Raw genomic sequence first — 57,308 nt, 5'->3', positions numbered from 1 at the left:
AAGGACCTGCGGACGGTGCTCGGGCAGCCGGTCAAGGGGCCGCTCGGGGCCGCGTACTGCGGCGGCGGGGACCTTTCCGCGTGCCGGGACGCGCTCCTGACGACACTCGGGAAGGCGGCGGCCATCCCGGCCACCCAGGTCTACCCGGGCGACGACGCCTGCAAGGCCGGTGACCAGTGGTGCGCGGACAGCATCATCCACCGGGCGCTCGGCGGGATCACCCACCGGGGCATCCAGTGGCAGAACCGTCCCACCTACCAGCAGGTCGTGGAGTTCCCGGCCCACCGATGAGAGGAGGGGCCACCACCCGGTGACCCGAGGACGCGGCTGCCCACCCCGGGCGGCCGCGTCCGTCTATGCCGGGCGACCGTCGGCGCGGGCCTTTCGTGCTGGCTGCCGTACACGCCGTCAGGTGCCGCGCGGGTCAGGCGAGTTCGCGTTCCCGGGTCTCCGGCAGGGCGAGGACGCAGAGCAGCGAGACGACCGCCATCGCGCTCACGTACCAGCCGACCGACGACGACCCGAACGCGCTCTGCAACCGCGTCGCCACCAGGGGCGCCACCGCACCGCCGAGCACCCCGCCGAGGTTGTAGGCGAAGGAGGCGCCCGAGTAGCGCACCCGCACCCCGAACAGCTCGGGCAGGTAGGCGCCCATCGGGCCGTAGACCACGCCCATGCAGAACAGGGCGCCGCCGAGCGCCAGCGCGATGAGCGCGGGCTGCTCGGTGTCCATCAGCGGGAACAGGGCCAGGCCCCAGACGGCCGCCAGGGCGGAGCCCACGAGCACCGTCCTGCGGCGGCCGCCCGCGTCGGAGCGCGTCGCGGCGAGCCAGGTGCCGGCGGCCAGGAACAGACACGCCACCAGCGACACCGCGAGCATGGTGCCGCGCGGCACACCGAGCGTCTTGGTGCCGTATGCGAGGCAGTAGGTCGTGGCCGTGTAGAAGAGGCCGTACGCGATGACCATGCCGCCCGCGCCGAGCAGGATCTCCTTGGGGTGGCGCCGGAAGACCTCGAGGGCCGGGGCCTTGCTCGCCTCCTGGTCCCGCATCACCTTGGCGAAGACCGGCGTCTCGCTGATCCTGAGCCGGACGAACAGGCCGACGGCGACCAGCAGGAAGGAGAGCAGGAACGGAACGCGCCAGCCCCACGACGAGAAGGCGTCGTCCGACAGCGTCTCGGAGAGCAGCCAGAAGACACCGGTCGCCGCGAAGAACCCGACCGACGGGCCGAGTTGCGGGAAGGCCGCGAACATCCCGCGCCGGCCGCGCGGCGCGTGCTCCACGGCCAGCAGCGCCGCCCCGCCCCACTCGCCGCCGAGGCCGACGCCCTGGAGGAACCGGAGCAGGACGAGGAGCAGGGGCGCCCAGACGCCCAGCGTGGCGTAGCCGGGCAGGAGTCCGACGCACGCCGTCGACAGGCCCATCAGGAGCAGGGAGGCGACCAGGACCGACTTGCGGCCGATCCGGTCGCCGAAGTGCCCGAAGACCAGCGAGCCGATCGGGCGGGCCGCGAAGGCGACGGCGTACGTGGAGAAAGAGGCGAGGGTGGCGTTCAGGGAGGAGAGGTTCGGGAAGAACGCGTCGTTCAGGACGAGCGCGGCGGCCGTTCCGTAGACATAGAAGTCGTAGAACTCGATGGCCGTCCCGATGAAACTGGCCACCGCGACGCGGCGCAGGCTCTCCGTGGCGGGCGCCTGCGCCGAGGGGGACGCGGCGGTGGTGGGGGCGGTGTCTTCCCTGGTGGGGTCGGAGTTGAGCACGTCCTGCACTGTCGCGGTAGCTGCATAGGGCAGTCAACGCGCGGGACGCGCTGTCTCGTTCCCTGAGACCGGTTACCTCACGTGCGGGTCCCGCTCACTTGTACGTGAGGTAGCGGGCGCGGACCCGGCGGAACGCCCGCAGCTCCTCCTGCCACGCCCCCACCACCTCGTCGGTCGTCGCGCCCGCGTCGATCATCGTGCGCACCCGCGTCGAACCGGTGAGCTTGTCGATCCAGTTGTCCGACCGCCACGCGAAACCGCTCCACACCGCCTTCGCGGTGACGAGCAGGGCGATGCCGGTGCGGACCGGGTCGAACGCCTCCCGGTCGTCGACGTGGAGCTGCACGCCCCCGATGGTCTTGCCCTGGAACTTGGAGAAGCTCGGCGCGAAGTACGCCTCCCTGAAGTGCACGCCGGGCAGGCCGAGTTGACCAGCCTTCGCGGCCCACCGCCCGTCGATGCCGTCGGCGCCGATCAGCTCGAAGGGGCGGGTGGTGCCGCGCCCCTCGGAGAGGTTCGTGCCCTCGAACAGACACGTGCCGGAGTAGACCAGCGCGGTGTCGGCCGTCGGCATGTTCGGGCTCGGCGGCACCCACGGCAGCCCCGAGACGTCGTAGAAGTCGCTCCGCTTCCAGCCCGTCATCGTGACGGTGGCCAGCTCGACGGGGCGCTCCAGGTACTCGGCGTTGAAGAGGCGGGCCAGCTCCGTGACCGTCATCCCGTGCGCCTGGGAGATCTCCCGGCGGCCGACGAAGGTCGCGAACTCCTTGTGCAGGACCGGCCCGTAGGCGCCGCGCCCGGTGACCGGGTTCGGCCGGTCCAGGACGACGAACCGCTTGCCCGCGAGCCGCGCCGCCTCCATGCAGTCGTACAGCGTCCAGATGTACGTGTAGAAGCGCGCGCCCACGTCCTGGATGTCGAAGACGACCGTGTCGACGCCGGACGCGGTGAAGACGTCGGCGAGCGCCTGCCCGCTCTTCAAGTAGGTGTCGTAGACGGGCAGCCCGGTCGCCGGGTCGTCGTAGCGGCCCTCCGAGCCGCCGGCCTGCGCGGTGCCGCGGAAGCCGTGCTCCGGCCCGAAGACCGCGACCAGGTCGACGCGTGGGTCGGGGTGCATCACGTCGACGATGTGCCGCACGTCGCGGGTGACCCCGGTCGGGTTGGTGACGATGCCGACCTTGTCGCCGTCGAGCAGCCGGTAGCCGTCCGCCACCAGCCGCTCGAAACCGGTCCGCAGACGGTGCCCGCCGCCCCCGGGAGCGGCGCTCGCCGCCCCGGCGCCGGCGAGCGGGACCCCGGCCGCGCCCACCGCCCCGGCGCTCGCCGCGAGCAGGACCCGTCTCGACACGTTCATGCGGACAACCTCCGGGGTCGGCGGAACTGGCATGCCCACGCACGCTAGCGCCCGGACCGGCCACGCGGAACGCACCGCACGCGATCACCACGGGAAACCCCTTCCGCGGCGACATACCGACTGGTTAGTCTGCTGAGGAAACGGAGCCGTGTCGAAGGAGACCGATGGTGGAGAGTCTGCAAGGGCAGGGAGTCGTCGTCACCGGCGCGGGCGGCGGCATCGGCGCCGCGCTCGCCCGCCGGTTCGCGGCCGCCGGCGCCCGCGTCGTCGTCAACGACCTGGACGCGGCCAAGGCCGCCGCGGTCGCCGACGAGATCGGCGCGACGGCCGTCCCCGGCGACGCCTCCGCGATCGTCGACGACGCCCGCGCCGCCCTCGGCGGCACCGTCGACGTCTACTGCGCCAACGCGGGGCTGGGCTCCGGCGGCACCGAGGCCGCCCCCGAGGAGGTCTGGGCCGCGGCCTGGGACGTGAACGTCATGGCGCACGTCCGCGCCGCGCACGCCCTGCTCCCCGGCTGGCTGGAGCGCGGCAGCGGCCGCTTCGTCTCCACCGTCTCGGCGGCCGGCCTGCTCACCATGGTGGGCGCGGCGCCCTACAGCGTCACCAAGCACGGCGCGTACGCCTTCGCCGAGTGGCTCTCCCTCACCTACCGCCACCGCGGGATCAAGGTCCACGCGATCTGCCCGCAGGGCGTGCGCACCGACATGCTCACCGCCGCCGGCTCGGCGGGCGAGCTGGTCCTCGCACCCACCGCGATCGAGCCGCAGGACGTCGCCGAGGCGCTCTTCGCGGGGATGGAGGCGGACCGCTTCCTGATCCTGCCGCACCCCGAGGTCGCCGAGTACTACGCGGCCCGCGCCGCCGTCCCCGACCGCTGGCTGACCGGGATGAACCACCTCCAGCAGAAGTGGGAGGCCGCCAAGTGACGGACTCGATCTACGCGGCCCGGCCCTGGCTCGGCGTCCTCAGCGAGGCCCAGAAGGCGCCCGTCACCCCGGCCGCCACCGTCGCCCACGCCTTCACCGCCGCCGTGCGCCGCGCCCCGGACCGCACCGCCCTCGCCTACTTCGACGGCCGTCTCTCCTACGCCGAGGTCGACGCCCTGTCGGACTCCGTGGCCGGCCACCTCGCCGCCCGGGGCCTGGAGCGCGGCGACCGCGTCGCGATCATGCTCCAGAACACCCCGCACTTCGTCCTGGCGCTGCTCGGCGCGTTCAAGGCGGGCGCGGTCGTGGTCCCCGTCAACCCCATGTACAAGTCGGGCGAGGTCGGCCACGTCCTGCACGACGCCGAGGTGACCGCGCTGGTCTGCACCGACCGGGCCTGGGAGGCGTACCTGCGCGAGACCGCCGCCGGCTCATCCGTGCGCATCGCGCTCACCGCCTGCGAGCTCGACTTCCAGGCGCGGGGCGACAAGCGGGTCCTGACGTTCGACCGGGTGACCCCGCCGGCCGACGACGCGGACGACCTGGTGGCCGTGGCCCGGGCCGGCCACCCGGCCCCCGCCGGCCGCGAACTCGCTCCGGACGACACCGCGCTGATCAGCTACACGTCCGGCACCAGTGGCGCCCCCAAGGGCGCCACGAACCTGCACCGCAACATCATGTACAACGCCGAGCGGCAGCGCACCGGACTCGCCCTGCCCGAAGGCGCCACCTACTTCGCGCTCGCGCCGCTGTTCCACATCACCGGCATGGTCTGCGAACTCGTCGCGAGCTTCGCCAACACCGGCACCCTCGCGCTCGCCTACCGCTTCGAACCCGGCGTCGTCCTCGACGCGTTCGCCGAGCACGAGCCCGCCTACACCGTCGGCCCGTCCACCGCCTTCATGGCGCTGGGCGCCCAGCCGCAGGCGACCCGCGAGCACTTCGCCTCCTTCGCCTCGATCTCCTCCGGCGGCGCGCCGGTGCCGCCCGCGCTGGTGGAGAAGTTCCGCGCCGCCTTCGGCCCCTACATCCACAACGGCTACGGCCTGACCGAGTGCACCGCGCCCTGCGCCTCCGTCCCCCCGGGCGTCGAGGCCCCCGTCGACCCGGTCTCCGGCACCCTCGCGGTCGGCGTCCCCGGCCCCGACTCCGTCGTGCGCATCCTCGACGACCTCGGCCACGAGGTGCCCTTCGGCGAACAGGGCGAGATCGCGGTCCGCGGCCCCCAGGTCGTGCCCGGCTACTGGCGCCGCCCCGACGCCACCGCCGAGGCCTTCCCCGACGGAGAACTGCGCACCGGCGACATCGGCTTCATGGACGAGCGCGGCTGGCTCTACGTCGTCGACCGCAAGAAGGACATGATCAACGCCTCCGGCTTCAAGGTCTGGCCCCGCGAGGTCGAGGACGTCCTCTACACGCACCCGGCCGTGCGCGAGGCGGCCGTCGTCGGCGTCCCGGACGCCTACCGCGGCGAGAGCGTCAAGGCGTACGTGAGCCTGCGCCCGGGCGCGGAGGCCACGTCCGAGGAACTGTCCGGATACTGCAAGGAGCGGCTCGCGGCGTACAAGTACCCGCGCGAGGTCGAGGTCCTGCGCGAGCTGCCGAAGACGGCGAGTGGGAAGATCCTCCGGCGGGAACTGCGTTCCCCCGCGGTGTGACGGAAGAAGTACGAGAAAGGCAGGTGGCGGCAGTGCCCAGGACGACGGACGGCGACGGTACGCCCGTTCCGCAACGGCTCCTCGCGGCCGCCACCCGGCTCTTCGCCGAGCGCGGCTACGACCGCACGTCGGTGCAGGAGATCGTGGAGGCGGCGGGCGTCACCAAGGGCGCCCTCTACCACTACTTCGGGTCCAAGGACGATCTGCTGCACGAGGTGTACGCGCGCGTGCTCCGCCTCCAGCAGGAGCGGCTCGACGCGTTCGCCGACGGGGACGACCCCGTCGAGCGGCGGCTGCGCGCGGCGGCGGCCGACGTCGTCGTCACGACGATCGACAACCTCGACGACGCGTCGATCTTCTTCCGCTCCATGCACCACCTCAGCCCCGAGAAGAACAAGCAGGTACGGGCCGAGCGGCGCCGCTACCACGAGCGGTTCCGGGCGCTGATCGAAGAGGGCCAGAAGACCGGCGTCTTCTCCGCCGACACCCCGGCCGACCTGGTGGTCGACTACCACTTCGGCTCGATCCACCACCTGTCGACCTGGTACCGCCCCGACGGCCCGCTCACCCCGCAGCAACTCGCCGACCAGCTGGCGGACCTGCTGCTGCGGGCGCTGCGGCCCTAGGACCTGTCCGGCAATTCCCGTCGTCACCCGGGGCAGACGGGAATTGTCAGACAGGCCCTAGCGGCAGGCAGATCCGCCGGCGACGCGGCCGGGACTACCGGTACTGCTTCAGCTCGCGCCGGGCCAGCGACCGCTGGTGCACCTCGTCGGGGCCGTCGGCCAGGCGCAGCGTCCGGGCGCCCGCCCACAGCTCGGCCAGCGGGTAGTCCTGCGAGACACCGCCCGCGCCGTGCAGCTGGACCGCCTTGTCGATGATGTCGACGACCGTCCGCGGGGTGGCGATCTTGATGGACTGGATCTCGGTGTGCGCCCCGCGGTTGCCGACCGTGTCCATCAGCCACGCCGTCTTCAGCACCAGCAGGCGCAGCTGCTCCACCGCCACCCGCGCGTCCGCGATCCACTCCTGCACCACGCCCTGCTGGGCCAGCGGCTTGCCGAAGGCGGTCCGGGCGACGGCCCGGCGGCACATCAGCTCGATGGCCCGCTCGGCCATGCCGATCAGCCGCATGCAGTGGTGGATGCGGCCGGGACCGAGCCGCGCCTGCGCGATGCCGAAGCCGCCGCCCTCCTCGCCGATCAGGTGATCGGCCGGCACGCGCGCGTGGTCGAAGACGACTTCTGCGTGGCCGCCGTGCCAGTGGTCCTCGAAGCCGTACACCGTCATCGCCCGGCGCACCTCGACGCCCGGGGTGTCGCGCGGCACCAGCACCATCGACTGCTGGCGGCGCGGGTCCGGGCCGTCCGGGTCCGTCTTGCCCATCACGATGAAGATCTTGCAGTCCGGGTTCATGGCACCCGAGATGTAGAACTTGCGGCCCGTGATGACGTACTCGTCGCCGTCGCGCTCGATGTGCGTCGTGATGTTCGTGGCGTCGGAGGAGGCGACCTCCGGCTCCGTCATCGCGAACGCCGAGCGGATCTCCCCGGCGAGCAGCGGCTCCAGCCACTGCTTGCGCTGCGCCTCGCTGCCGAACTGGGCGAGCACCTCCATGTTCCCGGTGTCGGGCGCGGCGCAGTTCAGCGCGGTCGGCGCCAGCTGCGGGCTGCGGCCGGTGATCTCGGCCAGCGGCGCGTACTGGAGGTTGGTCAGCCCCGCGCCGTGCTCGGCGTCCGGCAGGAAGAGGTTCCACAGCCCCTGCTTGCGGGCCTCGGCCTTCAGCTCCTCGACCACGGCCGGGGTCTGCCACGGCGAGTCGAGCGCGGCCCGCTGCTCGGCGGCGACCGCCTCGGCCGGGTACACGTGCGCGTCCATGAAGGCGAGCAGCCGCTCCCGCAGCTCCTGGGTGCGTGCGTCGAATGCGAAGTCCATGGGTGGGGTCAGCCTTCCTGAAGGTCCTGGAGGGTGGTGCGGCCGTGCTCGATGAAGACCGGGACCAGGTCGCCGATCCGGTCGAAGCCGGCGCCGACGGTCTGGCCGAGCGTGTAGCGGTAGTGGATTCCCTCCAGGATCACGGCGAGCTTGAACCAGGCGAACGCCGTGTACCAGGAGACGGCGGACACGTCGCGCCCCGAACGCGCGGCGTACCGCTCGACCAGCTCGGCCGGGGCCGGGTGCCCGGCGGCCGTGGCGGTCGTGGAGATGGGGGAGCCGGGCAGCTCCAGCGGCGCGCTGTACATCACGAGCAGGCCGAGATCGGTGAGCGGATCACCGAGCGTGGACATCTCCCAGTCGAGGACCGCCGTGATGCGGTCGGCGCCATCGGCGTCGTCGTCTCGGCGGATCAGGACGTTGTCGAGCCGGTAGTCCCCGTGCACGATCGTGGGCGCGGGCGAGGCGGGCAGCGAGCGGCCGAGCGCCGCGTGCAGCTCGTCGATGCCGGCCAGTTCCCGGTTGCGGGAGGCGTCCAGCTGCTTGCCCCAGCGGCGCAGCTGCCGGTCGAGGAAGCCCTCCGGCCGCCCGAAGTCGGCGAGGCCCACCTCGGCGGGGTCCACGGCGTGCAGGTCGACGAGCGTGTCCACGAGCCCGAGCACGGCGGCCCGGGTCCGCTCCGGGCCGAGCGGGGCGAGCTCCTCGGCGGTGCGGTACGGCGTCCCCGTCACGAACTCCATGACGTAGAACGGCGCCCCGAGCACCGACTCGTCCTCGCACAGCAGCAGCGGCTCGGGGACCGGTACGGCCGTGGGGTGCAGCCCCGCGATCACCCGGTACTCGCGCTTCATGTCGTGTGCGGTGGCCAGCACGTGGCCCAGCGGGGGCCGCCGCACCACCCACGTGGCCCGCCCGTCGCTGACCTGGTACGTCAGGTTGGAGCGGCCGCCCTCGACGAGCCGCCCGGACAGCGGCCCCCCGACCAGGCCGGGCCGCTCACGGTCGAGGTGGGCGCGCAGCTGGTCGAGATCGAGGCCAGGGGGGTGACTCATCGAGGTCCTCCGGAGTCCGGGTGGCTGAGGGGCGGGCGAGCAGGGGCAATGACCACATCATGCCGACCAGTCGGTATGCCGTCCAGTGGCGTACGGGATCGTGATCGTCCCCACGCCGGACCGGACGGCGGTCCGCGCGTGCCCAGCCCTCACACCACGAGCGCGGCCGCGGACACCGCCAGTGCCACGGTGCACAGTGCCGCCGTCAGCGCGGCCCGCCGGGACATCGGCTCGGGGGCCGCCTCGTCGCGGGCGAGGCCGGTGATCCGGCGGTGCGCGACCCCGAGGAAGCCCAGCCACATCGCGAGGCACAGCGCCGCGGCCACGAGACCCAGCGGATCGGTCCCGCCGTGCAGCACGGTCTTCACGGCGAGCACGGCCGCGACGGTGCAGGAGAGCGTCGTACGCCGCCAGGCGAGCCGGGTCCTGGCCGGCTGGAGACCGGGGTCGCGCGCGGGCTCCGGGGCCGCGTCCGCCCCGCTCACCCTTCCCAGCCCACGATCACCACGGCGACCATCGCCACGGCGACCAGCGCGACCACCAGGCTCAGGACCGCGGGGAAGCGCGACACCGGCAGATCCTCGCCGCGCCGCATCGCCCGCTCGCAGCGCACCCAGTGGCTCACCGCCCGCAGCGAGCAGAGCACGCCCGCGGCGAGCAGCGCCAGCGCGAGGCCCACGCGCCACGCCCAGCGCAGGTCCGGCAGGAACTGGTCCACGGCGAAGCCGCCGCCGATGAGCGCCAGCGCGGTGCGCACCCAGGCCAGGAAGGTGCGCTCGTTGGCCAGCGAGAAGCGGTAGTCGGGCGTGTCGCCCTCGTCCCTGACCCGTTCCGGGGCGAACCAGAGGCGGACGTTACGCACGAATTCGATCACTGGAGGGACCCTACCTGTGCGTCAGTCGCGCGTACGCCGCGAGGCTGTCCGGCGTCCACGGCCACGCGTCGAGCCGCCGCTCCAGTTCGTCCCGGGTCAGGAACGCGTGCCAGTCGATCTCCTCGGCCTGCGGCCGCACCGGGAGGTCGCAGGTCACCTCAGAGACGTACGACCACCAGGAGCCGCCGCCGTGCGGGTCCTCGTACAGGAACTTGAACAGCGGGGCCGGGGCCGGCAGCCCGCTCACCCCCAGCTCCTCCTCGGCCTCCCGCAGCGCCGCCGCGTCGTAGCTCTCGCCCGCGCCGACGACTCCGCCGACGAACATGTCGTACCGCCCCGGGAAGACGAGCTTGGTCGGGGTCCGCCGGTGCACGAAGATCCGGCCCGCCGGGTCGCGGACCAGGATGAACGCGGCCCGGTGACGCAGTCCGCGGGCGTACGCCTCGCCGCGGGGTGCCTGGCCGATGACATGGTCCTGGGCGTCGACGATGTCCAGGATCTCTTCAGCGGGGTTCATCCGACCAGGCTAGTTCCGTGGCGACGTGCACGTACGTCGTGGCCGATCGCGCAGTTCCCCGCGCCCCTGACGGAGCTGGTCTTCGGTGGTGACGTGCACGTGCACGGGACGGGGAGCATGCGCCCCGTCAGGGGCGCGGGGAACGGCGCGAGCAACCACATGCGACCTGCACCGGACAGTGGACACTCGCCCCGTCAGGGGCGCGGGGAACTGCGCGACCAGCCGCAACGGGCCCGCACCCGACCACAAACACCGGCCGAGTCCAGCCCAGCCCCCCTTACATGCCGCTCCGCATGGAATCCCGCTCCCGCACCGCGGCCCCCGGCATGGCCGGATGCAACCCGAGCAGCACCACCCCCGCCACCACCCCGGCCAACCCCACCGCCTGCCACGCCAACGCCCCCGTATCCATCCGCAACCGGTCCCCGAGAAAACCGACCCCGCACACGATCCCCGCCAACGGCTGCGCAGCAGTGAGCGCCGGCAACGACATCCGCAGCGGCGCCGTCTCGAACGCGCTCTGCACCAGCACCAGCCCCGTCACCCCGAGAGCGAACACGGCGTACGGCTGCCAGGACGTGAGCAGCTCCGACCAGCTCCCCGAACCGAACCGCTGCCCGCTCACCCGGGTCAGCGCGTCCTGTACCCCGTACAGCATCCCCGCCGCCACCGCGAGCAGCGCCGGCGCCGCGCTGAGCCGGGACCGCTTCGCGAGGGCCGCGAGCGCCAGGGCGCCGCCGACCATCAGGCCGATGATCAGCCAGTGCCGCAGCGGGTCGGTGACCGCGGTGCCGCCGCGCGGCTGCCCGGCCACGATGAACGCCGTCACCCCGCCCGCGAGCAGCAGCAGCCCGGCCCAGCCCTGCCGGCCCAGCGGCGCCTTGGTCTGGTGGCGCGAGAGGACCAGGGCGAAGAGGAGGTTGGTGGCGAGGAGCGGCTCGACCAGGGAGACCTCGCCGCGGCCGAGCGCGACGGCGCCGAGCCCCATGCCGCAGACCATCAGCCCTATCCCGGCCAGCCAGCGCGGCATCCGGATCAGGTCGAGCAGCAGCCGGGGGGAGAGGAAGTCGCCGAGCGGGGCGTGCTGGGCCGCGTTCTGCTGGAGGACGAAACCGATGCCCAGGCAGAAGGCCGCGCTCACGGCGAGGACGAGGACCAGGACCGACACGCTGCGCACCTCGGACAGCTGCTGGACGGGCAGGGACGGGTATCTGCCGACGATAGCGCTCCACGGCGCCGCCCGCTCGACGAGCCGCGCGGCAGAGCCGCCGGGCCCCAGCGCGCCGCCTACACGTGTCACATGCGCAAGGTCCCAGCTCACGGCCGTGCTTACGAAATTCGAACACCGAACTCGGCATTAACAGCGCCGAGTTGGTGAACTCTGTCACTCGATCTCCCTTGACGGGGAGGGCCCGGTACCGGTTTGCTGTGCGTGATCTTCCGTCCCGGCCCGCGCAGCGTCGCGCGGGCCGGACGTTCGTCGCTTCGTAGCTGAAAAAAGTCGTAGAGGAACCGCCGCGGTGTCCCCACCCCCGCCTCCGCTCGGGCGCCCCCGCAAGAAGGCCGCGCACTCCTTCGACCCCGCTCTCGACGACACCGCTCTCGTCACCGCCCGCGCCGCCCTCGCCCAGGGCCGGTGGACCGAGGCCCGGGCTTTGCTCGCCGCGACCGGGGAGGACTGGGACCGCCGCGGCCACCGTGTCATGGGCCTCGCGCAGGAAGCCACCGCGACCGCCTGGGCGAGTGACTGGCGGCTGGCCGAACCGGAGTCCGCGGACGCCTCCGTCCTCCTCGCCTGCGCCGCCGTGCACCGCGCCGTGGCCGGCCGGACCCGCCCCGACAAGGCCCGCGCCGCCTGCACGCAGGCCGCCGCCCTGGTGCCCCGGGACCCGACCCCCTGGCTCGGACTGCTGCTCCTGGAGCGCGAGTTGGGCCGCGAGGAGGACGTCGTACGCCTCTTCGACGAGGTGCGTCTGCGCCACCCGGCCCACCACCACGCCCACCACCTGATGGTGGCCCGGCTCGCCGAGCGGCGCGCCGACGCGGGCCAGGACCCGCTGCACGAGGTGTACGACTTCGCGGCCTGGGCGGCCGAACAGGCCCCGTCCGCCTCCCCGTTGGCCGTGCTGCCGGTCGTCGCGCACGCCGAGCGCTACCGCGTCCTGGCCCGGGCGGGCGTCGAGCCCGCCGACCCGAAGGCGTCCGGCCACTGGGGCGGCCGACGGGCCCGCCTCGTGATGAAGGCCGCCTTCGACTGGTGGCTGGAGTGGGGCGACCCGCAGGACCGGGCGGGGTTCGCGCACCCACGCGGCCGCATCGACCTCAACTTCCTGGCCCACGCCAAGTACTGCGAGGGACGCCCGGCCGAGGCGGCCGTCCTGTTCCACCGCATCGGGCCGCACCTCACCCCGGCCCCCTGGTCGTACCCGGACCGGGACCCGCACGAAGCGTTCCGTACCGCGCGCGATGCCGCGCTCGGCACGGCGTAGAGGATCCAGCCGGCAATCCACAGCACCCATCGGAAGGGACGACCCCGCGATGACGACGGGCAGTTCGAGCACGAGTGACAGAGCAGTGGTGGCCGAACCGGGCATCAGCACCTATCGGGGCGAGGAGAGCGCGCTGCGCGCCGGCCGGCTCGGCACGGCCGGGCTGCTGCTCTCCGTGCTCGCCGCGACGGGCCCGGTGATGGTGGTGGCCGGCGTCATGCCCACCACGTTCGCCGTCATGGGCGTCGTCGGCATGCCGCTGCTCTTCCTCATCCTCGGCGTCGTCCTGACCCTCTTCAGCGTCGGCTACGCGGAGATGAGCCGGCACGTGCACAACGCGGGCGCCTTCTACGCGTACATCTCCCGCGGCCTCGGCCCGACCACCGGCGCGGCCGCCGCCCTGGTCGCGCTCGTCGCCTACAGCGTGCTCCAGGTCGGCATCTTCGGCATCTTCGGCTTCGAGGTCGCCGGCCTCTTCCAGCAGTACCTCGACGTCGAACTCGCCTGGTGGATACCGGCGCTGGTCGCCGTCGTCGCGGTCGGCGTCCTCGCCCTGCTGAAGATCGACGTCAACGCGAAGGTGCTCGGCGTCCTGCTCCTGCTCGAAGTCGCCGTCGTGGTCGTCTTCGACATCGCGGCGCTCGGCGACCCGGGCAAGGAGGGCCTGTCCCTGCACGCGTTCAACCCCTCGACGCTCTCCGGCGTGGGCCTCGGCACCGCCCTGTGCTTCTGCATCGCCGCGTTCACCGGCTTCGAGCAGGCACCCGTGTACGCGGAGGAGACCAGCCGCCCGCACATCCTCGTGCCCCGCGTCATGTTCCTGGCCGTCGGCGGCGTCGCCGTCTTCTTCGCGCTCAGCTCGTGGGCGCTGACCGTCGCCACCGGCCCGGGAGCCATCGTCGGGGAGGCCCGCAAGCAGTCCGCGGGCCTGCTGTTCGGCCTGACCGACAGCCGGCTCGGCGGCACCTTCACCGACGTCGTCCACGTCCTGTTCGTCACCGGCATGTTCGCGGCGCTGCTCAGCTTCCACAACGTGGTGGCGCGGTACGCCTTCGCGATGGGCCGCGAGGGCCTGCTGCCCGCGCGGTTCGGCCGCACCCACAGCGGCACCGGCGCGCCCGGCACCGGCTCGGTCCTCCAGTCGGTGATCTCCCTGATCGTCGTCGTCTGCTTCGCGGTCGCCGACGACGGCCCGGCCGGCGACCCGACGGCCCCGGTCCTCCACCTGTTCACGTGGGGCGGCAACGTGGGCGCGCTCGGTGTCATCCTGCTCATGGCCACGGCGTCCCTCGCGGTCATCGTCTTCTTCGTCAAGCGCGGCGCGGCGGGCCCGCAGGCGTGGCGCCTGGTGGCCTCCGGCATCGCGGGCCTCGCCCTGCTGGTGATCGCCGGCTACACGATCAAGGACTTCGACGTCCTGGTCGGCTCGGGTCCGGACTCGGCCCTGAACTGGCTGCTGCCCGGCGTCATCGCCCTGGCCGCGGTGGCCGGCGTCGTCTACAGCCTCGTCCTGCGCTCCCGCAACCCCGCGGCCCACGCCCGGATCGGGCTCGGCAACGAGGCGTTCCAGCTGGAGAAGAAGGCAGGCTGAGCCCCCGGTACGACGGCCGGGTCCGGCCTCCGGACCCGGTCAGCCGCCGAAGTCCAGCAGCACCTTGCAGGAGGCCGCCCGGTCCGCCGCCAGCGTGAAGGCGCGGCCGGCCTCGGCCACCGGGACCACCGCGCTGACCAGGCCCGCGAGGGCCGGCTCCCGCGCGAGCAGGGCGAGCGCGGCGTCGAACTCGGTGTCGAAGCGGAACGCGCCGCGCAGCTCGATCTCCCGGCTCACCACCAGGTTCCCGGCGAACGGGCTCTGCCCCGGCGGCAACATCCCCAGCTGCACGACCACACCACCCCGCCGCACCCGGCGCAGACAGGTGTCGAGCCCGGCCGCCACCCCGGACGCCTCGATCGCGGCCCCGGCCTCCTCGGGCCAGCCGGGATCGGCCGGGTCGTCGGCCCGTACGAGGGTGTCGGCGCCCGCGACGGCGGCGTACTCCAGGGCCATCGGCAGCAGGTCCGTCGCGGTGACCCGGGCCGCGCCCGCCGCCTTCGCCGCCGCGACGACGAGGCAGCCGATCGGTCCTGCGCCGGTCACCAGGACGTGCCGCCCCGCGACGTCCCCGGCCCGGCGCACCGCGTGCAGCGCCACCGCGAGGGGCTCGGCGAGCGCGGCCCGCTCCGGCGGCAGGCCCGCGGGCAGGGGCCGTACCTGGTCCGCGGCTACCGCGATCCGGTCCGCGAAGCCGCCCTGGACGTGCGGGGTGCGGGCCGCGCTGCCCAGGTAGCGGGTGTCGCGGCAGACGTTGCGGCGCCCGTCGAGGCACTCGGGGCAGCTGTCGCACGGCGTCGCCGGGTGCACGGCCACCGGGGTCCCGGGCCGCGGACCCGAGGCGCCCGGCCCGTACCCGAGCACCGTGCCGACGACCTCGTGCCCGAGCACCATCGGCGCGCGCAGCCGGAAGTCGCCGACGCCGCCGTGGCGCCAGTAGTGCAGGTCGGAGCCGCACACCCCGCCGTACCTGACGGCGACGAGCGCCTGCCCGGGGCCGGGGACAGGGGCGGGGAGTTCGTCGACGCGCAGGTCACCGGCGCCGTGGATCACGCAGCCCATCATGGCAACTCCCGTTTCAGAGCACGCTGGTCATGCCGCCGTCGACGTACAGGATCTGTCCGCCGACGAAGTCCGCGGCGGGGGAGGCGAGGAAGAGCACGCCGCCGACGAGGTCCTCGGTGCGGCCCCAGCGGCCTGCCGGGGTGCGACGGCGCACCCAGGCGCTGAACTCCTCGTCGCGGACGAGGGGCTCGGTCAGCTCGGTCTCGATGTAGCCGGGGCCGACCCCGTTGACCTGGACGCCCGAGGGGCCCCAGTCGGCGCACATGCCCTTGGTGAGCATCTTCAGGGCGCCCTTCGTGGCCGCGTACGGGGCGATGCCGGGGCGGACCACCTCGCTCTGGAGTGAGCAGATGTTGACGATCTTGCCGCGGCCGCGCCCGACCATCCCGCGCGCCACCTCCCGCGCCACCAGGAACGCGCTGGTCAGATTGGTGTCGAGCAGGCGGTGCCAGTCGGCGTCGGCGAACTCCAGGAGCGGGGCCCGCAGTTGCATCCCCGCGTTGTTGACGAGGATGTCGAGCGGGCCGACCCGCTGCACGACGTCGGCGATCCCGGCGGCGACGGCGGGTCCGTCGGTGACGTCGAACGCCGCCGTGCGGACCGCACCGCCCAGCTCCCGGGCCGCCTGCGCGAGCCGGTCCGGGTCACGGCCGTTGAGCACGACCGTGCAGCCGGCCTCCAGGAGGCCGCGGGCCAGGGCGAACCCGATCCCGCGGCTGGACCCGGTGACGAGGGCGGTGCGGCCGCTGATGTCGAACAGGGGGTGACTCATCGGTGTACCTCTCCTGGCGCGCGGCTAGAGGATCAGCGAGAGCAGCAGTACCAGGGCGCCCGCGACCACGGAGATGATCGTCTCCATGACCGACCAGGTCTTGACCGTCTGCCCGACACTGAGCCCGAAGTACTCCTTGACCAGCCAGAACCCGGCGTCGTTGACGTGGCTGAAGAAGAGGGAGCCCGCGCCGATCGCGAGGACCAGCAGCGCCGTGTGGGTCTCCGACATGTTCGCGGCCAGCGGCGCGACGAGACCGGCGGCCGAGACCGTCGCGACGGTCGCCGAACCGGTGGCGAGGCGGATCACCACGGCGATCAGCCAGGCGAGCAGCAGCGCGGAGATGTGCCAGTCCTTGGAGATGTCCAGGACCATCTGGCCGACGCCGGAGTCGATGAGGGTCTGCTTGAAGCCGCCGCCCGCGCCGACGATGAGCAGCACGCCCGCGATCGGGGCGAGCGACTTCTCGGTGGTGGCCTGGAGCTTGCCCTTGGTGAACCCGGCCGGGCGGCCGAGCGTGAACATGGCGACGATGACGGCCACCAGGAGCGCGGTCAGCGGGTTGCCGATGACGTCGAAGGTGCGCTGCACGGTGTGCTCGGGGTCGTCCACGATGATGTCGACGAGCGCCTTGGCCAGCATCATGACGACCGGCAGCAGGATGGTGACGACCGCGGCGCCGAAGCTGGGCCGCTTCTCCAGGTCGTCCGAGGCCCGCCCGGGGACCATCTTGTCGGGCACGGGGACGTCCACCCAGCGGGCGGCGTACTTGGAGAAGACCGGACCGGCGAGGATCACCGTCGGGATGGCGACGACGATGCCGAGCGCCAGCGTGATGCCCAGGTTGGCCTTGACCGCGTCGATCGCGACGAGCGGGCCGGGGTGCGGCGGGATCAGGCCGTGCATGACCGACAGGCCCGCGAGGGCGGGGATGCCGATCCGCATCAGTGAGTAGTTGCCGCGCTTGGCGACCATCAGGACGACCGGGATCAGCAGCACGATGCCGACCTCGAAGAAGAGCGGCAGACCGATCACGGCGGCGATCAGGACCATCGCCCAGGGCATCGCCTTGCCACCGGACTTCCCCGCCTTGGCGAGGATCGTGTCGACGATCTGGTCCGCGCCGCCGGAATCGGCGAGCAGCTTGCCGAGGATCGCGCCGAGCGCGATCAGCACGCCCACACCGGCCACCGTCGAGCCGAGGCCCGCGCTGAAGCTGGTGATCGCCTTGTCCAGCGGCGCCCCGGCGAACGCGCCGAGCGCGAGCGAGCCGATGGTCAGGGCCAGAAAGGCGTGGAGCTTGAACTTCGTGATGAGCAGGACGATGACGGCGATGCCCGCGAGGACGGCGATCCCGAGCTGGGCATGGCCCGCGGAGGTGATCGGCTCGACGGCGTCCGCTGCCAGCATCTCGACGCTGAGACTGGTCACGGTCTTTTCCCTTGCATGCGAGGGGAGGGGTCGGGGAGGAGGTGCTGCTGCGGGCTACGCGGAGTCGCGCGCGGCCAGGGCCCGAACGGCCCGGTCGGCGATCTCGTCCGGGGAACCCGACACATCGACGTCGACGCCCGCCTCGTCCGCCGCGAGCGGCTGGAGCGTGGCGAACTGCGAGTCGAGGAGCGCGGTCGGCATGAAGTGGCCCTGGCGGTGGGACATCCGGTCCTCGATGAGCGCGCGGCCGCCGGTGAGGTGCACGAAGACGACACCGGGCGCCTCGGCCCGGAGCCGGTCGCGGTAGCTGCGCTTCAGGGCGGAGCAGCTGACCACCCCGCCGTGCCCGGCGCGGCCGTGGGCCCACGCGCCGATGGCGTCCAGCCACGGCCGGCGGTCCTCGTCCGTGAGGGCCGTGCCGGCCGTCATCTTGGCGATGTTGGCCGGGGGGTGGAAGTCGTCGCCCTCGGCGTAGGGGACGCCGAGCCGTTCGGCGAGCAGGGGACCGATCGTCGTCTTGCCGGTGCCTGCCACGCCCATGACCACGACGACATGGGGGGTACTCATCGCTGCCTCGCTGTCTTCATCGACATCGCTGTGTCACGCCACTGAAACTCAATAGGTCTGACAAATTCAAGAGGCTGTGACTTAAAAGTCAGACTTTTTGTTGCCTCTGCCGGAACCGTACGCTGGCCCCATGACCACGAAGGACCGGGGCCTGCACGCCCGCGTACTGGACAGCCTCGGTCCCGCGATCACGGCGGGGGAGTACCCGGCGGGCAGCGTGTTGCGCACCGACGAGCTGGCGCAGCGCTACGAGGTGTCGCGCTCGGTGATGCGCGAGGCGGTGCGGGTCCTGGAGTCCATGCACCTGGTGGCGTCCCGGCGCCGCGTCGGCGTCACCGTCCGGCCCGCGCACGAGTGGAACGTCTACGATCCGCAGGTCATCCGGTGGCGCCTCGCCGGGGCCGACCGGCCGCGCCAGCTGCGCTCGCTCACCATGCTGCGCTCGGCCGTCGAGCCGGTCGCCGCGGGGCTCGCCGCCCGGTACGCGTCGGCGCAGCAGTGCGCGGCGCTGACCGAGTGCGCGCTCGGCATGGTCGCCACCTCCCGCGGCCAGCAGCTGGAGGCGTACCTCGTGCACGACGTCGAGTTCCACCGGGTCGTGCTGAACGCGTCGGGCAACGAGATGTTCGCCCACCTCGGCGACCTGGTGGCGGAGGTACTCGCGGGCCGCACCCACCACCAGGTCATGTTCGAGGACCCGGACCCGGCGGCGGTCACGCTGCACGTGCGGGTCGCCGACGCGGTGCGCGAGGGCGATGCCGAGCGGGCCGAGGCGCTCACCCGCGAGATCGCCGTCGGCGCCCTGCACGAGCTGGACATCCTGGCGCCCTGACCGGCCCGGCGCCGCGGCACATCACTCGATGAAGTCCCCGTCGACGTACACCCACGCGCCCGCCATCCGCAGGAACTGGCTGCGCTCGTGCAGCGCGCCCGCGCGGCCGCCGTCCCGGTAACGGGCGCGGAAGGTGACGGTGCCGCCTTGGTGGAACGCCGAGCCGTCGGTGGTCTCCAAAATCTCCAGACCGGTCCAGCTGAGCGCCGGATCGAAGTCGATCGCCGGCGGCCGGGTGTCCGGGTGCCAGGTGCGCAGCAGGTATGCGGCGTCCTTGCGGGTGAACGCCGTGTACCGGGAGCGCATGAGGGCCTCGGGGGTGGGGGCCGCGGCGCCGGAGTGGTAGCGGCCGCAGCAGTTCTCGTACGGCTCGGGGAGGCCGCAGGGGCAGGTGGGGAGGGTGGGGCGTGCCATGGGGGCATTGTCCCCCACGGCACGCTCAGCCCGGTGTGACGGTGAGCGGTGCGCCCTGCGTGCGGTCGGAGGCCGGCCCCGTCTCGACCGCGAACTCGCCCGCCTCCACGACGCGTTCGAGGTCGCGGCCGACCGAGGCGAGCGTCTGCGCCGTCACCGCGAAGACCACCTCGCGCCGCTCGCCCGGCGCGAGGTCCACCCCGGTGAAGCCGCGCAGCTCGCGCACCCGCGGCCACGACGAGCCGCCCGCGACCCGCCGCACATACAGCTGCACGGTCTCGCGGACGGCCGCCGCGCCCGTGTTCTCGACGGTGACCGTGCAGGTCAGCCGCGGGTCGCCGGCCGGTGCGCGGGTAGCGCTGAGGACGGGCGGCCCGTAGCGCACGGACCCGTACGACAGCCCGTGCCCGAAGGCGTACCGCGCGGTCGCCGGCTGGTCGACGTACCCCCGGTAGCCGTGGTCCTTGCCGTTGTAGACCACCGGGAGCTGGGCCGCCGAGCGCGGCACCGACACCGGCAGCCGGCCCGCGGGGCCCGCCGCGCCGAAGAGCACGTCCGCGACGGCCCGCCCGCCCCACGGCCCCGGGTACCACGCGCAGAGCAGCGCCCCCGGCCCGGCGAAGGGCGGCAGCGCGTGCGGCCGTCCCTGCACCAGGACCGTCACCACCGGCGTCCCGGTCGCCGCGACCGCGTTCAGCAGCGCCGTCTGGCCGGCCGGCAGCGCGAGGTCGGCCAGGTCGACGCCCTCGCCGCAGGTCATCCCGGGCGGGTTCCCGGCCGCGACGACCGCCGCGCCGTTGGCCGCGAACCGGGTGCCGTCCTCGCGGGCGCTCGACCCGCCGAGCACGACCACCGCGACCTGCGCCCCGGCGGCCAGGGCGACCGCCTCCGCGAGGCCCGAGCGGTCGTCACCGACCAGCTCGCAGCCGCGCGCGTACGTCACCGCGCGGCCGGGGCCGGCCGCGGCCCGGATGCCGTCGAGCACGGTGACACCGGTGCCGGGCCGCTGCGGCGCCGTGTAGTCGCCGAGCTGCTGCGGCACGGAGTCGGCGTTCGGCCCGAGCACGGCGATCCGGCGCACGGCGGACGACAGGGGCAGGGTCGTCCCGTCGTGCTCCAGCAGCGTGACCGACGCGCGCGCCAGGCGCTCGCTGAGCTTCGCGGCCCCGGCGGGACTCTCCCCGCGCTCGACGTACGGCGCCTCGAACAGCCCGAGCCGGAACTTCAGCGCGAGGACCCGCCCGACCGCCCGGTTCAGAGCCTCCTCGGCCAGCAGCCCGCGCTCGACGGCCTCCCCGAGCCGCGGGAAGGCCCCGTCCCACAGGCTCAGATCCGTGCCCGCCGCGAGGGCCGTCGCGCCCGCCGCCACCGGATCGCCCGCAAGGCGCACCAGCCGGTCGAGCGCGCACCCGTCCGCCATCACGATCCCCTCGAACCCCCAGCGGCGGCGCAGAAGTTCGGTGAGCAGGTACGGGTTCGCGGCGCAGGGGAGCCCGTCGAACTCGTTGTAGGCCGCCATCACCCCGGCGGCCCCGGCCCGCACCCCGGCGCGGGCCGCCATGAGATGGATCTCGTGCAGCTCGCGGGCGCCCAGCTCGGTCGCCGCGCTGTTGCGCCCGCCGACCGTCGCACCCTGCCCGGCGAAGTGCTTCAGGACCACTCCGACGCCCTGGGACCGCATGCCGCGCACCAGCGCCTCGGTGAACCGGGCCGCCAGGTACGGATCCTCCCCGAAACACTCCTCGGTCCGGCCCCAGCGCGGATCGCGCACCAGATCGAGCGCGGAGACGAGCGCCAAGTGGCCGCCGCGCGCCCGCAGTTCGGCAGCGGCAGCGGCGGCCGCCGCCTCGTACAGCTCCGGGTCCCAGCTCGCGCCGACCGCGAGATTGGCGGGCAGCACCGTACCGTCGAGGGCCTGGTGCCCGTGCGGCACCTCCTCGACCATCAGCACCGGGATGCCGAGCCGCGTCCCCTCCACCACGTGCCGCTGCACCGCGTCGGTGACCCGGGCCGCGTCCGCCGCCGTGATGCCGTCCGCGAAGGTCACGCCCGACCAGGGATCGGCGCGCTGCAACCCGTACAGGGCGCCCATCCCGTCGTACGCCGCGACCTCGGCGCGGAAGACGTCGGTGAGCCGGTGCCCGCCGTCGGCGCCGCGCTCGTAGGCGTGCCAGCCGTACAGCCGCTGGTTGACCTGCCCGACCTTCTCCGGCAGCGTCATGCGGCGCAGGAGGTCGGCCACCCGGTCGGGGACGGCCGCGGCCGGGTCGCGGTACAGCGGCTCGCTCACCGCAGCTCCAGGACACGGACCCCGAAGGCGGGAAGGGTCACGGCGGCGAGCGGCTCGCCGGTGTCCAGCGCGTGCAGCGTCCCGTCCACGACCGGACGCACGGTCAGCTCGCCGTCGGCCTGGCTGACCAGCCAGACGAACCGCCGCCCGTCCTCGTGCACCAGCACGTCCGCGCCGACGTGCGGCTCGTCCACCGTCACCGGTCGCGCCACCCCGGCGACCTCGGCCAGCGCCGCGTACAGCCGGTGCGTCCGCTCCGGATTGACGCGGGCCGTGCGCGCGGCCATGTGCTCCAGCGGATACGTGGCGAGCACGGTGCGCCCGCGCCCGGTCTCCCGGCACAGCAGCGCCGGACGGCCGTGCCCGTCCACCGCGACGACCCGGGCGTCGCGCGGCACCACCGGCAGATAGGCGCGGCTGTCCTCGTTGCCCGCCACCGGGAAGCGCAGCACCTCGCCCGCGCGGACGGTGCCGAAGTCCTCCTGGAACGTCATCTCCAGCGTGTCGTCCTCGATCGGCTCCGCGACCCCGTACGAGAGCTGCTGCTCGACGCCGAAGAGACCGTCCAGGTCGTCGAACCACGGGCCGCGGGTGCCCGGGTGCTCACCCGAGCAGAACGACAGATAGACCGTCGCGCCCTCCTCCGCCCTGCGCTGGAGCGCCCGCCGCGTCCGCGTCGTCAGCTGCCGGGTCGCGGGCAGCAGGTAGAGATCCACGTCCTCCGCGATGCCGTCCGCCTCCCGGGTCAGGCCCACCGGCAGATCGGCGGCGCGCGCGGCCACGTACCCCTGGTGCAGCGACGTGAAGATCAGCGGGCGGTCCGCCGGTCGGCTGTAGGGGTAGCCGCGCTCCAGGAACGCGGGCACGACCAGCGCGGCGCCCGCGTCCGCGCGGCGACAGCGCGCGAAGTCCACGTCCTTCAACACCTGCGCGAAGGCGGCCAGTTCACGCAGCGGCTCCTTCGGCGCGCCCGCGGCGTCCGTGATCCCGAAGTGCATCTCGAAGGGGTGGTGGTCGTAAGGGGACTGCTCCCACAGGTCGTCGTAGTCGGTGTTGTTCCAGGCCATCCAGCCGGTCGCGCCGCCGAGCAGCGAATTGTGCAGCGTCTGGCGGTAGTACACGCCCGCGTTCGCCGCCGAGACCGTGTCCGTCGACAGGCCGAACTCCTCGAGGACCACCGGCTGCCCGGTCACGCCCGCCAGCTCGCACTCGAACGCGGCGCGGTAGTGCTGGCGCGGCCGGTCGGTGTCCGAGCGGTAGACGTGCGGGCCGACGAAGTCCACGTACTCGGCGGTGTCGCGCAGCGAGAAGCCGTTGTCGCGGCCCGTCACCTCGATGCCCCAGGCGCCGTCGCCGAGCGAGACCGGCTGCGTCGCGCCCGCCGCCCGCACCGCGTTGCACATCGCCTGCGCCCACGCCGTCACCACGTCGCTGGAGGGCGGGTCGACCTGGTAGATCCGGCCGTACCCGGGCATCTCGTTGGTGATGAGCCAGCCGGTGACCGCCGGGTGGTCCGTGAAGCGGCGCGTCATCTGGGCGGCGAACCAGGCCTGCCGGCCCACCATCCACACGTCCTCGTACAGATCGCGGCCGCCCCGCCACGCCGGGTCCCAGTTCTCGCCCGACATGTGCCCCACGATGAACGTCGGCACCGTCCCCATGCCCCGCTCCCGGTGCGCGTCCAGGAAGTCGCGGAACCGCGCGCACAGCTCCTCGTCGATGCGGTGCGGCTCCGGGTGGAAGTCCGGCCAGTAGAAGAACGAGCGGGTCATGTTCAGCCCGTGCGCGCGCAGCACGTCCAGCTCCTCGCGCACCACCTCCGGGTCGTAGTCGCGCCACATCAGGGGACCGCCTGTGCGGGACCAGAAGTTGGCGCCGAGCCAGGGCAGGACGGCGGCGTCGTGGGTGAGGTGGGCGCTGTGGCGTCGCATGGTGGTACGGGTCTCCGTTGCTGAAGTGCGTGCGGCGGAACGTCAGTTGTGGGGGGCGGGTCCGGTCGACTCGCGGACGACGAGGCGGGGCCGCTCGTCCAGGCGCACCGCCGGCAGCTCCTCGCCGCACCGGGCCAGCAGGGTCCGGGCGGCGGCCGCGCCGACCCGCTGCACCTGCTGGTCGACGGTGGTCAGGCGCGGGTGCAGCCAGCGGCCGAGCGGCAGGTTGTCGTAGCCGACGACCGACACGTCCCGCGGTACGCGCAGCCCGGCCCGCTGGGCGGTGCCGATGCCGCACACCGCCATCGAGTCGTTGGCGTAGACGAGGGCGGTCGGCCGCCCGGCGGCGGCCAGCAGCTCCTGGGTCACGGCGACGGCCGCGGCCTCCGAGAAGTCGGTGTGGCGCACGGCGGCGGGCACGAGCCCGGCCGCGGCGAGACGCTCCTCGAAGACGGCCAGCCGCAGCCGGGTGTGCTGGAGCTCCGCGGGACCGGCGATGTACGCGATCCGCTCGTGCCCCAACTCGCGCAGATGAGCTACGACTTCGCGCACGCCCGCACCCTGCCGGCCGAGCCCGACGACCGGCACCCCCGCCGCCGGGGTCGGCGCGCCGAGGAGTACCGCGGGCAGCCCGAGCCGGGTCAGCAGCGCCGGCCGCGGATCGTCGGCGCGGGCGTCCGTCAGCACCGCCCCGTCCACCCGCTTCTCCGCGGCGAGCCGCTCGTACAGCGCGCTCTCCTCCGCGACATCGGCGACCAGGTGGAGCAGCAGGCCGTAGCCGCGCGGCGCCAGCTCGCCCTCGATGCCGGTGATCAGCTCGCTGAAGTGCGGGTCCGCGCCCAGCACATCGGTGGGCCTGCGCACCACCAGGGCGAGCGTGCGGGTGCGGGCGCTGCGCAGCGCCGTCGCCGACGCGCTCGGCGACCAGCCGAGGTCGAGCGCCGCCGCCAGGATCCGCTGCCGGGTCGCCTCGGCGAGCCGCCCCTTGTCGTTGAAGGCCTGCGAGACCGCCGCCGTCGACACCCCCGCGGCGGCCGCCACCGCCTTGATGGTCGGCCGCCCGGATTTCCTGGTCGTACGGGTACCGCTCACATCTTCACCGCCCCACTCACCAGTGCCTGCTGCATCCGCTTCTGGAGCACCGTATAGACCACCCAGACCGGGACGAGCGTCAGGACGGTGCCCGCGGTCAGCACCCCGTAGTCCGTGCCGGTGATCGCCTTCAGGGTGGGCAGCGCCACCTGGACGGTGCGCTGTGCCGGGTCGGGCCCGATGATGACGAGGGAGTACAGGTACTCGTTCCAGAAGGTCAGGAAGTTGAGCAGCAGCACCGTCGCGATGCCGGGCAGGCACATCGGCGTGTAGACGTGGCGCAGGACCGCGAAGGTGGACGCGCCGTCGAGCCGGGCGGCCTCCTCCATCTCCTTGGGCACCGTCCGCATGAACTGCACCAGGATCACCACCGACAGCGGCATCGCCGTCGCGGGCAGGAACAGCACCATGAACGTGCGGGTGTGGAAGAGTCCGGTCGCCGCCGCGAGGAGAAAGGTCGGGAAGAGCGCGGCGAACGTCGGGATCAAAAAGCCCAGCGAGAAGACCTTCTCCACCCCCGAGGCGAGGCGGCCCGTGGAGCGGGCGAGCGCGAAGGCGGCGGGGATCGCGAGCGCCAGCGTCAGGACGAGCGAGAAGACCGTCACCAGCGCCGAGTTGACCACCGCGAGCCCCAGGTCCGCGCTCTCGAACGCGGTCGAGAAGTTCCCGAACCCGAACGACGTCGGCAGCGCGAAGGGGTGCGCGAAGATCTCGTCGTTCGTCTTGAACGCCGACGCGACGAAGTAGTACAGCGGGACGACCAGGAGCACCGCGTACAGCCACACCAGGATGTGCGCGGGCAGCCAGGACCGGCCGAAGCGGGAACGTGCCGAGGACTTCAAGGCGGACTCCGATCAGGGAACTGGCGGTCAGTAGCTCTGCCGGAACACGCGCCGGACGGCGAGCAGCCCGACGAGCCCGACGAGGAAGAGCAGGACGCCGACGGTCTGGCTGTAGCCGAGGTCCGCCGCGATGAACGCCTTCTGGTAGACGAGGAAGGACAGCGTCGTCGACGAACTCCCCGGCCCGCCCTGCGTCAGCAGCAGCACGTGCTGCGCCGAGCCGAACAGCGTCCACAGGAACTGGAGCATCGTCACGACGCCCACGTAGTCCCTGATCACCGGGAAGTGGACGCGCCACATCGTCCGCCAGTGCCCGGCGCCGTCCAACTGCGCCGCCTCGCCCAGCTCCTGCGGCACACTGCCGAGCCGCGCCGCGAAGAGGACGGCGGTGAAGCCGATCCCGGCCCAGATGTCGAGCGCGATCAGACAGGCCAGCGCCGTCGAGGGGGAGGCCAGCCAGGCGTCGGCGAGCGAGCCGAGACCGACCGCCTCCAGGCCGCCGTTGAGCAGCCCGTCGGGGGAGAGGGCCGCGTAGAAGACCATCGCCTTCGCGGGCGTCGAGATCAGCCCGGGGATGAACAGCAGGTACCGGATGACGCGGTGGCCCGGCGGCTTCTGCGCCACGTAGTAGCCCAGCATGAACGCGCACACCACCATCACGGGGACGGCCACGGCGAGCTGGATCGCGGTGTTGCTCACCGCGTCCCAGAACACCGGATCGGCGAAGACCGCGCGGACGTTGTCGAGCCCGGCGTACGACACCGGCTGGAGCATGCCCGGCCAGTGCAGTGCCGCCACCACGAAGATCGCGACCAGCGGGCCGACCATGAAGACCAGGTACCAGACGAGCGCGGGCAGTGCGAGGACCGTGCCGCCCTGACGGCGCGGCCGGCCCGCGCCAGGAGATGGAGGGGTGGGGCGGCTGACCGCTGCCTCGCCCGCTGTCGACACATGTGTCGTCATGGAGCAACTCCCTTACGTGAGAGCAGAGATGGGCGGGCGGTCAGATGCCGCGGTAGGCGGCCTCAAGGACCTGGCGAACCTTGGCGGCGCTCGTGCCGCGGGTGAACGACGTACTGGTGGCGGTGATCAGCGGCTGCGTCGCGGCCGGCGGCACGAACAGGTCGGGCAGCAGCACCTGGCTCACGTCCGAGCCCAGCTTCTGCGCCGCCGCCACCAGCGGGAAGTCCGTGCTCACCGCGGACGAGCGCAGCGCCATGTCACGGCCGGACTCCGTGATGAACCGGGAGACCGTGTCCGCGCGGTAGAAGAACTTCAGGAACTTCTCGACGGCCTCGATCTTCTTCGTGCCGTTCGGGCTGATCCAGAAGCCGATCAGGGTGTACGTGCGCAGGATCGTCGGCTTGTCGTGCGCCGCGCCCGGCGCCAGCGGCCAGCCGCCCACGTCCGTGTGGCGCGCCACGTCCTGCGGCACCTTGGCGAGCGCCGACGACATCGCCGACTGCATGGCCGCGGCCCGGGTGTTGAACTGCGTCGTCATCGTGTCCGAGGTCAGGCCCTGCGCCTTGTCGGCGAAGACCCCGGCGTCGCGCAGCTCCACGAAGTAGTCGATGCCCCGGCGCGCCCCGCGGCTGCCGCTGAAGTCGCCGGTGGTGTAGACGTGCCGTGCCTCGTCCTCGCTCAGGAACGTCTGGATGATCTGCGCGAGCAGTTTCTGCCCCGTCCAGTCGTTGCCGCCGGTGGTGACGGGCGCTAGCTGCTTGCGGCGCAACTTGCCCGCGGCGGCGATCAGTTGGTCTCCTGTGCGGGGGATCTCGTCGACGCCGGCGCGCTCCAGCAGCGCCCGGTTGAAGGCGACCGGCCAGTTCGTCGCGAAGTAGGGGAAGGCCCGCAGCCGCCCCTTGCCGTCGGTCCAGGCGTCGAGCGCGACGGGCAGCACGCGTTCGCGCAGCCCCCAGTCGTCGAGGTAGCCCCTGACGTCGACGGTGGCGCCGACCTCGGTCCAGGCCAGCGTCTTGTCGTACAGGTTGACCATGACGACGTCCGGCTCCTTGCGGGCCAGCCGCGAGGTCTCGTAGACCTGCGCGAGGTCGTCGCCGTTGACGAGGTTCCTGACCTTGAGCCCGGGATTCTCCGCGCGGAACCGCTCCAGGGCCGCCAGGTAGGTGGGGGAGCCGGGCGCGGTGGTGCCGACCTGGCTGTGGACCACGAGCGTGTCGGGATCGTCGTCGGCCGCGGCGAGCGCGGAGCAGCCGGACAGCGCGGGCAGGGCGGCGGCGGTCGTGGCGAGAAACGCGCGCCGACTCATCCTTGAGGGCACAGAGGACACAGCGGTACGTCTCCAACCAGCTTGGTTAATCGATATACCTGCGGGGGTGCGAGCACCGTACGAGGCCCTCGGGGAACGGTCAACCCCCCGTTGCGCAGGGTGAAACGAGGGCTGATATCAGCCCCTTCGGCGCTTGAGGAGCGGGGTCCGGGGCGGAGTCCCGTGGCCTGAACCCGCGCCGGGTCCACAAGGCAGACGCTCAGAACTGCTCCGCCCGGAACGCCGCAGGCGTGGCCCCCGTGTGCTGCTGGAAGAACTTCGAGAAGTTCGCCGAGTCGCTGAAACCGACGGCGACCCCGATGCGCCCCACGGGCAGCTCCGTATGGGCCAGCAGCCGCTTCGCCTCCAGGATCACGCGCCGGTCGATGAACGCCTTCGGGGTCTGTCCGGTCGCGGCGCGCACCGCGCGGACCAGCGTGCGGCGCGAGTAGCCGAGCTCGTCGGCGTACGCGCTGACGCTGTGGTTGGTGGTGAAGCTCTGCTCGACCGCGGTGCGGAACCGGGTGAACGTGGTGTCCGGCTGCGGCTCGCACGCGTCCGCCGCCGCCTGCGCCGACACATGGGCGACGCGCAGCATGAACGCGGTGAGCGTGTGGCGCAGGACCGAGGTGTGCAGGCTCAGCGGCAGGGTCGTGGTGTCCAGGTACTCGCGCTGGAGCTGCGCCAACGAGGTCTCGATCGCGTCGAGTTGGGCCCGGTCGGGGCGCAGGAGCGGCGGCCGGTCGTAGCGGTACATGCCGGTCGCCTCGACGATGGCGCGCGGCAGGAACCCCGGCTGCATGGTCAGGGCCGTGCCGACGTACTCCTCCGTCGTGGAGAAGCCGTGCACCTGGCCCGGCCGGATCCAGAGGATCTCCCCGGCCCCGACCTCGTACTCGGTGAAGTCGATCATGTGGCGGACCGGGCCCGACCGGAAGAAGAGCAGGACGTGGAAGTCGATGCGGTGCACCCGCCGCGACAGGCCCACCCCGCCCGCCCAGGGGCCGTCCGTGCCCATCGGGCCGACCTGGATGCCGACCCCGAAGACGCTGGCGCTCGGGTCGAAGGGGTAGGTACGGATGTGCTCCGTCGTCCCCAGATGTGCGCTCGTCTGCGCGCCGCCCTGCTCCGTCATGCACTTTCCTTGGCGTCGTCCGGTCTCCGTGTCCCATTTTCACCGAACGCTGGCACTGGGGCACCTACCTCGCCAAAAGTATGACCTTTAAGTTGGTAACTGGCTGGACCAGGGGCTTTGCTCAGGGTCGGGCGGTGCCGCACGGCACATCGGCAGGACAACGGATGCGAAGGACGCGATACAGATGAGCACGCAGACACCGGACGGCTTCGACCCCTTCGAGCGCCCTTTCGAGTGGACCGAACTCGACCAGCGTGCCGTCGACACCGCCCGGCTGCTGGCGGCCGACGCCGTGCAGAAGGTCGGCAACGGACACCCCGGCACGGCGATGAGCCTGGCCCCGGCCGCGTACACGATCTTCCAGAAGGCCCTGCGGCACGACCCGGCCGACCCGGAGTGGACCGGCCGCGACCGCTTCGTCCTCTCGCCCGGCCACACCAGCCTCACCCTTTACACCCAGCTCTTCCTCTCCGGCTACGAGCTGGAGCTGGACGACCTGAAGGCGTTCCGCACCCAGGGGTCCAAGACCCCCGGCCACCCCGAGTACGGCCACACCGCCGGCGTCGAGACCACCACGGGCCCGCTGGGCCAGGGCCTGGCCAACGCGGTCGGCATGGCGATGGCCGCCCGCTACGAGCGCGGCCTCTTCGACCCCGAGGCCCCCGCGGGCACCAGCCCCTTCGACCACACCATCTGGGCGATCGTCTCCGACGGCGACCTGGAGGAGGGCGTCTCCGCCGAGGCCTCCTCGCTCGCCGGCCATCAGAAGCTCGGCAACCTCGTCTTCCTCTACGACGACAACCACATCTCCATCGAGGGCGACACCGCGACCGCCTTCTCCGAGGACGTCCTCGGCCGCTACGAGGCGTACGGCTGGCACGTCCAGCGCATCACGCCGCGCGAGGACGGCGACGTCGACGTGCAGGCCCTGTACGAGGCGCTCGCCGCCGCCAAGGCCGAGACCTCGCGCCCCTCGATCATCGCGATGCGCACGATCATCGCCTGGCCCGCCCCGAACGCGCGGAACACCGAGGCCTCGCACGGCTCCGCGCTCGGCGCCGACGAGATCGCCGCCACCAAGCGCGCCCTCGGCTTCGACCCCGAGCAGTCCTTCACCGTCGAGGACAAGGTCATCGCGCACACCCGCGCCGCCCTCGACCGCGGCGCCGAGGCGCACGCCGCCTGGGACAGCCGGCTCGCCGAGTGGCGCACCGCGAACCCGGAGCGCGCCAAGCTGTTCGACCGCGTCGTCGCGGGCCGCCTCCCCGAGGGCTGGGAGCAGGCGCTGCCCGCCTTCGAGACCGGCACCAAGGTCGCCACCCGCGCCGCGTCCGGCAAGGTCCTCCAGGCGCTCGGCCCGGTCCTGCCCGAGCTGTGGGGCGGCTCCGCCGACCTCGCCGGCTCGAACAACACGACGATCGACAAGACGTCGTCCTTCCTCCCCGCGGGCAACCCGCTGCCCGAGGCCGACCCCTACGGCCGCACCGTCCACTTCGGCATCCGCGAGTTCTCGATGGCCGCCGAGATGAACGGCATCGCGCTGCACGGCAACACCCGCGTCTACGGCGGCACGTTCCTGGTCTTCTCCGACTACATGCGCAACGCCGTGCGCATGTCGGCCCTCATGCAGCTGCCCGTCACCTACGTCTGGACCCACGACTCCATCGGCCTGGGCGAGGACGGCCCCACCCACCAGCCGGTCGAGCACCTCGCCTCGCTGCGCGCCATCCCGGGCCTGAACGTGGTCCGCCCGGCCGACGCCAACGAGACGGCCACCGCCTGGCGCGAGATCCTGCGCCGCGGCTCGGCCAAGCCCGCCCCGCACGGGCTCGCGCTGACCCGCCAGGGCGTGCCGACCTACGAGGCGAACGAGGACGCCGCCAAGGGCGGCTACGTGCTCGCCGAGGCGTCGAAGGCCACCCCGGACCTGATCCTGATCGCCACCGGTTCCGAGGTGCAGCTCGCCGTCGAGGCGCGCGAGACCCTGGAGGCCGAGGGCGTCGCCACCCGCGTCGTGTCGATGCCGTCCGTCGAGTGGTTCGAGGAGCAGGAGCAGAGCTACAAGGAAGCCGTTCTGCCGCCCGCGGTCCGGGCCCGCGTCGCCGTCGAGGCCGGCATCGGCCTGAGCTGGTACCGCTACGTCGGCGACGCCGGACGCATCGTCTCCCTGGAGCACTTCGGCGCCTCCGCGGACGCGAACATCCTCTTCCGCGAGTTCGGCTTCACCGCCGAGAACGTCGCCGCCAAGGCCCGCGAGTCGCTCGCCGCCGCCCGCGCCTGAACCACCCCTGCCGCACGAACGCCGTACCGAAAGAAGATGAAGCAGAACATGAGCACCGCCGCTGCCGCCCTGAAGTCCCTCTCCGACGAAGGCGTCTCCATCTGGCTGGACGACCTGTCCCGCAAGCGCATCGAGTCCGGCAACCTCGCCGGCCTCATCGAGAACAGCCACGTCGTGGGCGTCACCACGAACCCGTCGATCTTCCAGGCCGCCATCGGCTCCGGCGAGGGCTACGAGGAGCAGCTCGCCGACCTGGCCGTCCGCAAGGTCACCGTCGAGGAGGCCGTGCGCATGATGACCACGGCCGACGTGCGCGCCGCCGCCGACCTGCTGCGCCCCGTGTACGACGCGACGCAGGGCCGCGACGGCCGCGTCTCCATCGAGGTCGACCCGCGCCTCGCCCACGACACCGCGGCGACCGTCGCCGAGGCCAAGCAGCTGGCCTGGCTCGTCGAGCGCCCGAACGTCATGATCAAGATCCCGGCGACCGAGGCGGGCCTGCCGGCCATCACCGAGGTCATCGGCCTGGGCATCTCCGTCAACGTGACGCTGATCTTCTCCCTCGACCGCTACAAGGCCGTCATGGACGCCTACCTCGCGGGCCTGGAGAAGGCGCACGAGCGCGGTATCGACCTCGCCGGCATCCACTCGGTCGCGTCCTTCTTCGTCTCGCGTGTCGACGCCGAGATCGACAAGCGCCTCGACAAGGTCGGCACCGACGAGGCCAAGGAGCTCAAGGGCAAGGCCGCCCTCGCCAACGCCCGGCTCGCCTACGAGGCGTACGAGGAGGTCTTCGCCGGTGAGCGCGCGGCCAAGCTGGCCGCCGCCGGCGCCAACAAGCAGCGCCCCCTGTGGGCCTCCACCGGCGTCAAGGACCCGGCCTACAAGGACACCCTGTACGTCGACGAGCTGGTCGCCCCCGGCACCGTGAACACCATGCCGGAAGCGACCCTGAACGCCACCGCCGACCACGGCGACATCCACGGCGACTCGGTCACCGCCGCCTACGACGCCTCCCGTGCCGAGCTGGCCGCCGTCGAGCGGCTCGGCATCTCCTACGACGAGGTCGTGAAGCAGCTGGAGGACGAGGGCGTCGCGAAGTTCGAGGCCGCCTGGAACGACCTGCTCGGCACGGTCGCGGACCGCCTCGCCGGCAAGGAAGGTGCCGGCAAGTGAGCGTCACCGCCTGGCAGAACCCGCTGAGGGACCCGCGCGACCGGCGGCTGCCGCGCATCGCGGGCCCCTCCGGGCTCGTCATCTTCGGCGTCACGGGCGACCTGTCCCGCAAGAAGCTGATGCCGGCCGTCTACGACCTCGCCAACCGGGGCCTGCTCCCGCCCGGCTTCTCGCTCCTCGGCTTCGCCCGCCGCGAGTGGGAGGACCAGGACTTCGCGCAGGTCGTCCACGACTCCGTACGCGAGCACGCCCGCACCCCCTTCCGCGAGGAGGTCTGGGCCCAGCTCGCCGAGGGCATGCGTTTCATCCCCGGCGACTTCGACGACGACACCGCGTTCAAGCAGCTGCGCGAGGCCGTCGACGAGCTGGACGACAAGCGCGGCACCAGCGGCAACTACGCCTTCTACCTCTCGGTGCCGCCGAAGTTCTTCCCCAAGGTCGTCCAGCAGCTCAAGAAGCACGGCCTCGCCGACGCCCCCGAGGGCTCCTGGCGGCGCGCCGTCATCGAGAAGCCCTTCGGCCGCGACACGGAGTCGGCCAAGGAGCTGAACGCGATCGTGCACGAGGTGTTCGCGCCGGATCAGGTCTTCCGGATCGACCACTACCTCGGCAAGGAGACCGTCCAGAACATCCTGGCGCTGCGCTTCGCCAACCAGATGTACGAACCCGTCTGGAACCGGTCCTACGTCGACCACGTGCAGATCACCATGGCCGAGGACATCGGCATCGGCGGCCGGGCCGGCTACTACGACGGCATCGGCGCCGCCCGCGACGTCATCCAGAACCACCTGCTCCAGCTGATGGCGCTCACCGCGATGGAGGAGCCCGCCTCCTTCGACGCCGAGTCGCTCGTCACCGAGAAGCTCAAGGTCCTGCGCTCCGTCCGGCTCCCGGCCGACCTGGAGAAGTCCACGGTCCGCGCCCAGTACGCGGCCGGCTGGCAGGGCGGCGAGCGCGTTCGGGGCTACCTCCAGGAGGACGGCATCGACCCCGCCTCCACGACCGACACCTACGCGGCCGTGAAGCTGGAGGTCGACAACCGCCGCTGGGCGGGCGTCCCCTTCTACCTGCGCACCGGCAAGCGCCTGGGCCGCCGCGTCACCGAGATCGCGGTCGTCTTCCAGCGCGCCCCGCACTCCCCGTTCGACTCCACCGCCACCGAGGAACTCGGCCAGAACGCCATCGTCATCCGGGTCCAGCCCGACGAAGGCATGACCGTACGCTTCGGATCGAAGGTCCCGGGTACCTCGATGGAGATCCGGGACGTGTCCATGGACTTCGCGTACGGCGAGTCGTTCACGGAGTCCAGCCCGGAAGCGTACGAAAGGCTGATCCTGGACGTCCTGCTGGGCGACGCCAACCTCTTCCCGCGCACGGAAGAGGTCGAGGAGTCCTGGCGCATCCTCGACCCCGTCGAGGGGCACTGGGACAGCCACGGCACGCCCGCCCGGTACGCCTCGGGAAGCTGGGGCCCGAAGGAAGCGGACGAGATGCTCGCACGAGACGGACGGAGCTGGCGCAGGCCATGAAGATCGACCTGACCGACACCACGGCAAGCAAGGTCAACAAGGCGCTCGTCGAAGGGCGCCGCGCCATCGGGACCCCGGCCGTGGGCATGGTCCTCACGATGGTGATCGTCACCGACGAGGAGAACGCCTACGACTCGATCAAGGCCGCCGAGGAGGCGTCGCGCGAGCACCCCTCGCGCACCCTGGTCGTCATCAAGCGCACCGCCCGCACCCCGCGCGACCGGCAGGGCAACCGGCTCGACGCCGAGGTGCGGGTCGGCTCCGACGCGGGCACCGGCGAGACCGTGATCCTGCGTCTGCACGGCGAGGTCGGCAACCACGCCGACTCCGTCGTGCTGCCGCTGCTCCTGCCCGACGCCCCGGTCGTCGTGTGGTGGCCGGTCGAGGCCCCCGACGAACCCGCCAAGGACCCCCTCGGCGCGCTCGCCGCCCGCCGGATCACCGACCTGTACGCCGACGAGGACCCGCTCCAGGCCCTCGACCGGCGGGCCGCGTCCTACGCGCCGGGCGACACCGACCTGGCCTGGACCCGGCTCACCCCGTGGCGTTCCATGCTGGCCGCCGCGCTCGACCAGGCCCGCGTCGACATCGTCTCCGCCGCCGTCGAGTCCGAGGCCGACAACCCCAGCGCCGAGCTGCTGGCCCGCTGGCTCGGCACCCGGCTCGGGGTCCCCGTCGAGCGGGTCACCACGGGCGGCCCCGTCGTCACGGCGGTCCGCCTCGGCACCGCCGACGGGGACATCCGCATCGACCGCCCCGAAGGTCCCCTCGCCACCCTCACCCTGCCGGGCCAGCCCGAGCGCACCCTCGCCCTGAAGGTCCGCTCCACCGCCGAGCTGATCGCCGAGGAGCTGCGCCGCCTGGACGCCGACGAGATGTACGCCGTCGCCCTGCACGGCGACGCCGACGGCGCCCCCGCGGCGCGGCAGGCGACGACCGCGCCGTCCACCACGAAGGCCGCCAAGGAGTCCGTAGACCATGCCTGACACCACCCCCCTGCTCACGCGCCGCCCGCAGTGGACCGCCCTGGAGGACCACCGCGCGAAGTTCAACGGCACGCACCTGCGCGAGCTGTTCGCCTCCGACCCCGGCCGCGCCCAGCGGTACACCGTCCAGGTCGGCGACCTGCACATCGACTACTCCAAGCACCTGGTCACGGACGAGACGCTCGCCCTGCTCCAGGAGCTGGCCGCCGCCACCGACGTCTTCGGGCAGCGCGACGCCATGCTGCGCGGCGAGAAGATCAACACCACCGAGGACCGCGCCGTCCTCCACACCGCGCTGCGCGCCCCGCGCGACGCGGTGATCGAGGTCGACGGCGAGAACGTGCTGCCGCAGGTGCACGCCGTCCTGGACAAGATGGCCGTCTTCGCCGACAAGGTCCGCTCCGGCGAGTGGACCGGCCACACCGGCCGGCGCATCAGGAACGTCGTCAACATCGGCATCGGCGGCTCCGACCTCGGCCCCGCCATGGCCTACGAGGCCCTGCGCCCGTACACCGCCCGGGAGCTGACGTTCCGCTTCGTGTCGAACGTGGACGGCGCCGACCTGCACGAGGCCGTCCGCGACCTCGACCCGGCCGAGACGCTCTTCATCGTCGCCTCGAAGACCTTCACCACCATCGAGACGATCACCAACGCGACGGCGGCCCGCACCTGGCTCCTCGCGGGCCTGGGCGGTGACGAGTCGGCCGTGGCCAAGCACTTCGTCGCCCTGTCGACCAACGCCGGGAAGGTCGCCGACTTCGGCATCGACACGGCCAACATGTTCGAGTTCTGGGACTGGGTCGGCGGCCGCTACTCCTTCGACTCGGCCATCGGCCTCTCCCTGATGATCGCCATCGGCCCGGCCGCCTTCCGCGAGCTGCTCGACGGCTTCCGCCTCGTCGACGAGCACTTCCGCACGGCCCCCGCCGAGGCCAACGCCCCGCTCCTGCTCGGCCTGCTGGGCATCTGGTACGGCAACTTCCACGGCGCCCAGTCGCACGCGGTGCTGCCGTACAGCCACTACCTGTCGAAATTCACCGCCTACCTCCAGCAGCTCGACATGGAGTCCAACGGCAAGTCCGTGGACCGCCAGGGCCGCCCCGTGGAGTGGCAGACGGGCCCGGTCGTCTGGGGCACCCCCGGCACCAACGGGCAGCACGCCTACTACCAGCTCATCCACCAGGGCACCAAGCTGATCCCGGCGGACCTCATCGGCTTCGCCGAGCCGGTCGCGGAGCTGGGCGACCTGGCGGGCCAGCACGACCTGCTGATGGCCAACCTCTTCGCGCAGGGCCAGGCCCTCGCGTTCGGCAAGACGCCGGACGAGGTGCGCGCCGAAGGCGTGGCCGAGGAGCTGGTGGCGCACAAGACGTTCAAGGGCAACCACCCCACGACGACGATCCTCGCCACCGGGCTGACCCCCTCGGTCCTCGGCCAGCTCATCGCCCTGTACGAGCAGAAGGTCTTCGTCCAGGGCGCCGTCTGGAACATCGACTCCTTCGATCAGTGGGGCGTCGAGCTCGGCAAGGTCCTCGCCAAGCGCGTCGAACCCGCACTCACCGAAGGCGCTGAGGTCCCCGGCCTCGACGCTTCCACCCAGTCCCTGGTCACCACGTACCGCGCCCTGCGCGGCCGCACCACCGAAGGTAAGTGAAGAGCATGCAGCTTGGTCTCATCGGTCTGGGCAAGATGGGCGGCAACATGCGCGAGCGCATCCGCCGCGCCGGCCACACCGTCATCGGCTACGACCGCAACCCCGAGGTCTCCGACGTCGACTCGCTCGCCGAGCTGGTCGACAAGCTCGAAGGCCCGCGCGTGGTCTGGGTGATGGTCCCCGCGGGCGCCGCCACCCAGTCCACCGTCGACGAGCTGAAGGAGCTGCTCTCCGAGGGCGACGTCGTCGTCGACGGCGGCAACTCCCGCTGGACGGACGACGAGAAGCACGCGGCGGAGCTGGCGGCCAAGGGCATCGGCTTCGTCGACTGCGGCGTCTCCGGCGGCGTCTGGGGCCTCAAGAACGGCTACGCGCTGATGTACGGCGGCACCGACGAGGACATCGCCAAGGTCCAGCCGGTCTTCGACGCGCTCAAGCCCGAGGGCGACTTCGGCTCCGTGCACGCCGGCAAGGTCGGTGCGGGCCACTTCTCCAAGATGGTCCACAACGGCATCGAGTACGCCATGATGCAGGCCTACGCCGAGGGCTGGGAGCTGCTGGAGGCCGCCGACTCGGTGACCGACGTGCGCGAGGTCTTCCGCTCCTGGCAGGAAGGCACCGTCATCCGCTCCTGGCTCCTCGACCTCGCGGTCAACGCCCTGGACGACGACGAGCACCTCGCCAAGCTGCGCGGCTTCGCGGCCGACTCCGGCGAGGGCCGCTGGACCGTCGAGGCGGCCATCGACCACGCGGTGCCGCTGCCCGCGATCACCGCCTCCCTCTTCGCGCGCTTCGCCTCCCGCCAGGACGACTCGCCGCAGATGAAGATGATCGCCGCGCTGCGCAACCAGTTCGGCGGCCACGCGGTCGAGTCCGCCAAGTGACCCGCTCCGCCCCGTAACCCGCTCCACCCCCGCAGGCCCGTCGGACCACCCGGTCCGGCGGGCCTGCGCCGTTTTCCGCCGGCACGCGGCACCGAGCGGTCCCGTCCACCACCTTGACAACCACATTGGTCCAGACCAACTATGAGGGCCATAGCGCCACCTTGGTTCGCGCTCGTCCCCAAATCCCCCTTGAACACCGGGAGTTCGCGTGTCCCCACGCCGAACGCAACGCCGCACCAGACGCACCGGCCCCGCCCGGCGCCCCCGCCTCCTCGCCCTGGCCGGCGCCGCCGCCCTCGCGCTCGGCGGCGCCGTCGCCCTGCCGGGCACGGCCCAGGCCGCCAACATCCTCTCCGACCCCGGCTTCGAGTCCGGCTCGCTCGGCTCCTGGAACTGCTCCGGCAACCTCGGCTCCGTGGTCTCCACCCCCGTCCACGGCGGCTCCAAGGCCCTCGCGGGCGCCGCGAGCGCGAGCGACAACGCCAAGTGCACCCGGACCGTCTCCGTCCAGCCGAACACCGCCTACACCCTCTCCGGCTGGGTGCGCGGCAGTTACGCCTACCTCGGCGTCGACGGCGGCGCCTCCACCTGGACCCAGTCCCCGTCCGCGTACAGCCAGCTCTCGGTGAAGTTCACCACCGGCGCCGCGCAGACCAGCGTCACCCTCTACACCCAGGGCTGGTACGGCCAGGGCACCTACTACGCCGACGACATCAGCCTCGACGGACCGGGCGGAGGCGGCTCCGACACCCAGGCGCCGACCGCGCCGACCGGCCTGGCCTCCACCGGCAAGACGGACAGCAGCGTCTCCCTGTCCTGGGGCGCGGCGAGCGACAACACCGGCGTCACCGGTTACGACATCTACGCGGGCGGCAACAAGCTGCTCACCGTCTCCGGTACCTCGGCCACCGTCTCCGGCCTGACGCCGTCCACCGCGTACACCTTCACGGTCAAGGCCCACGACGCGGCCGGCAACACCTCGCCCGCCTCCAACGCCGTCTCGGTGACCACCAGCGCGGGCACCGGCGGCACCGGCTTCAAGCAGGCCGCTCCCTACCTCTACACCGGCTGGGGCGAGCCGCCGAACCCCACCACCGTCATGAACGCCACCGGCGTCAAGTGGTTCACCATGGCCTTCATCCTCTCCTCCGGCGGCTGCAACCCGGCCTGGGACGGCCAGCGCCCGCTCACCGGCGGCCAGGACCAGAGCGCCATCAACGCCATCCGCTCCGCGGGCGGCGACATCGTCCCCTCCATCGGCGGCTGGAGCGGCAACAAGCTCGGCCCCAACTGCTCCACCCCGGAAGCGCTCGCGGGCGCCTATCAGAAGGTCATCGACGCCTACGGCCTCAAGGCGATCGATGTCGACATCGAGAACAGCGACGAGTTCGAGAACACCGTCGTGCAGGACCGCATCCTGAACGCCCTGAAGATCGTCAAGGCGAACAACCCGGGCCTGCGCACCATCCTCACCTTCGGCACCTCCACCACCGGGCCGACGTACTACGGCAACCGCCTCATCGAGCAGGCCAAGGCGCTGAACGCGAACATCGACGTCTTCACGATCATGCCCTTCGACTTCGGCGGCGGCGCCGACATGTACGCCAGCACCGTGAACGCCGCCGAGGGCCTCAAGACCAAGCTCAAGTCGGTCTACGGCTGGGACGACGCCACCGCCTACGCCCACCTCGGCATCTCCGGGATGAACGGCCTCAGCGACCAGCAGGAGACCACGACCCCCGCCATCTGGACCCAGATCAAGGACTGGGCCAACAGCAAGCACATCGCGCGCCTCGCCTTCTGGTCGGTCAACCGCGACCGGCCCTGCGCGGGCGGCGGCGTCGCCGAGAACTGCTCCGGCATCAACCAGGACGCCTGGCAGTTCACGAAGATCACGGCCGGTTTCACCGGCTGAACCGGCGACCCGGAACAAACAGAAGGACCCCAGGGTGACCTGGGGTCCTTCGTTGTGTCCGAGGGGGGACTTGAACCCCCACGCCCGATAAAGGGCACTAGCACCTCAAGCTAGCGCGTCTGCCATTCCGCCACCCGGACAAGGTGTCTGCCGCTCTGTGCGGGGCTTCCCCGCGGCGACACGGAGAACATTACCAAAGAATCCGAGTGCTCCGATCACGCCGCCCGCCTGCCCGGCCGGCCTGTGAACGGCACGTGACGAGGGCGGCCCGGCCTAGGGCGCGGGCGCCGGGGGAGGGAGGATGAGGGGGATCCACAGGGAGAGAGGAACAAGCGTGAGCGAGTCGAGCACGGGCCGGGCCGTCTCCGGACAGGACGAGGTCGTCGACCTCTGCCGTGAACTGATCCAGATCGACACCAGCAACTACGGCGACCACTCCGGTCCGGGCGAGCGCAAGGCCGCCGAGTACGTCGCGGAGAAGCTCGCCGAGGTCGGCCTCGAACCGAAGATCTTCGAGTCCCACCCCGGCCGCGCCTCCACGGTCGCCCGCATCGAGGGCGAGGACCGCTCGCGGCCCGCGCTGCTCATCCACGGGCACACCGATGTCGTCCCGGCCAACGCGGCGGACTGGACCCACCACCCCTTCTCCGGTGAGGTCGCCGACGGGTGCGTGTGGGGCCGCGGCGCCGTCGACATGAAGGACATGGACGCGATGACCCTCGCGGTCGTCCGCGACCGGCTGCGCACCGGCCGCAAGCCGCCGCGCGACATCGTCCTCGCCTTCCTCGCCGACGAGGAGGCCGGCGGCACGTACGGCGCACGCCACCTGGTCGACCACCACCCCGACCTGTTCGAGGGCGTCACCGAGGCGATCAGCGAGGTCGGCGGCTTCTCGTTCACCGTGAGCGAGCAGCGCCGGCTCTACCTGGTGCAGACCGCGGAGAAGGGCATGCACTGGATGAAGCTCTCCGTGGCCGGCACCGCCGGGCACGGGTCGATGATCCACCGGGACAACGCGATCACCGAGCTGTCCGAGGCGGTCGCCCGGCTCGGCCGCCACCAGTTCCCGGTGCGGGTCACCAAGACCACCCGCGCCTTCCTCGACGAACTGGGCGACGCGCTCGGCACCGAACTCGACCCCGAGGACATGGAGTCGACGCTTGCCCGGCTCGGCGGTATCGCCAAGCTCATCGGCGCCACGCTCAGCAACACCGCCAACCCCACGCAGCTGGGCGCCGGTTACAAGGTGAACGTCATCCCGGGCGAGGCCACGGCCCACATCGACGGACGCTTCCTGCCCGGTCACGAGGAGGAGTTCCTCGCCGACCTCGACCGGCTGCTCGGCCCCCGGGTCAGGCGCACGGACGTGCATGCGGACAAGGCCGTCGAGACCACCTTCGACGGGGCGCTCGTCGAGGCCATGAAGTCCTCCATCGCCGCCGAGGACCCGATCGGCAAGGCGATCCCGTACATGCTCTCCGGCGGCACCGACGCCAAGTCCTTCGACGACCTCGGCATCCGCGGCTTCGGCTTCGCGCCGCTCCAGCTGCCGCCCGAGCTGGACTTCGCGGGCATGTTCCACGGGGTGGACGAGCGCGTCCCGGTCGACGGACTGCGGTTCGGTGTCCGGGTGCTCGACCGGTTCATCGACGCGTCCTGACCGCGGCGCGCGTCAACCGGGCGTGACCACAACATTCGGGCGTGCGTGCGTAGTTGACCGGAAAGAGTGAAAGGAACCATCAGCTCGTAGCCCTATCACTTTCTCCTCGTTGCAAGGGGTGCAGTCCGCGGCTGGGACTGCACTGCCAACAAGGAGGAACAATGATCAAGAAGGTCGTCGCTGCTGCGGCTGCCACGGGTGGTCTCGTGCTCGCGGGCGCGGGCATCGCCGCTGCCGACGCCGGTGCCCAGGGCGCCGCCGTGAACTCCCCCGGTGTGCTGTCGGGCAACGTCATCCAGGTTCCCATCCACGTGCCGGTGAACATCTGCGGCAACACGGTCAACGTGATCGGGCTGCTGAACCCCGCCTTCGGCAACGCCTGCGTCAACGACTGACGTCGGTGCGCCTCACCCCTTGAGGGTCTGAGTCCGTCGGCCCCGGAGCGCGTGCCATGCGCTCCGGGGCCGATGGGCATGCGGCGTGCGGGCACACCGGCCCCGGCGCCTTCGGTAGTGGTCGGGCAACGTAAAAGGCAGGAAAAGCTATGCGACAGGTCACACGCAAAGGCCTGATCACGGTGGCGGCGGCGAGCGGTGTGCTCGCGGTCACCGGCGGTTACGCGCACGCCGACTCCGGCGCACAGGGCGGCGCCGCGCACTCGCCGGGCGTCGCGTCCGGCAATTCGGTCCAGGCCCCCGTGGACGTACCGGTCAACCTGTGCGGCAACACGGTCGACGTGATCGGGCTGCTCAACCCGGCCATGGGCAACAGCTGCGCCAACACCTCGGGCCGCCACGGCGGCCACGGTGGCTACGGCGACGACGGCAGCCACCACGGCCGCGGCGGGCACGACGGCCGCGGCGGCGGGCACCAGCCGTCCGGAGGCGGGAGCGGAGGCGGCGGCGGAGCGCACGCCGGCGGTTCCACGAGCAACTCGCCGGGTGTCGGCTCCGGCAACAACGTGCAGGCGCCGATCGACGTGCCCGCCAACGTCTGCGGCAACTCGGTCAGCGTCATCGGGCTGCTCAACCCGGCCACGGGGGACAACTGCGCCAACGGCCACACCCCCACCCCGCCCCGCGGCCACGAGCAGCCGCCGTCGAAGCCGCACACCCCGGGCACCCGCGGCGGACACCCGGTCGGGCACGCCGCCGAGAAGCCCAACCAGCCGCGGCCGCAGGCCCTTGCGGAGACGGAGAGCATCGCGCAGCCCCGGGCCGAGTCCCAGCTCGCGATGACCGGCAGCTCGCTGCCGGTCGGCGCGGCCGTCCCGGTCGGCGCGGGCGCGCTGCTCGCGGGCGCGGTCCTCTACCGGCGGGCGCGGGCCTCCGCGTGATGACGTGAGGTCCGCGGGTGGCACGGCCCCCGCGGGCACGACGGCAGGAGATACGGAGCGGGCCCCGCACTGGCGGGGCCCGCTCCGTTTCCGTCGTCCGTCCGGTCAGCTCCGGGTCACCAGGTGGCCCGGAGCTGGCGGATGATCCGGCGGCGCAGCCGTACGCGGCGACTGCCGTCGCGGCGCAGGCTCAATCGGTCCAACTCCCAGTGTCCGTACTCTGCGTGTTCTGTCAGCAGACGCGTCGCATCCTTGCGGGAGACCCCGCGCGGTACGTACACGTCGACAAATTCGTATTCCGGCATCGCATCTATTGTGCGGGCAGTGGCCCGGTACGGATAGCGTCTGCACTATGTCTGATGCTGCGCAGCCCACAGCTGCCGAGGTACGCGCCGCCGCCGAGGCGGTCAAGGCCGCGCTCGACCGCCACCTGGCGGCTGTCGAGCGCAGGTCGGGTGAGGACGACCCGGCCGTCTACGAAGCGTTCAACGAGCTCGCCGCGGCGGCGGAGGAGTACGACGAACTCCTCTACGACCGCTACGACGAGGTCACCCCCTTCGAGATCCCCGGCGGGGAGGACACGCTGCCGCCGTACAGCGGGCCCGAGGAGCCGAACGCGCTGAGCGTGCTGATCCGGCGCGACTACGCCGTGGTGGAGCCGCAGCGGCTGCTCGCCCAGGCCGGCCGGGTGGCCGACCTGGACGGGGATCCGGACATCGACACGGACTCCGCGACGGGAGCGGGCAGCAGTGTCCACGCCGCGCTCGGCGTCCTCTTCGGCGAGTTCGAACCCGACGAGATCGCCAGCCGCCACAAGGAGTTCGGTCTGGAAGAGGGCGACTCCACGCTGTGGGTCCTGGCCGCGGACGAGCCGCCGGAGGCGGGGGAGTGGCTGGAGGCCCCCTTCGAGCAGGCCGACCCCCAGCAGGTCGTCTGCCGCTTCGACGTGAGCGCGGTCTTCGACGACGACCTCGGCCCCGATGACGACGACTCCGATCCCGAGGACCTGGAGCTGGAGGAGGCCTTGGAGGACGCGGACCGCTGAGACAGCGGCCCAGGCCGACCGCCCCCGTCCCGGCGCACGCCGGGACGGGGGCGGTCGCCGTCAGGCGCCGGGCAGCTGGGCCCGCACCAGCTGCCGCAGCCGCGTGGTCCGCGGCTTCGCCGCCACCTCCGCGACCGCCCGCGGCAGCGCCGCGTCCGCGCCGTGCACGACCGACAGATGCCGCTCGCCGCGTCCGAACGCGGTGTACACCCAGGGCCGGTTCAGCGCCTGCGTCGCGTCCCCGGGCAGCACCACCACGGCCGCCGGCCAGCGCATCCCCACGGCCTGGTGGCCGGTGACCGCCCAGCCGTGCCGCACGGCCCCTTCCACCCGCTCCTTCGGTACGAGGACGGGCTCACCGTCGCACTCCAGACGCAGCCCCTGCGCGTCGGCGCCCAGCACCCGGCCGGGCCGGACCCGCCCCGGCGCCGGCACGTACACCACCCGGTCCCCGGGGTCGAAGCCGCCGAACCGGCCCGGGCCCGGGTTGAGCCGCTCCTTCAGCGCCGCGTTCAGCGCACGGGTCCCCGCCGCCCCGCCGTGCCCCGGCGTGATCACCTGGGTCTCCTCGGCCGGCACGCCGATCGCCCGCGGCACCGAGTCGGCGACGAGCTGCACGGTGCGGTGGATCGCCTCCGCCGCGTCCCGCACCGGCACGATGACGACCTCCTTGCCGGGCGCCTCCACCTGGTTCAGCTCCCCGATGCCGATGCCGGAGACCAGCTCGCCGATGGGCCCGAAGTCCGGGGTGCGCGAGACCACGCGCGGGCAGACCTCGGCGGCCAGGAGATCGGCGAAGACCCGCCCGGGCCCCGCCGACCAGAGGACGCCGGGGTCACCGCTGAGCACGAGGCCGGTGCCGTCGGCGAGCAGCTCCACGAGCATCGCGGCGTCGTCGACGTCCAGCTGCGGCGCGTCCAGGACGACCAGCAGGTCGACGGCGATCGCACCGTCGGCGTCCCGGCCGGGCCCCTCGGCCTGCGTGAGGAGCCCCGCCACGGTCGCCGTGGCGCTCTCCGGTGCCTCCGGGCCGAGCTGCCGCGCGGCCCGGCGCCGCCCGTCGCCGCTGTGCGCGGCGACGCACACCCGCAGGCCGAGACCGGCGGCGGCCACCGCCACGGCCAGCGGCTCCGCGCGGGCGGCCTCGCCACCGGTGTGCAGGACGAGCCGGTGGCCGGCGACGGCACGGATCAGCTCCGCCGTCGTGCCGCTCGCGGCGCCGGCGGCGGCCTCCCACTCCGCGGCGGCCGGGCCGTCCTCCTTGGCGCCGGAGTTGATCAGCCGGGCCACCGCGTCGGCGAGGCTCTCCTCGGCGAGCGCGGTCCGCTCGAGCCCTGCCAGGACGCGGACCGGCCGTTCGGCCGCGTCCTCCTCCTCGCCCTCGGCAGGCGCGGGTACGGGCGCGTCCTCCAACGCGTCCTGGAAGAGCAGCGCGTCGCCCTCCGCGACCGCGCCCTGCACGGCCTCGTCCGGGTCCGGCACCCCGCGCTTGCCGAGCGCCTCGACGAGGACGGGCAGGTCGAGAGCGGTGTGCCCGGCCACGGCGGCCTGGTCGAGCAGCCAGAGCGTCATGGCCCGGCCGCGCCGCTCGTCGTCCGGGGCGCACTCCGCGCCGAGCAACGCCCGCGCGAAACCGTCCGCCTGCTCCGGCCGGACGCCGCTCAGCCGCAACAGCTGCCAGGGGTCGGCGCGCAGCCGCTCACCCGCGCCCTCGCCCAGGGTCCGGGCGGCAGGAACCGCGAGCGTCTCGGGCGCCTGGCCCTCGGCCAGCACGGCCCGCACCTCCGCCACCGTCTCGGGGTCCGGCCCCGCGTCCACGGCGGGCACGGCGCGCGCAGGTCCGCGCTCCGGCTCGGGCACGACGACCCGGCGGCGCGTGCGCCCGGGCTCCGCGAAGACCGCGCCGGCGGGCTTCTCGCCGCTCTCCACGGCGCGGACGGCGGCCAGCAGATCGGCGGCCGTCCCACTCAACTTCGCCCCGGCGTCGACCGGCCCCTCCTTGGCGGCCTTACGCTCCGCGATCCGCTCCTGGAGGGCCCGCTGAGCGGCGATCTCCGCTTCGGCCTCGGACAACGGACCGCCAGCGCCAGCGCCTCCGGCATCCTTGGGATCCGCGGCGTCCTGGGTACCCGAGGGCTCCTCGACGCTCGCGGCACCCATGGACTCCTCAGGGTTCGCGGCGTCCCCGACGCCCTCGGTGTCCTCGGTACCCTCAGACACCTTGGCGCCCCCAGCGTCCTCGGGGTTCGTGGCGTCCTCGGTGCCCGCGGGCCCTCCGACGCCTCCAGCGTCCTTGGCGCTCGCCGCGTCCTGAGTACCTGCGGGCTCAGTGCTCGCGGCATTCCCAACGCCCCCGGCGTCCTCGGGGTTCGCGGCATCCTCGGTACCCACGCTCCCCCCGCCGGCCGTCCCCTCGGCGCTGCCGCCCGCCTCCGTGCCCCCGGCGCCCTGCGTGGCGGTCGGTTCGTCCGGCCCGGCGTCGGGGCGGGCCCCTGACTCGTTCTCCGCGGCAGCGGACTCCGTACTCACAACGTGCTCCAGTCCTGATCGGGATAGCGGTGCACGGGCGCCGACACATCGTCGAGCGCCTGGCAGATCTCGTCAGGAAGACTAAGCGTCTCCACTGACAACGCGGCCGTGAGCTGCTGCGCGGTGCGCGCGCCCACGATCGGCGCGCTCACCCCGGGCCGGTCCCGCACCCAGGCGAGGGCGACCTGGAGCGGCGTCACCGCGAGCCCGTCCGCGGCTATCGCGACCGCGTCCACGATGTGCCCGGCCGCCTCGTCCAGATAGGGGGCGACGAACGGCGCCATGTGGTCGGAGCCGCCCCGCGAGTCGGCCGGCGTGCCCGTGCGGTACTTGCCCGTGAGCACGCCCCGGCCCAGCGGCGAGGACGGCAGCAGCCCGATGCCCAGGTCGAGCGCGGCGGGCAGCACCTCGCGCTCCACGCCGCGCTGGAGCAGCGAGTACTCCATCTGCGTACTGGCAAGCCGCGTGCGTGTGCCCGGCGCCGCGAGCTGCCAGGTGCCGGCCTTGGCCAGCTGCCACCCGCAGAAGTTCGAGACGCCCGCGTAGCGCGCACGGCCGCTGCTGACCGCGATGTCGAGGGCCTGGAGCGTCTCGTCCAGCGGGGTTCCGGCGTCGTAGGCGTGGATCTGCCACAGGTCGACGTAGTCCGTGCCGAGCCGGGCGAGCGAGGCGTCCAGGGCGGAGAGCAGATGGCCGCGGGAGCCGTCGAAGCGCCGCTCCGGGTCCGGCACGCTGCCCGCCTTCGTGGAGATGACCAGGTCCCGGCGGGGCACGAGCCCCTCGACGAGCCGGCCCAGCAGGTACTCGGACTCGCCGTCCCCGTACACGTCGGCCGTGTCGACCAGCGTGCCGCCCGCCTCCCAGAAGGCCTTCAACAGGTCGGCGGCGTCGTGCTCGTCGGTGTCCCGGCCCCACGTGAGGGTGCCGAGTCCGATCCGGGACACACGCAGGCCGGTGCGGCCGAGATGCCTCTGCTCCATGGGCGCTGAGATTACTGGCCCGAGGTCACGATGAGGGCCCCTGTGGACAACCGGGGTCCGGCCCGTCGCGCTAGGGTGCCCGGCAAGGCACGTTACCGATGGGTAAGCCGGCGGATCCGCACGGTGTGAAGGGGATGTGGTCAATGAAGCTCGGCATCAATCTCGGGTACTGGGGCGCGGGGATGGACGCGGACAACCTGGCCGTCGCGAAGGAGGCCGACGCCCTCGGCTACGCGGTGTGCTGGGCCGCCGAGGCGTACGGCTCGGACGCCGCGACCGTCCTCGCCTATGTCGCGGCGCAGACCGAGCGGATCGACGTCGGCTCGGCCATCTTCCAGATCCCGGCCCGCCAGCCCACGATGACGGCGATGACGGCCTCCACCCTCGACTCCCTCTCGGGCGGCCGCTTCCGGCTCGGCCTCGGCGTCTCCGGGCCGCAGGTCTCCGAGGGCTGGTACGGCGTCAAGTTCGACAAGCCGCTGGCGCGCACGCGCGAGTATGTCGACATCGTCCGTAAGGCGATGAGCCGCGAACGGGTCTCCTACGAAGGCGCCCACTGGACGCTGCCGCTGCCGGACGGACCGGGCAAGCCGCTCAAGCTGACCCTGCACCCGCAGCGCGAGCACATCCCGCTCTACATCGCCGCGATCGGTCCGAAGAACCTGGAGCAGACCGGCGAGATCGCCGACGGCGCCCTGTTGATCTTCCCGGCGGCCGAGCATCTGGAGGAGACCGCGATCGCGCCCCTGCGGGCGGGCCGCGCGAAGGCCGGCAAGACGATGGAGGGCTTCGACGTCTGCCCGACGGTGCCCCTCGCGCTCGGCGCCGACAAGGATGTCGCGGCCCTCGCGGACTTCTTCCGCCCCTACACCGCCCTGTACGTGGGCGGCATGGGCAGCGCCAAGCAGAACTTCTACAACCAGCTCGCGCGGCGCATGGGCTACGAGAAGGAGGCCACCGACATCCAGGAGAAGTACCTCGCCGGGGACAAGGAGGGCGCCGCCGCGGCCGTCCCGCACCAGCTCATCGACTCCACGACGCTGCTCGGCTCCGTGGACCGGATCGCCGACCGGATGCGGGCCTACGCCGCCGCGGGGGTCACCACGCTGACGATCAACCCCGCCGGGTTCACGCTCGACGAGCGGGTGGCCGCCCTGCGGGCGGGCACGGAGGCGCTGGAGCGGGCCGGACTGGCGTGACCGGAGCCGGGCAGGGGGGCTGAGAGGTTTCCGCGGCCGTGGTGGGGGCTCGGGGGTCTTCCCCGCCACGGCCGTCACGGGTAACAACGCGCCACCGGGGGCGCGGTTACGCCTTCGCCCGGTACCAGGCATCCCCCGTTCGGCCGAGTCGCCCGGCACAGCTGTTGCCCCGCTCCGCGCCCCGCACTTGACTCGTCTTCTGCGGAACACCGGATGCGGTGCGCGGGCATGGAGGTACCACGATGCTGTCGGCCAAGAGCTTGTTCCAGGAAATCATCGACGACGACGACTCGTTCCGGCTGTTCTGCTCCATCGCGGCCGGCGGCGAGTCCCAGGGCGGCTGGGAGAACGGGCGGATCGCCGCGCTCGTCCCCGAGAGCGAGCGTGCGCTCGCGCCCAAGGTGGCCCGGCACGGCGCCGACGAGGACAAGCACGGCCGTATCTTCCACGCGCTCATGAAGAAGCGCGGTCTGCACGCGGTGCCCGTACCGCCCGAGACCGACTACACGATGCTCCTGGAGCGGCACGGCATCGGTCTCGCCCACGACCGGCTCAGGCGCGACGAGCCGCTCTCCGTGCGGGACGTCGTCACCTACCTCGCGCACAGCCGCGTCACCGAGCAGCGTGCCTCCGAGCAGATGGAACTGCTGCGCCGGCACTTCGCCGACCACCCGGACCTCGGCCGCGCGGTGAAGATGATCTCCCACGACGAGGACAACCACCTCGCCTACTGCCACGAGGAACTGCTCCGCCTCGCCGCCGCAGGCCATGGGCGCACCATCCAGCGCACCCTGCGGGAGTGCGCCCGCGCGGAGATCGCCGTCTACCGGGACGTCAGCCTGGCCGTCATGGACCACATGGGCCGCCTCCTGGGCTGGTCGCGGGCGAAGTCGGCGCTGCTCGCCGCGGGCATCCACGCCCTCTACGCCTACGAGCGGGCCGGCGGCTGGCGGCGCATGGTGTCGCTGGAGATGCCCCGGCGACGCGACGCCCTCGGCGGCCCGGCGACCACGGCGGCGGAGTTCGCCTGACTCGCGCCCGCGTGGCCGCCGCGTGCCTAGAGCCAGCCGCGCCGCTTGAACAGCCGGTAGAGGCCGACCTCCAGGACCACCATCAGCAGGATCACCGCCGGATAGGACCACACCCAGTGCAGCTCGGGCATGTGGTCGAAGTTCATGCCGTAGACGCCCGCGATCATCGTGGGCACCGCCGCCATCGCCGCCCACGCCGAGATCTTCCGCATGTCGTCGTTCTGCCGCACGCTCATCTGCGCCAGATGCGCGGAGAGGATGTCCGACACCAGCCGGTCCAGGCTGTCCACGGACTCGTTGACCCGCGTCAGATGGTCGTTCACGTCACGGAAGAACGGCTTGGCGGCCTCGTTCACGAACGGCACCTTCGCCAGCCCCCAGGGACCCACACCGGAGAGCCGGTCCAGGGGGAGCGCCAACGGCAGCGTGGCCCGCCGGAATTCGAGGACCTGCCGCTTGAAGGTGTAGATTCGCGACGCGGTGTCCCGCGAGCCGCCGCGGTCCGGCGAGAAGACCTCCGCCTCCAGCTCCTCCAGGTCGGTCTGGAGCTCGCTCGCGACCTCCAGATAGTGGTCCACGGTGGCGTCCGCGACGGAGTACAGGACCGCCGTCGGCCCCTGCTTGAGCACCTCCGGATCGGCCTCCAGACGCTGCCGTACGGCCTTCAGGGGCGCCCCCTCGCCGTGCCGCACCGTCACCACGAACGAGTCGCCCAGGAAGAGCATCAGCTCGCCCGTGGACACCTGGTCGCTCTTCGGCTCGTACACGACCGGCTTGAGGACCACGAAGAGCGAGTCGTCATAGACCTCCAGCTTCGGCCGCTGATGCGCCTTCAGCGCGTCCTCCACGGCCAGCGGATGCAGCCCGAATTCCTGCGTGACCTGGTCGAACTCGTCCTCGGTCGCCTCGTGCAGACCGATCCACACGAACGCGTCGCCCGCCGACCGCGCCGCTTCGAGCGCGTCGGAGAAGTCCGCCGGGCCCTCGGTCCGGCACCCGTCCCGGTAGATGGCACAGTCGACGATCATGAGGCGCATTCTCCCCAGGGGGCGGCGCAGGCGCACTCCCGCGTGCGCCTAGGCTGGCCCCCATGCCCACGCTGATCCTGGTCCGCCACGGACGCTCCACCGCCAACACCGAGGGGCTGCTCGCCGGGCGGACCCCCGGCGTGGCCCTCGACGAGCGCGGCGCCGCGCAGGCCGCCGCACTGCCCGGGCGGCTGCGGGAGCTGCCCCTCGCCCAGATCGTCACCAGCCCTCTCCAGCGCTGTCAGGAGACGCTGGCGCCGCTGCTCGCCGCCCGGCCCGGCGTGCCCGTGAGCACCGAGGAGCGGATCAGCGAGTGCGACTACGGGGACTGGTCGGGGCGCAAGCTCGCCGAACTGACCGGCGAGCCGCTCATGGAGATCGTGCAGCAGCATCCGACGGCCGGCGCCTTCCCGGGCGGGGAGTCGATGCGGCAGATGCAGCACCGGGCCGCCGAGGCGGTGCGGGAGTGGAACGCGCGCGTGGAGCGCGAGCACGGCGCGGACGCCGTGTATGTGATGTGTTCGCACGGCGACATCATCAAGTCGCTCGTGGCGGACGCCCTCGGGCTGCATCTGGACCTCTTTCAGCGGATCTCTGTAGAGCCTTGTTCCATCACAGCGATCCGTTACACACGACTGCGCCCGTTTCTCGTGCGCCTCGGCGACACCGGTGATCTCGCCTCCCTGGCGCCTCGGCAGGAGGGCCGGGAGCCGGACGCACCCGTCGGGGGCGGCGCGGGCGCACCGTGATCGTCGGCCGCAGTAGGCTGAAGCACTCGTAAGCACGACCGGGTCCGGTGCCCCCGAGGCCGGATCCGGCCGGCCGTACCCCCGATCCCATGGAGACAGGACGTGTCCCGTCAGGTGTTCCTCTACGACCCTCCGGAGCGGTTCGTGGCCGGTACGGTCGGGCTCCCCGGGCGCCGCACCTTCTTCCTGCAGGCCTCGGCAGGAGCCCGGGTCACCAGTGTGGCGCTGGAGAAGACCCAGGTGGCCGCGCTCGCCGAGCGGATGGAAGAGCTGCTCGACGAGGTCGTGCGGCGCAGCGGGGGCAATGCCCCGGTGCCCGCCGTCGTCCCCGCCGAGACCTCCGACACCGCGCCGCTGGAGGCGCCGGTCGACGAGGAGTTCCGCGTCGGCACCATGGCGCTCGCCTGGGACGGCGACGAGCAGCGCATGATCGTCGAGGCACAGGCCCTCGTCGAGGTGGACGCCGAGTCCGACGAGGACCTGGCGGAGGCGGAGGAGAGGCTCCTCCAGGACGAGGAGAACGGCCCGCCGATGCTGCGGGTCCGACTCACCGGCGCCCAGGCCCGCGCCTTCGCCAAGCGGGCCCTGGACGTCGTGAACGCGGGGCGCCCGCCGTGCCCGCTGTGCAGCCTGCCGCTCGACCCGGAGGGACACGTATGCCCGCGCCAGAACGGATACCGGCGCGACGCGTGAGCGACCGGGACCTCGCCCTCCTCACCGAGGGGGAGCTGCACGTACAGGGACAGATCCGGGAGGCCTCGAACGCGGTCCTGCTGTGCACCGTCACGCACGAGGGCCACGAGGCCCGCTGCGTCTACAAGCCGGTGCGCGGCGAGCGGCCCCTGTGGGACTTCCCCGACGGGACGCTCGCCCAGCGCGAGGTCGCCGCCTTCGAGATCTCCGAGGCGCTCGGCTGGGGGCTCGTGCCGCCGACGGTGCTGCGCGAGGGGCCGTACGGCGAGGGCATGTGCCAGCTGTGGATCGAGGGGCCCGACGAGTCCGACGAGGCCCCGGAGCCGGCCCGCGGCGACCGGCTCCTCGCCCTCGTCGACGCCGAGGAGCCGGACGAGGGCTGGAAGGCCATCGGCTTCGCCGAGGTCGAGGAGGGCCGCACCGCCCTGCTCGTGCACGCCGACGACCCCCGGCTGCGCCGCCTCGCCGTGCTCGACGCGGTGATCAACAACGGCGACCGCAAGGGCGGACACCTGCTCCTGGACGGCGGAGGCCATCTCTACGGCATCGACCACGGGGTCACCTTCCACACCGAGGACAAGCTGCGCACCCTGCTGTGGGGCTGGGCCGGGGAGCCGCTGACCGCGGAGGCGAGTGCCGCGCTGGAGGGGCTGCGCGCGCGGCTCGCGGCGGACGAACCGCTGGCCCGGCGGCTCGGTGAGCTGATCACCGGGGCGGAGCTGGAGGCCGTACGGGAGCGGGTGGCGGAGCTGCTGAAGACCGGCCGCCACCGCGAGCCCGGCGGCGACTGGCCCGCGATCCCGTGGCCACCCATCTGACCTGCGCTCCCCGTTCCGCCCGAAGGCGGTTGTCGGTGCCCCGCGCTAGGTTCGGGTCCATGACCCACCTGATTGTCGAGGACCGGATCGAGCGGCCCGTCGCCGAGGTCTTCCGCACGATCGTGACGCCCGAGGGCCTGTCCGGCTTCTTCACGGCGGAGGCGTCCGCGGCCATGGTCCCCGGCACCACGGTGACCTGGCGGTTCGGGCACGTGGACGCCGCCTTCGACGTGCAGATCGGCGAGATCGAGACGGATCGGCTGATCTCCTGGACCTGGCCCGGCGGCCAGGTCACCATCGAGCTGGCGGACGCGGACGGGGCCACGCGGCTGACCGTCACCGAACAGCCGATGGGCGAGGGGACCGAGGGCGCCGCCCGGGCGGCGGGGCAGACCCAGGGCTGGACGTACTTCATGTGCGGCCTGCGCGCCTATCTGGTGCACGGGCTGCGCCACTTCGGCCTCTCGGACGCGATCCGGGCCACGGTCCTCGACTAGCGGGTGCGGTGTGGACGCGCAAGAGAGCCTCGTCGGCCACTGGAGGCGGTCCGGTTCGTATGCGGACGCACCGTCCGGTTACGCTCAGGGCATGCATGCCTGGCCCGCTTCTGAGGTCCCCGCCCTTCCTGGCAAGGGCCGCGACCTTCGGATCCACGACACCGCGACCGACGGGCTCGTCTCCCTCGACCCCGGTCCCGTCGCCCGTATCTACGTGTGCGGCATCACGCCGTACGACGCGACCCATATGGGGCACGCGGCGACCTACAACGCGTTCGACCTTGTGCAGCGCGTGTGGCTCGACACCAAGCGGCAGGTCCACTACGTCCAGAACGTGACGGATGTCGACGACCCGCTCCTTGAGCGGGCCGTGCGCGACGGCATCGACTGGGCCGGCCTCGCCGAGCGCGAGACCGCCCTGTTCCGCGAGGACATGACCGCCCTGCGGATGCTGCCGCCGCAGCACTACATAGGCGCCGTCGAGGCCATACCCGGCATCGTGCCGCTCGTCGAGCGGCTGCGGGACAGCGGCGCCGCCTACGAACTGGACGGCGACATCTACTTCTCCGTCGAGTCCGACCCGCACTTCGGGTCCGTCTCGAACCTGGACGCCGAGGCGATGCGGCTGCTCTCCGCCGAGCGCGGCGGCGACCCGGACCGCGCCGGCAAGAAGAACCCGCTCGACCCGATGCTGTGGATGGCCGCGCGCGCCGGCGAGCCCAGCTGGGACGGCGGCTCGCTCGGGCAGGGGCGTCCCGGCTGGCACATCGAGTGTGTCGCCATCGCCCTCGACCACCTCGGTATGGGCTTCGACGTCCAGGGCGGCGGCTCCGACCTGGCCTTCCCGCACCACGAGATGGGCGCCTCCCACGCCCAGGCGCTGACCGGCGAGTTCCCGATGGCCAAGGCGTACGTGCACGCCGGCATGGTCGGGCTCGACGGCGAGAAGATGTCGAAGTCCAAGGGGAACCTGGTCTTCGTCTCGACGCTGCGTCGCGAGGGCGTCGACCCGGCCGCGATCCGGCTCGCGCTCCTCGCGCACCACTACCGGTCCGACTGGGAGTGGACCGACCAGGTCCTCGCGGATGCCGTTGCGCGGCTCGGACGGTGGCGGGCGGCGGTGTCGCGGCCCGACGGCCCTCCGGCCGAGCGGCTGGTGGAGGAGGTCCGGACGGCGCTCGCCGACGACCTGGACGCGCCTGCCGCGCTGGCCGCTGTCGACCGCTGGGCTGAGGCGCAGGCCACTCAGGGCGGTACGGACACCGGGGCGCCGGGTGTGGTCTCCCGGGCCGTCGACGCGTTGCTCGGGGTCGCGCTCTAGGCCACGGGGCTCTGCCCCGGACCCCGCTCCTCGATCGCCGGAGGGGCTGGATGGTGCGGTCCCACGTGCTCCGAAGCGTTCATGGCGCTAGAGCCTGTCTGTGACAGGCTCTAGCGCCATGCTCATTTCTGCGCTAAAAACTGCCCATGCAATCAGCATCGAGCACGTTCGGGCGCAGGCGTCTCAGATCTCTGGTGGCCCTCGCCGCCCTCGGGCTGGCCGCGACCCTCCTCGGGCCCGGCCACGCGGCCGCGGCCGACGCGCCGGGCTCCGTCGGTGACGTCACCGGATTCCACGCCGACGGGTCGCACTACACCCTCCACGCCGGCGCCGCCGCGGCCCGCGTCAGCTTCGTCTCCGACGAGACCTTCCGGATCGAGCTCGCCCCGGACGGGGAGTTCACCGACCCCGCCGGCGACGCCATCGTCCTGCCGCAGGGCCGCCCGCCCGCCACCCACGCCAAGGACAGGGGCGACCGCTACGAGCTGAGCACCGGGAAGGTCATTCTTCGCGCCTACAAGTCCCCGCTCCGCTTCGCCCTCTACCGCAACGACGGCACCCGCCTGTGGTCCGAGAGCGCCCCGCTCAGCTGGACCGGCGACTCCACCACCCAGACCCTCGACCGCGGCGCCGACGAGCAGTACTACGGCGCCGGGATGCAGAACGGGCGCGGCAACACCTCGCTGCGCGGCCAGACCGTCGAGGCCGAGGTCGACTACGACTGGGACGACGGCGGCCACCCCAACTCCGTGCCGTTCTACCTCTCCTCAGCCGGATACGGCGTCTTCCGGAACACCTTCGCACCGGGCACCTACACCTTCGGCGCACCTGTGACGGCCGCCGCCAAGGAGCGCCGCTTCGACGCCTACTACTTCGCGGGCAGCGGCTCCGACAGCGCCAAGGACGTCATCGGGCAGTACACGAAACTGACCGGCAAACCCTTCCTGCCGCCGATCTACGGCCTGGAGATCGGCGACGCGGACTGCTACCTGCACAACGCCAACCGCGGCGAGCGCCACACCCTCGACGCCCTGAAGGTCTCCGACCAGTACGTGCGCAACGACATGCCGCTGGGCTGGATGCTCGTCAACGACGGGTACGGCTGCGGCTACGAGAACCTCCCCGAGGCCGCCAAGGGGCTCCAGGCGAACAAGACACAGCTCGGCCTGTGGACCGAGGACGGCATCGACAAGATCGCCGACCAGGTCAAGGCCGGCCAGCGGGTCGCCAAGCTCGACGTCGCCTGGGTCGGCGACGGATACAAGTTCGCGCTCGACGGCTGCAAGGACGCCTATAAGGGCATCGAGGACAACTCCGACGCCCGCGGCTTCACCTGGGCCCCCGAGAGCTGGTCCGGCGCCCAGCGCTGCGGCGTCCAGTGGTCGGGCGACCAGTCCGGCTCCTGGGACTACATCCGCTGGCAGATACCGACCTACGCCGGCGCAACCATGTCCGGGCTCGCCTACACGACGGGCGACGTGGACGGCATCTTCGGCGGCAGCCCCAAGACGTACGCCCGCGACCTGCAGTGGAAGTCGCTGCTCCCGGTGACCATGACGATGGACGGCTGGGCGGCCAGCGACAAGCAGCCGTTCCGGCAGGGCGAGCCGTACACCGCCATCAACCGCAAGTACCTGAAGCTGCACGAGTCGCTGCTGCCGTACCTGTACTCCTACGCGCACGAGGCGACCGAGACGGGCGTGGGAGCCGTGCGCCCGCTCGCCCTCGAATACCCCGACGACCCGAAGGCCGCGACCGACGCCGCCAAGTACGAGTTCCTGACCGGCGAGGACTTCCTCGTCGCACCGGTCTACCAGGACAGCGCCGTGCGGGACGGGATCTATCTGCCCAAGGGCACCTGGACCGACTACTGGACCGGCCGCGTCTACCAGGGCCCCACCACGATCGACGGGTACGACGCCCCGCTCGACACACTCCCGCTCTTCGTGCGGGGCGGCGCCGCCGTGCCGATGTGGCCCGGCATCCGCTCGTACGCCGACCGCACCGCCGACTCGCCGCTGGCCTGGGACGTCTACCCGCAGGGCCGCTCCTCCTTCGAGCTGTACGAGGACGACGGCGTGACCCGCGCCCACCGTGAGGGCGCCTACGCCACCCAGCGGGCCGACATCGACGCGCCGAAGTCCGGCGCGGGCGACGTACGGCTCCGGATCGGCGCGAGCAAGGGCGACTTCACCGGCAAGCAGACCGCGCGGCCCTACGCCTTCACCGTGCACACCGCCGACGCGCCCGGCGACGTACGGCTCGACGGCCGCAAGCTGGCGCGGGCCGCGTCCAAGAGCGCGTACGACAAGGCCGCGAGCGGCTGGTTCTACGACCGCGACGACCGGGGCGGCGTCGTCCTGGTGAAGACCGGGAAGCTCTCGACGCGCCACGCCTTCACGCTCGACCTGCGCTCCACGGCGGCCGTGGGCGGCGCCGTGCCGGGCGCCGCCGCCGCGGTGAGCGCGCCGGCGGCCCAGGAGACCGGCGCGGGCGTCGCGCAGCAGGTCGCCGTCGACGTCACCGCGGGCACCCGGGACGCCACGGACGTCGCGGTCTCCCTCGCAGCGCCCGACGGCTGGCGGGCCGGAGCGGCCGCCACCCTCGGCCGCGTCCCGGCCGGCACCACCCGGCGCGTCGAGCTCACCGTCACCCCCGCCAAGGACGCGCCGCTGGGGGAGCAGGCCCTCACCGCGACCACCCGGTACCGCTCGGCCGGCCAACAGCGCACGGCACACGGCCACTTCGGGGTGAGCGTGGTGCCGCCGCCCGCCGGGGACGCCTGGGCGAGCGATCTGCCCTGGCTGACCTCGGCCAACGGGTACGGGCCCGCCGAACGCGACCGCAGCAACGGCGAGTCCGGCGCCGCCGACGGCCACCCGCTCACCCTGGCCGGGAAGACGTACGACAAGGGCATCGGGGTGCACGCCGACTCCGACATCGAGATGTACCTCGGCGGGCGGTGCACCCGTCTCTCCGCCGACGTCGGCATCGACGACGAGATCAACGGGTACGGAGAGGTCGCCTTCTCCGTCGAGGCCGACGGCAAGGTGCTGTGGACCTCGCCGAAGGTGACCGGCGCCTCCGCGACCGTGCCGGTGCCGTCCCGCCGGGACTCCCGGCGCCCGGCCGAACGCCGGGTCCCGCCGCAGGCACCGCCGCACCCGACCGAACTCTTCACGCAGCGGCTCCTGCT

At 72.5% G+C, this 57,308-nt stretch carries 50 protein-coding genes and 1 tRNA gene (1 of these 51 running past the window's edge); 26 read left to right on the top strand and 25 right to left on the bottom strand.

Features of this window, described 5'->3' with window-relative positions; genetic code table 11:
- A protein-coding gene (locus ABZY33_RS14380) for a penicillin acylase family protein (protein ID WP_356491858.1) crosses the window boundary here: on the top strand, positions 1–291 show its final stretch. It extends 2,574 nt beyond the left edge of the window; the window shows 291 of its 2,865 coding nt (coding positions 2,575–2,865); its start codon lies off the left edge, out of view; its stop codon occupies positions 289–291.
- A 133-nt stretch (positions 292–424) separates the two neighbouring features.
- On the opposite strand, the gene ABZY33_RS14375 is transcribed toward ABZY33_RS14380, so the two are convergent.
- Both ABZY33_RS14375 and ABZY33_RS14370 read right to left on the bottom strand, forming a co-directional pair.
- A complete protein-coding gene (locus tag ABZY33_RS14375) occupies positions 425–1,678 on the bottom strand; it encodes an MFS transporter (protein ID WP_356491905.1) in 1,254 nt (417 codons plus the stop codon).
- Between the two features lie 178 nt (positions 1,679–1,856).
- Positions 1,857–3,116, bottom strand: coding sequence for a DUF1343 domain-containing protein (locus ABZY33_RS14370; protein WP_356491857.1), 1,260 nt, complete (start codon positions 3,114–3,116; stop codon positions 1,857–1,859).
- Between the two features lie 164 nt (positions 3,117–3,280).
- Between ABZY33_RS14370 and ABZY33_RS14365 the strand changes: the two genes are divergently transcribed.
- Genes ABZY33_RS14365 through ABZY33_RS14355 form a run of 3 tightly spaced genes read left to right on the top strand, consistent with a single transcriptional unit; the run spans position 3,281 to position 6,329 of the window.
- Positions 3,281–4,045 carry an SDR family oxidoreductase gene (locus ABZY33_RS14365; protein ID WP_356491856.1) on the top strand — a complete coding sequence of 255 codons (765 nt, stop codon included), beginning with the start codon at positions 3,281–3,283 and terminating at the stop codon, positions 4,043–4,045.
- Positions 4,042–5,703 carry an AMP-binding protein gene (locus ABZY33_RS14360; protein ID WP_356491855.1) on the top strand — a complete coding sequence of 554 codons (1,662 nt, stop codon included), beginning with the start codon at positions 4,042–4,044 and terminating at the stop codon, positions 5,701–5,703. The genes ABZY33_RS14365 and ABZY33_RS14360 overlap by 4 nt, the downstream gene beginning before the upstream one ends.
- Before the next feature lie 32 nt (positions 5,704–5,735).
- Positions 5,736–6,329: a TetR/AcrR family transcriptional regulator gene (locus ABZY33_RS14355; RefSeq protein ID WP_356491854.1), complete on the top strand. Its 594-nt coding sequence runs from the start codon at positions 5,736–5,738 to the stop codon at positions 6,327–6,329.
- A gap of 94 nt (positions 6,330–6,423) precedes the next feature.
- Here the strand turns inward: ABZY33_RS14355 and ABZY33_RS14350 are convergent, their stop codons facing one another.
- From ABZY33_RS14350 to ABZY33_RS14325, 6 genes are all read right to left on the bottom strand, one after another.
- A complete protein-coding gene (locus ABZY33_RS14350) occupies positions 6,424–7,638 on the bottom strand; it encodes an acyl-CoA dehydrogenase family protein (RefSeq protein ID WP_356491853.1) in 1,215 nt (404 codons plus the stop codon).
- A gap of 8 nt (positions 7,639–7,646) precedes the next feature.
- Entirely contained in the window at positions 7,647–8,690 is a 1,044-nt protein-coding gene (locus ABZY33_RS14345; protein ID WP_356491852.1) for a phosphotransferase family protein, read from the bottom strand.
- Between the two features lie 149 nt (positions 8,691–8,839).
- Positions 8,840–9,175 carry a DUF202 domain-containing protein gene (locus ABZY33_RS14340; RefSeq protein ID WP_356491851.1) on the bottom strand — a complete coding sequence of 112 codons (336 nt, stop codon included), beginning with the start codon at positions 9,173–9,175 and terminating at the stop codon, positions 8,840–8,842.
- Positions 9,172–9,564, bottom strand: coding sequence for a DUF202 domain-containing protein (locus ABZY33_RS14335; protein WP_356491850.1), 393 nt, complete (start codon positions 9,562–9,564; stop codon positions 9,172–9,174). The genes ABZY33_RS14340 and ABZY33_RS14335 overlap by 4 nt, the downstream gene beginning before the upstream one ends.
- 10 nt (positions 9,565–9,574) lie before the next feature.
- The gene (locus ABZY33_RS14330) at positions 9,575–10,081 is read right to left on the bottom strand and encodes an NUDIX domain-containing protein (RefSeq protein WP_356491849.1); all 507 of its coding nucleotides are present in this window, start codon (positions 10,079–10,081) and stop codon (positions 9,575–9,577) included.
- A gap of 277 nt (positions 10,082–10,358) precedes the next feature.
- A complete protein-coding gene (locus ABZY33_RS14325; protein ID WP_356491904.1) occupies positions 10,359–11,249 on the bottom strand; it encodes a DMT family transporter in 891 nt (296 codons plus the stop codon).
- A 352-nt stretch (positions 11,250–11,601) separates the two neighbouring features.
- On the opposite strand from ABZY33_RS14325, the gene ABZY33_RS14320 reads away from it, so the two are divergent.
- Positions 11,602–12,570, top strand: coding sequence for a hypothetical protein (locus tag ABZY33_RS14320; protein WP_356491848.1), 969 nt, complete (start codon positions 11,602–11,604; stop codon positions 12,568–12,570).
- Positions 12,571–12,619: 49 nt separating this feature from the next.
- Entirely contained in the window at positions 12,620–14,161 is a 1,542-nt protein-coding gene (locus tag ABZY33_RS14315; protein ID WP_356491847.1) for an APC family permease, read from the top strand.
- Positions 14,162–14,200: 39 nt separating this feature from the next.
- On the opposite strand, the gene ABZY33_RS14310 is transcribed toward ABZY33_RS14315, so the two are convergent.
- Genes ABZY33_RS14310 through ABZY33_RS14295 form a run of 4 tightly spaced genes read right to left on the bottom strand, consistent with a single transcriptional unit; the run spans position 14,201 to position 17,996 of the window.
- A complete protein-coding gene (locus ABZY33_RS14310; protein WP_356491846.1) occupies positions 14,201–15,226 on the bottom strand; it encodes an L-idonate 5-dehydrogenase in 1,026 nt (341 codons plus the stop codon).
- A gap of 13 nt (positions 15,227–15,239) precedes the next feature.
- Positions 15,240–15,998, bottom strand: coding sequence for an SDR family oxidoreductase (locus ABZY33_RS14305; RefSeq protein WP_356491845.1), 759 nt, complete (start codon positions 15,996–15,998; stop codon positions 15,240–15,242).
- 24 nt (positions 15,999–16,022) lie between these two features.
- A complete protein-coding gene (locus tag ABZY33_RS14300) occupies positions 16,023–17,429 on the bottom strand; it encodes a gluconate:H+ symporter (RefSeq protein WP_356491844.1) in 1,407 nt (468 codons plus the stop codon).
- Between the two features lie 54 nt (positions 17,430–17,483).
- Positions 17,484–17,996: a gluconokinase gene (locus tag ABZY33_RS14295; protein ID WP_356491843.1), complete on the bottom strand. Its 513-nt coding sequence runs from the start codon at positions 17,994–17,996 to the stop codon at positions 17,484–17,486.
- 130 nt (positions 17,997–18,126) lie between these two features.
- Here ABZY33_RS14295 and ABZY33_RS14290 point away from each other — a divergent pair, with 130 nt between their 5' ends.
- Positions 18,127–18,828 carry an FCD domain-containing protein gene (locus tag ABZY33_RS14290; protein WP_356491842.1) on the top strand — a complete coding sequence of 234 codons (702 nt, stop codon included), beginning with the start codon at positions 18,127–18,129 and terminating at the stop codon, positions 18,826–18,828.
- A 21-nt stretch (positions 18,829–18,849) separates the two neighbouring features.
- Here the strand turns inward: ABZY33_RS14290 and ABZY33_RS14285 are convergent, their stop codons facing one another.
- The 8 genes from ABZY33_RS14285 to ABZY33_RS14250 all read right to left on the bottom strand — a co-directional run bounded on the left by ABZY33_RS14285 (position 18,850) and on the right by ABZY33_RS14250 (position 28,801).
- Entirely contained in the window at positions 18,850–19,242 is a 393-nt protein-coding gene (locus ABZY33_RS14285; protein ID WP_356491841.1) for a YchJ family protein, read from the bottom strand.
- A 25-nt stretch (positions 19,243–19,267) separates the two neighbouring features.
- Complete coding sequence (locus ABZY33_RS14280) at positions 19,268–21,532, bottom strand: glycoside hydrolase family 3 N-terminal domain-containing protein (RefSeq protein ID WP_356491840.1); 2,265 nt, start codon at positions 21,530–21,532, stop codon at positions 19,268–19,270.
- Positions 21,529–23,463, bottom strand: a complete 1,935-nt coding sequence (locus tag ABZY33_RS14275; protein ID WP_356491839.1) for a cellulase family glycosylhydrolase — start codon at positions 23,461–23,463, stop codon at positions 21,529–21,531. Before ABZY33_RS14275 ends, ABZY33_RS14280 begins: the two co-directional genes overlap by 4 nt.
- A 42-nt stretch (positions 23,464–23,505) precedes the next feature.
- Positions 23,506–24,504, bottom strand: a complete 999-nt coding sequence (locus ABZY33_RS14270) for a LacI family DNA-binding transcriptional regulator (RefSeq protein WP_356491903.1) — start codon at positions 24,502–24,504, stop codon at positions 23,506–23,508.
- Between the two features lie 47 nt (positions 24,505–24,551).
- On the bottom strand, positions 24,552–25,397 hold the full coding sequence (locus tag ABZY33_RS14265) for a carbohydrate ABC transporter permease (RefSeq protein ID WP_356491838.1): 846 nt from the start codon (positions 25,395–25,397) through the stop codon (positions 24,552–24,554).
- Between the two features lie 27 nt (positions 25,398–25,424).
- Positions 25,425–26,360, bottom strand: a complete 936-nt coding sequence (locus ABZY33_RS14260) for a sugar ABC transporter permease (RefSeq protein WP_356491837.1) — start codon at positions 26,358–26,360, stop codon at positions 25,425–25,427.
- 40 nt (positions 26,361–26,400) lie between these two features.
- On the bottom strand, positions 26,401–27,666 hold the full coding sequence (locus ABZY33_RS14255) for an ABC transporter substrate-binding protein (RefSeq protein ID WP_356491836.1): 1,266 nt from the start codon (positions 27,664–27,666) through the stop codon (positions 26,401–26,403).
- A 220-nt stretch (positions 27,667–27,886) separates the two neighbouring features.
- A complete protein-coding gene (locus tag ABZY33_RS14250) occupies positions 27,887–28,801 on the bottom strand; it encodes an AraC family transcriptional regulator (protein WP_356491835.1) in 915 nt (304 codons plus the stop codon).
- A 184-nt stretch (positions 28,802–28,985) separates the two neighbouring features.
- On the opposite strand from ABZY33_RS14250, the gene tkt reads away from it, so the two are divergent.
- From tkt to ABZY33_RS14215, 7 genes are all read left to right on the top strand, one after another.
- Positions 28,986–31,082 carry a transketolase gene (gene tkt / locus ABZY33_RS14245; protein WP_356491834.1) on the top strand — a complete coding sequence of 699 codons (2,097 nt, stop codon included), beginning with the start codon at positions 28,986–28,988 and terminating at the stop codon, positions 31,080–31,082.
- Between the two features lie 36 nt (positions 31,083–31,118).
- Positions 31,119–32,258 carry a transaldolase gene (gene tal / locus ABZY33_RS14240; RefSeq protein ID WP_356491833.1) on the top strand — a complete coding sequence of 380 codons (1,140 nt, stop codon included), beginning with the start codon at positions 31,119–31,121 and terminating at the stop codon, positions 32,256–32,258.
- On the top strand, positions 32,255–33,787 hold the full coding sequence (gene zwf / locus ABZY33_RS14235) for a glucose-6-phosphate dehydrogenase (protein ID WP_356491832.1): 1,533 nt from the start codon (positions 32,255–32,257) through the stop codon (positions 33,785–33,787). Before tal ends, zwf begins: the two co-directional genes overlap by 4 nt.
- The gene (gene opcA / locus ABZY33_RS14230) at positions 33,784–34,773 is read left to right on the top strand and encodes a glucose-6-phosphate dehydrogenase assembly protein OpcA (protein WP_356491831.1); all 990 of its coding nucleotides are present in this window, start codon (positions 33,784–33,786) and stop codon (positions 34,771–34,773) included. The genes zwf and opcA overlap by 4 nt, the downstream gene beginning before the upstream one ends.
- Complete coding sequence (gene pgi, locus ABZY33_RS14225; RefSeq protein WP_356491830.1) at positions 34,766–36,427, top strand: glucose-6-phosphate isomerase; 1,662 nt, start codon at positions 34,766–34,768, stop codon at positions 36,425–36,427. The genes opcA and pgi overlap by 8 nt, the downstream gene beginning before the upstream one ends.
- A gap of 5 nt (positions 36,428–36,432) precedes the next feature.
- Entirely contained in the window at positions 36,433–37,311 is an 879-nt protein-coding gene (gnd, locus tag ABZY33_RS14220; protein ID WP_356491829.1) for a phosphogluconate dehydrogenase (NAD(+)-dependent, decarboxylating), read from the top strand.
- Positions 37,312–37,519: 208 nt separating this feature from the next.
- A complete protein-coding gene (locus ABZY33_RS14215; RefSeq protein WP_356491828.1) occupies positions 37,520–39,226 on the top strand; it encodes a carbohydrate binding domain-containing protein in 1,707 nt (568 codons plus the stop codon).
- A 55-nt stretch (positions 39,227–39,281) separates the two neighbouring features.
- On the opposite strand, the gene ABZY33_RS14210 is transcribed toward ABZY33_RS14215, so the two are convergent.
- Positions 39,282–39,366: transfer RNA gene (locus ABZY33_RS14210), tRNA-Leu, on the bottom strand.
- A gap of 194 nt (positions 39,367–39,560) precedes the next feature.
- Here ABZY33_RS14210 and ABZY33_RS14205 point away from each other — a divergent pair.
- From ABZY33_RS14205 to ABZY33_RS14195, 3 genes are all read left to right on the top strand, one after another.
- Complete coding sequence (locus ABZY33_RS14205) at positions 39,561–40,886, top strand: M20/M25/M40 family metallo-hydrolase (protein WP_356491827.1); 1,326 nt, start codon at positions 39,561–39,563, stop codon at positions 40,884–40,886.
- Between the two features lie 161 nt (positions 40,887–41,047).
- The gene (locus tag ABZY33_RS14200) at positions 41,048–41,281 is read left to right on the top strand and encodes a chaplin (RefSeq protein WP_356491826.1); all 234 of its coding nucleotides are present in this window, start codon (positions 41,048–41,050) and stop codon (positions 41,279–41,281) included.
- A gap of 149 nt (positions 41,282–41,430) precedes the next feature.
- Positions 41,431–42,222 carry a chaplin gene (locus tag ABZY33_RS14195; protein WP_356491825.1) on the top strand — a complete coding sequence of 264 codons (792 nt, stop codon included), beginning with the start codon at positions 41,431–41,433 and terminating at the stop codon, positions 42,220–42,222.
- Positions 42,223–42,338: 116 nt separating this feature from the next.
- Here ABZY33_RS14195 and ABZY33_RS14190 read toward each other — a convergent pair whose 3' ends face one another.
- On the bottom strand, positions 42,339–42,527 hold the full coding sequence (locus ABZY33_RS14190) for a DUF5703 family protein (RefSeq protein WP_356491824.1): 189 nt from the start codon (positions 42,525–42,527) through the stop codon (positions 42,339–42,341).
- Between the two features lie 47 nt (positions 42,528–42,574).
- Between ABZY33_RS14190 and ABZY33_RS14185 the strand changes: the two genes are divergently transcribed.
- Positions 42,575–43,267 carry a hypothetical protein gene (locus ABZY33_RS14185; protein ID WP_356491823.1) on the top strand — a complete coding sequence of 231 codons (693 nt, stop codon included), beginning with the start codon at positions 42,575–42,577 and terminating at the stop codon, positions 43,265–43,267.
- A 60-nt stretch (positions 43,268–43,327) separates the two neighbouring features.
- On the opposite strand, the gene ABZY33_RS14180 is transcribed toward ABZY33_RS14185, so the two are convergent.
- The gene (locus ABZY33_RS14180; RefSeq protein WP_356491902.1) at positions 43,328–45,427 is read right to left on the bottom strand and encodes a helix-hairpin-helix domain-containing protein; all 2,100 of its coding nucleotides are present in this window, start codon (positions 45,425–45,427) and stop codon (positions 43,328–43,330) included.
- A gap of 365 nt (positions 45,428–45,792) precedes the next feature.
- Positions 45,793–46,776 (bottom strand): aldo/keto reductase, encoded by a 984-nt coding sequence (locus tag ABZY33_RS14175; RefSeq protein WP_356491822.1) that lies wholly within the window; start codon positions 46,774–46,776, stop codon positions 45,793–45,795.
- Positions 46,777–46,919: 143 nt separating this feature from the next.
- Here ABZY33_RS14175 and ABZY33_RS14170 point away from each other — a divergent pair, with 143 nt between their 5' ends.
- Together ABZY33_RS14170 and ABZY33_RS14165 are read left to right on the top strand one after the other, a co-directional pair.
- Positions 46,920–47,975 (top strand): LLM class F420-dependent oxidoreductase, encoded by a 1,056-nt coding sequence (locus tag ABZY33_RS14170; RefSeq protein ID WP_356491821.1) that lies wholly within the window; start codon positions 46,920–46,922, stop codon positions 47,973–47,975.
- 242 nt (positions 47,976–48,217) lie between these two features.
- Positions 48,218–49,006, top strand: coding sequence for a ferritin-like domain-containing protein (locus tag ABZY33_RS14165; protein ID WP_356491820.1), 789 nt, complete (start codon positions 48,218–48,220; stop codon positions 49,004–49,006).
- Between the two features lie 26 nt (positions 49,007–49,032).
- On the opposite strand, the gene corA is transcribed toward ABZY33_RS14165, so the two are convergent.
- A complete protein-coding gene (corA, locus tag ABZY33_RS14160) occupies positions 49,033–50,034 on the bottom strand; it encodes a magnesium/cobalt transporter CorA (RefSeq protein ID WP_356491819.1) in 1,002 nt (333 codons plus the stop codon).
- A 62-nt stretch (positions 50,035–50,096) separates the two neighbouring features.
- Between corA and ABZY33_RS14155 the strand changes: the two genes are divergently transcribed.
- The 6 genes from ABZY33_RS14155 to ABZY33_RS14130 form a co-directional block, all read left to right on the top strand.
- A complete protein-coding gene (locus ABZY33_RS14155) occupies positions 50,097–50,783 on the top strand; it encodes a histidine phosphatase family protein (RefSeq protein WP_356491818.1) in 687 nt (228 codons plus the stop codon).
- 102 nt (positions 50,784–50,885) lie between these two features.
- Positions 50,886–51,476 carry a DUF3090 domain-containing protein gene (locus ABZY33_RS14150; protein ID WP_356491817.1) on the top strand — a complete coding sequence of 197 codons (591 nt, stop codon included), beginning with the start codon at positions 50,886–50,888 and terminating at the stop codon, positions 51,474–51,476.
- A complete protein-coding gene (locus ABZY33_RS14145) occupies positions 51,440–52,294 on the top strand; it encodes an SCO1664 family protein (protein ID WP_356491816.1) in 855 nt (284 codons plus the stop codon). Before ABZY33_RS14150 ends, ABZY33_RS14145 begins: the two co-directional genes overlap by 37 nt.
- A 59-nt stretch (positions 52,295–52,353) precedes the next feature.
- Positions 52,354–52,791 carry an SRPBCC domain-containing protein gene (locus tag ABZY33_RS14140; RefSeq protein WP_356491815.1) on the top strand — a complete coding sequence of 146 codons (438 nt, stop codon included), beginning with the start codon at positions 52,354–52,356 and terminating at the stop codon, positions 52,789–52,791.
- Positions 52,792–52,882: 91 nt separating this feature from the next.
- Positions 52,883–54,112 carry a cysteine--1-D-myo-inosityl 2-amino-2-deoxy-alpha-D-glucopyranoside ligase gene (gene mshC / locus ABZY33_RS14135; protein WP_356491814.1) on the top strand — a complete coding sequence of 410 codons (1,230 nt, stop codon included), beginning with the start codon at positions 52,883–52,885 and terminating at the stop codon, positions 54,110–54,112.
- 146 nt (positions 54,113–54,258) lie between these two features.
- Positions 54,259–57,308: NPCBM/NEW2 domain-containing protein (locus tag ABZY33_RS14130; RefSeq protein WP_356491813.1), on the top strand; the 3,050-nt coding region annotated here is incomplete at its 3' end.

Origin of the sequence: Streptomyces sp. NPDC006552 (genome assembly GCF_040611655.1) — a bacterium.
In the GTDB taxonomy this organism is placed as follows: domain Bacteria; phylum Actinomycetota; class Actinomycetes; order Streptomycetales; family Streptomycetaceae; genus Streptomyces.
The sequence above is the reverse complement of the archived record's forward strand: the minus strand, read 5'-3'. Positions and strand labels throughout refer to the sequence as shown.

What these genes read in the sequence shown, in the direction of transcription:
- ABZY33_RS14370 (WP_356491857.1), bottom strand. Translation starts at nt 3,116, where the DNA reads ATGAACGTGTCGAGACGGGTCCTGCTCGCGGCGAGCGCCGGGGCGGTG.
- ABZY33_RS14365 (WP_356491856.1), top strand. Translation starts at nt 3,281, where the DNA reads ATGGTGGAGAGTCTGCAAGGGCAGGGAGTCGTCGTCACCGGCGCGGGC.
- ABZY33_RS14350 (WP_356491853.1), bottom strand. Translation starts at nt 7,638, where the DNA reads ATGGACTTCGCATTCGACGCACGCACCCAGGAGCTGCGGGAGCGGCTG.
- ABZY33_RS14345 (WP_356491852.1), bottom strand. Translation starts at nt 8,690, where the DNA reads ATGAGTCACCCCCCTGGCCTCGATCTCGACCAGCTGCGCGCCCACCTC.
- ABZY33_RS14330 (WP_356491849.1), bottom strand. Translation starts at nt 10,081, where the DNA reads ATGAACCCCGCTGAAGAGATCCTGGACATCGTCGACGCCCAGGACCAT.
- ABZY33_RS14315 (WP_356491847.1), top strand. Translation starts at nt 12,620, where the DNA reads ATGACGACGGGCAGTTCGAGCACGAGTGACAGAGCAGTGGTGGCCGAA.
- ABZY33_RS14310 (WP_356491846.1), bottom strand. Translation starts at nt 15,226, where the DNA reads ATGATGGGCTGCGTGATCCACGGCGCCGGTGACCTGCGCGTCGACGAA.
- ABZY33_RS14305 (WP_356491845.1), bottom strand. Translation starts at nt 15,998, where the DNA reads ATGAGTCACCCCCTGTTCGACATCAGCGGCCGCACCGCCCTCGTCACC.
- ABZY33_RS14295 (WP_356491843.1), bottom strand. Translation starts at nt 17,996, where the DNA reads ATGAGTACCCCCCATGTCGTCGTGGTCATGGGCGTGGCAGGCACCGGC.
- ABZY33_RS14290 (WP_356491842.1), top strand. Translation starts at nt 18,127, where the DNA reads ATGACCACGAAGGACCGGGGCCTGCACGCCCGCGTACTGGACAGCCTC.
- ABZY33_RS14285 (WP_356491841.1), bottom strand. Translation starts at nt 19,242, where the DNA reads ATGGCACGCCCCACCCTCCCCACCTGCCCCTGCGGCCTCCCCGAGCCG.
- ABZY33_RS14275 (WP_356491839.1), bottom strand. Translation starts at nt 23,463, where the DNA reads ATGCGACGCCACAGCGCCCACCTCACCCACGACGCCGCCGTCCTGCCC.
- ABZY33_RS14260 (WP_356491837.1), bottom strand. Translation starts at nt 26,360, where the DNA reads ATGACGACACATGTGTCGACAGCGGGCGAGGCAGCGGTCAGCCGCCCC.
- ABZY33_RS14255 (WP_356491836.1), bottom strand. Translation starts at nt 27,666, where the DNA reads ATGAGTCGGCGCGCGTTTCTCGCCACGACCGCCGCCGCCCTGCCCGCG.
- ABZY33_RS14250 (WP_356491835.1), bottom strand. Translation starts at nt 28,801, where the DNA reads ATGACGGAGCAGGGCGGCGCGCAGACGAGCGCACATCTGGGGACGACG.
- tkt (WP_356491834.1), top strand. Translation starts at nt 28,986, where the DNA reads ATGAGCACGCAGACACCGGACGGCTTCGACCCCTTCGAGCGCCCTTTC.
- tal (WP_356491833.1), top strand. Translation starts at nt 31,119, where the DNA reads ATGAAGCAGAACATGAGCACCGCCGCTGCCGCCCTGAAGTCCCTCTCC.
- opcA (WP_356491831.1), top strand. Translation starts at nt 33,784, where the DNA reads ATGAAGATCGACCTGACCGACACCACGGCAAGCAAGGTCAACAAGGCG.
- pgi (WP_356491830.1), top strand. Translation starts at nt 34,766, where the DNA reads ATGCCTGACACCACCCCCCTGCTCACGCGCCGCCCGCAGTGGACCGCC.
- gnd (WP_356491829.1), top strand. Translation starts at nt 36,433, where the DNA reads ATGCAGCTTGGTCTCATCGGTCTGGGCAAGATGGGCGGCAACATGCGC.
- ABZY33_RS14200 (WP_356491826.1), top strand. Translation starts at nt 41,048, where the DNA reads ATGATCAAGAAGGTCGTCGCTGCTGCGGCTGCCACGGGTGGTCTCGTG.
- ABZY33_RS14195 (WP_356491825.1), top strand. Translation starts at nt 41,431, where the DNA reads ATGCGACAGGTCACACGCAAAGGCCTGATCACGGTGGCGGCGGCGAGC.
- ABZY33_RS14190 (WP_356491824.1), bottom strand. Translation starts at nt 42,527, where the DNA reads ATGCCGGAATACGAATTTGTCGACGTGTACGTACCGCGCGGGGTCTCC.
- ABZY33_RS14185 (WP_356491823.1), top strand. Translation starts at nt 42,575, where the DNA reads ATGTCTGATGCTGCGCAGCCCACAGCTGCCGAGGTACGCGCCGCCGCC.
- ABZY33_RS14180 (WP_356491902.1), bottom strand. Translation starts at nt 45,427, where the DNA reads ATGGGTGCCGCGAGCGTCGAGGAGCCCTCGGGTACCCAGGACGCCGCG.
- ABZY33_RS14175 (WP_356491822.1), bottom strand. Translation starts at nt 46,776, where the DNA reads ATGGAGCAGAGGCATCTCGGCCGCACCGGCCTGCGTGTGTCCCGGATC.
- ABZY33_RS14170 (WP_356491821.1), top strand. Translation starts at nt 46,920, where the DNA reads ATGAAGCTCGGCATCAATCTCGGGTACTGGGGCGCGGGGATGGACGCG.
- ABZY33_RS14165 (WP_356491820.1), top strand. Translation starts at nt 48,218, where the DNA reads ATGCTGTCGGCCAAGAGCTTGTTCCAGGAAATCATCGACGACGACGAC.
- corA (WP_356491819.1), bottom strand. Translation starts at nt 50,034, where the DNA reads ATGATCGTCGACTGTGCCATCTACCGGGACGGGTGCCGGACCGAGGGC.
- ABZY33_RS14155 (WP_356491818.1), top strand. Translation starts at nt 50,097, where the DNA reads ATGCCCACGCTGATCCTGGTCCGCCACGGACGCTCCACCGCCAACACC.
- ABZY33_RS14145 (WP_356491816.1), top strand. Translation starts at nt 51,440, where the DNA reads ATGCCCGCGCCAGAACGGATACCGGCGCGACGCGTGAGCGACCGGGAC.
- ABZY33_RS14140 (WP_356491815.1), top strand. Translation starts at nt 52,354, where the DNA reads ATGACCCACCTGATTGTCGAGGACCGGATCGAGCGGCCCGTCGCCGAG.
- mshC (WP_356491814.1), top strand. Translation starts at nt 52,883, where the DNA reads ATGCATGCCTGGCCCGCTTCTGAGGTCCCCGCCCTTCCTGGCAAGGGC.